This window comes from Microbacterium sp. zg-B96, assembly GCF_030246865.1.
In the GTDB taxonomy this organism is placed as follows: Bacteria; Actinomycetota; Actinomycetes; order Actinomycetales; family Microbacteriaceae; genus Microbacterium.
Window position 1 is genome coordinate 2,280,119 of record NZ_CP126738.1, and the last position, 57,671, is coordinate 2,337,789.

Annotated in this window: 35 protein-coding genes, 1 tRNA gene and 1 pseudogene (1 of these 37 cut by a window edge); 15 read left to right on the forward strand and 22 right to left on the reverse strand. The window is 66.0% G+C overall.

Annotation, left to right across the window (positions count from 1 at the left end; translation table 11 throughout):
• The 3 genes from QNO11_RS10675 to QNO11_RS10685 form a co-directional block, all read right to left on the reverse strand.
• On the reverse strand, positions 1-1,699 hold the 5' portion of the coding sequence (locus QNO11_RS10675) for a helicase (RefSeq protein WP_257508296.1). Its footprint begins 1,532 nt before the window's first position; the window shows 1,699 of its 3,231 coding nt (coding positions 1-1,699); the start codon lies at positions 1,697-1,699; its stop codon lies beyond the left edge, outside the window.
• Positions 1,696-6,357: a DEAD/DEAH box helicase family protein gene (locus QNO11_RS10680; RefSeq protein ID WP_257508295.1), complete on the reverse strand. Its 4,662-nt coding sequence runs from the start codon at positions 6,355-6,357 to the stop codon at positions 1,696-1,698. Before QNO11_RS10680 ends, QNO11_RS10675 begins: the two co-directional genes overlap by 4 nt.
• Before the next feature lie 652 nt (positions 6,358-7,009).
• Positions 7,010-7,534 (reverse strand): very short patch repair endonuclease, encoded by a 525-nt coding sequence (locus tag QNO11_RS10685; protein ID WP_308211127.1) that lies wholly within the window; start codon positions 7,532-7,534, stop codon positions 7,010-7,012.
• 316 nt (positions 7,535-7,850) lie between these two features.
• Here QNO11_RS10685 and QNO11_RS10690 point away from each other — a divergent pair, with 316 nt between their 5' ends.
• Positions 7,851-8,783 (forward strand): NaeI family type II restriction endonuclease, encoded by a 933-nt coding sequence (locus QNO11_RS10690; RefSeq protein ID WP_257508294.1) that lies wholly within the window; start codon positions 7,851-7,853, stop codon positions 8,781-8,783.
• 18 nt (positions 8,784-8,801) lie between these two features.
• Here QNO11_RS10690 and QNO11_RS10695 read toward each other — a convergent pair whose 3' ends face one another.
• Both QNO11_RS10695 and QNO11_RS10700 read right to left on the reverse strand, forming a co-directional pair.
• Positions 8,802-9,980 (reverse strand): DNA cytosine methyltransferase, encoded by a 1,179-nt coding sequence (locus QNO11_RS10695; RefSeq protein ID WP_257508293.1) that lies wholly within the window; start codon positions 9,978-9,980, stop codon positions 8,802-8,804.
• Between the two features lie 21 nt (positions 9,981-10,001).
• Positions 10,002-11,009 carry an NgoMIV family type II restriction endonuclease gene (locus QNO11_RS10700; protein ID WP_257508292.1) on the reverse strand — a complete coding sequence of 336 codons (1,008 nt, stop codon included), beginning with the start codon at positions 11,007-11,009 and terminating at the stop codon, positions 10,002-10,004.
• A gap of 190 nt (positions 11,010-11,199) precedes the next feature.
• Between QNO11_RS10700 and QNO11_RS10705 the strand changes: the two genes are divergently transcribed.
• Positions 11,200-11,472: a leucine zipper domain-containing protein gene (locus tag QNO11_RS10705; protein ID WP_257508291.1), complete on the forward strand. Its 273-nt coding sequence runs from the start codon at positions 11,200-11,202 to the stop codon at positions 11,470-11,472.
• A 291-nt stretch (positions 11,473-11,763) separates the two neighbouring features.
• Here the strand turns inward: QNO11_RS10705 and QNO11_RS10710 are convergent, their stop codons facing one another.
• The gene (locus QNO11_RS10710; RefSeq protein WP_257508290.1) at positions 11,764-15,147 is read right to left on the reverse strand and encodes a DEAD/DEAH box helicase family protein; all 3,384 of its coding nucleotides are present in this window, start codon (positions 15,145-15,147) and stop codon (positions 11,764-11,766) included.
• A gap of 190 nt (positions 15,148-15,337) precedes the next feature.
• Between QNO11_RS10710 and QNO11_RS10715 the strand changes: the two genes are divergently transcribed.
• Positions 15,338-16,243 carry an Ltp family lipoprotein gene (locus tag QNO11_RS10715; protein ID WP_257508289.1) on the forward strand — a complete coding sequence of 302 codons (906 nt, stop codon included), beginning with the start codon at positions 15,338-15,340 and terminating at the stop codon, positions 16,241-16,243.
• A gap of 255 nt (positions 16,244-16,498) precedes the next feature.
• Here the strand turns inward: QNO11_RS10715 and QNO11_RS10720 are convergent, their stop codons facing one another.
• The 3 genes from QNO11_RS10720 to QNO11_RS10730 all read right to left on the reverse strand — a co-directional run bounded on the left by QNO11_RS10720 (position 16,499) and on the right by QNO11_RS10730 (position 17,849).
• Positions 16,499-16,621: a hypothetical protein gene (locus QNO11_RS10720; protein WP_257508288.1), complete on the reverse strand. Its 123-nt coding sequence runs from the start codon at positions 16,619-16,621 to the stop codon at positions 16,499-16,501.
• Positions 16,622-16,754: 133 nt separating this feature from the next.
• Positions 16,755-17,252, reverse strand: coding sequence for a hypothetical protein (locus QNO11_RS10725; protein WP_257508287.1), 498 nt, complete (start codon positions 17,250-17,252; stop codon positions 16,755-16,757).
• A gap of 111 nt (positions 17,253-17,363) precedes the next feature.
• Positions 17,364-17,849 carry an AAA family ATPase gene (locus QNO11_RS10730; RefSeq protein WP_257508286.1) on the reverse strand — a complete coding sequence of 162 codons (486 nt, stop codon included), beginning with the start codon at positions 17,847-17,849 and terminating at the stop codon, positions 17,364-17,366.
• A gap of 593 nt (positions 17,850-18,442) precedes the next feature.
• On the opposite strand from QNO11_RS10730, the gene QNO11_RS10735 reads away from it, so the two are divergent.
• Both QNO11_RS10735 and QNO11_RS10740 read left to right on the forward strand, forming a co-directional pair.
• Positions 18,443-18,679, forward strand: coding sequence for a hypothetical protein (locus tag QNO11_RS10735; RefSeq protein ID WP_257508285.1), 237 nt, complete (start codon positions 18,443-18,445; stop codon positions 18,677-18,679).
• A 362-nt stretch (positions 18,680-19,041) separates the two neighbouring features.
• A complete protein-coding gene (locus tag QNO11_RS10740) occupies positions 19,042-22,539 on the forward strand; it encodes a TM0106 family RecB-like putative nuclease (RefSeq protein ID WP_257508284.1) in 3,498 nt (1,165 codons plus the stop codon).
• Positions 22,540-22,590: 51 nt separating this feature from the next.
• Here QNO11_RS10740 and QNO11_RS10745 read toward each other — a convergent pair whose 3' ends face one another.
• Complete coding sequence (locus QNO11_RS10745) at positions 22,591-24,075, reverse strand: pentapeptide repeat-containing protein (protein WP_257508283.1); 1,485 nt, start codon at positions 24,073-24,075, stop codon at positions 22,591-22,593.
• Positions 24,076-24,279: 204 nt separating this feature from the next.
• Here QNO11_RS10745 and QNO11_RS10750 point away from each other — a divergent pair, with 204 nt between their 5' ends.
• Positions 24,280-24,582, forward strand: coding sequence for a hypothetical protein (locus QNO11_RS10750; RefSeq protein ID WP_257508282.1), 303 nt, complete (start codon positions 24,280-24,282; stop codon positions 24,580-24,582).
• Between the two features lie 452 nt (positions 24,583-25,034).
• Here QNO11_RS10750 and QNO11_RS10755 read toward each other — a convergent pair whose 3' ends face one another.
• The 7 genes from QNO11_RS10755 to QNO11_RS10785 form a co-directional block, all read right to left on the reverse strand.
• Positions 25,035-26,117 carry a protein kinase domain-containing protein gene (locus tag QNO11_RS10755; protein ID WP_257508281.1) on the reverse strand — a complete coding sequence of 361 codons (1,083 nt, stop codon included), beginning with the start codon at positions 26,115-26,117 and terminating at the stop codon, positions 25,035-25,037.
• Between the two features lie 188 nt (positions 26,118-26,305).
• Positions 26,306-28,504, reverse strand: a complete 2,199-nt coding sequence (gene brxL / locus QNO11_RS10760) for a BREX system Lon protease-like protein BrxL (protein WP_257508280.1) — start codon at positions 28,502-28,504, stop codon at positions 26,306-26,308.
• A gap of 13 nt (positions 28,505-28,517) precedes the next feature.
• The gene (gene pglZ, locus QNO11_RS10765; RefSeq protein WP_257508279.1) at positions 28,518-31,028 is read right to left on the reverse strand and encodes a BREX-1 system phosphatase PglZ type A; all 2,511 of its coding nucleotides are present in this window, start codon (positions 31,026-31,028) and stop codon (positions 28,518-28,520) included.
• Complete coding sequence (gene pglX / locus QNO11_RS10770) at positions 31,021-34,506, reverse strand: BREX-1 system adenine-specific DNA-methyltransferase PglX (RefSeq protein ID WP_257508278.1); 3,486 nt, start codon at positions 34,504-34,506, stop codon at positions 31,021-31,023. The genes pglZ and pglX overlap by 8 nt, the downstream gene beginning before the upstream one ends.
• The gene (gene brxC / locus QNO11_RS10775; protein ID WP_257508277.1) at positions 34,506-38,066 is read right to left on the reverse strand and encodes a BREX system P-loop protein BrxC; all 3,561 of its coding nucleotides are present in this window, start codon (positions 38,064-38,066) and stop codon (positions 34,506-34,508) included. Before brxC ends, pglX begins: the two co-directional genes overlap by 1 nt.
• A 2-nt stretch (positions 38,067-38,068) precedes the next feature.
• Positions 38,069-38,671 carry a DUF1788 domain-containing protein gene (locus QNO11_RS10780; protein ID WP_257508276.1) on the reverse strand — a complete coding sequence of 201 codons (603 nt, stop codon included), beginning with the start codon at positions 38,669-38,671 and terminating at the stop codon, positions 38,069-38,071.
• Entirely contained in the window at positions 38,668-39,279 is a 612-nt protein-coding gene (locus QNO11_RS10785; protein WP_257508275.1) for a DUF1819 family protein, read from the reverse strand. The genes QNO11_RS10780 and QNO11_RS10785 overlap by 4 nt, the downstream gene beginning before the upstream one ends.
• A gap of 730 nt (positions 39,280-40,009) precedes the next feature.
• Here QNO11_RS10785 and QNO11_RS10790 point away from each other — a divergent pair.
• A pseudogene (locus tag QNO11_RS10790) lies at positions 40,010-41,136 on the forward strand (tyrosine-type recombinase/integrase).
• A 209-nt stretch (positions 41,137-41,345) separates the two neighbouring features.
• On the opposite strand, the gene QNO11_RS10795 reads toward QNO11_RS10790, so the two are convergent.
• Positions 41,346-41,417: transfer RNA gene (locus tag QNO11_RS10795), tRNA-Arg, on the reverse strand.
• A 167-nt stretch (positions 41,418-41,584) separates the two neighbouring features.
• Between QNO11_RS10795 and QNO11_RS10800 the strand changes: the two genes are divergently transcribed.
• The gene (locus QNO11_RS10800; protein ID WP_257508274.1) at positions 41,585-41,866 is read left to right on the forward strand and encodes a Fe-S cluster assembly protein HesB; all 282 of its coding nucleotides are present in this window, start codon (positions 41,585-41,587) and stop codon (positions 41,864-41,866) included.
• Between the two features lie 54 nt (positions 41,867-41,920).
• Here QNO11_RS10800 and QNO11_RS10805 read toward each other — a convergent pair whose 3' ends face one another.
• The 4 genes from QNO11_RS10805 to QNO11_RS10820 form a co-directional block, all read right to left on the reverse strand.
• Positions 41,921-45,406 (reverse strand): error-prone DNA polymerase, encoded by a 3,486-nt coding sequence (locus tag QNO11_RS10805; protein ID WP_257508273.1) that lies wholly within the window; start codon positions 45,404-45,406, stop codon positions 41,921-41,923.
• A 33-nt stretch (positions 45,407-45,439) separates the two neighbouring features.
• Positions 45,440-46,963, reverse strand: a complete 1,524-nt coding sequence (locus QNO11_RS10810) for a DNA polymerase Y family protein (protein ID WP_257508272.1) — start codon at positions 46,961-46,963, stop codon at positions 45,440-45,442.
• Positions 46,960-47,649 (reverse strand): DnaE2-dependent mutagenesis accessory factor ImuA', encoded by a 690-nt coding sequence (gene imuA', locus QNO11_RS10815; RefSeq protein WP_257508744.1) that lies wholly within the window; start codon positions 47,647-47,649, stop codon positions 46,960-46,962. The genes QNO11_RS10810 and imuA' overlap by 4 nt, the downstream gene beginning before the upstream one ends.
• A 326-nt stretch (positions 47,650-47,975) precedes the next feature.
• Entirely contained in the window at positions 47,976-48,941 is a 966-nt protein-coding gene (locus tag QNO11_RS10820) for a LacI family DNA-binding transcriptional regulator (RefSeq protein ID WP_257508271.1), read from the reverse strand.
• 90 nt (positions 48,942-49,031) lie between these two features.
• On the opposite strand from QNO11_RS10820, the gene QNO11_RS10825 reads away from it, so the two are divergent.
• The 7 genes from QNO11_RS10825 (at position 49,032) to QNO11_RS10855 (ending at position 57,587) form a co-directional block, all read left to right on the forward strand.
• Complete coding sequence (locus tag QNO11_RS10825; protein ID WP_257508270.1) at positions 49,032-50,567, forward strand: mannitol dehydrogenase family protein; 1,536 nt, start codon at positions 49,032-49,034, stop codon at positions 50,565-50,567.
• Entirely contained in the window at positions 50,564-51,568 is a 1,005-nt protein-coding gene (locus tag QNO11_RS10830; RefSeq protein WP_257508269.1) for an L-idonate 5-dehydrogenase, read from the forward strand. Before QNO11_RS10825 ends, QNO11_RS10830 begins: the two co-directional genes overlap by 4 nt.
• A 74-nt stretch (positions 51,569-51,642) precedes the next feature.
• A complete protein-coding gene (locus QNO11_RS10835; RefSeq protein ID WP_257508268.1) occupies positions 51,643-53,034 on the forward strand; it encodes an MFS transporter in 1,392 nt (463 codons plus the stop codon).
• Positions 53,035-53,103: 69 nt separating this feature from the next.
• Positions 53,104-54,330: a D-mannonate dehydratase ManD gene (manD, locus tag QNO11_RS10840; RefSeq protein WP_257508267.1), complete on the forward strand. Its 1,227-nt coding sequence runs from the start codon at positions 53,104-53,106 to the stop codon at positions 54,328-54,330.
• Positions 54,320-54,973, forward strand: coding sequence for a bifunctional 4-hydroxy-2-oxoglutarate aldolase/2-dehydro-3-deoxy-phosphogluconate aldolase (locus QNO11_RS10845; RefSeq protein ID WP_257508266.1), 654 nt, complete (start codon positions 54,320-54,322; stop codon positions 54,971-54,973). The genes manD and QNO11_RS10845 overlap by 11 nt, the downstream gene beginning before the upstream one ends.
• Positions 54,970-55,944 (forward strand): sugar kinase, encoded by a 975-nt coding sequence (locus tag QNO11_RS10850; protein ID WP_257508265.1) that lies wholly within the window; start codon positions 54,970-54,972, stop codon positions 55,942-55,944. Before QNO11_RS10845 ends, QNO11_RS10850 begins: the two co-directional genes overlap by 4 nt.
• A gap of 59 nt (positions 55,945-56,003) precedes the next feature.
• The gene (locus QNO11_RS10855) at positions 56,004-57,587 is read left to right on the forward strand and encodes an MDR family MFS transporter (protein WP_257508264.1); all 1,584 of its coding nucleotides are present in this window, start codon (positions 56,004-56,006) and stop codon (positions 57,585-57,587) included.
• The last annotated feature ends 84 nt before the right edge of the window (positions 57,588-57,671 follow it).

Consider the following 57,671-nt stretch of genomic DNA (forward strand, 5'->3'; position numbering starts at 1 on the left):
GGACCTGAAACGGATTCTCGGGAGTGGCTTGAGCGCGCACCTGCCTCATCTGCTTCGCGGCCGCCTTGTAGGTCCCCGGGGTCGTCGAGTTGCCGAGCCACATGCCGATCGAGAATGCGGGCGCCCCGTCGAGACGTTCGTCGTCATCGCGCAGCAGTTCGAGCGCGCAGATCAGAGTCGCCGCCCGTTGGAACTGCTGGGCGGTCAGCAGCCGCATCGTGTAGCGGGTGAGGACCGCCAGTCCGCCGCCCTTCTGTCCGCCGACGATACGGCGGCGGATCATCTCCACCGCCGCGAGCCCGAGATAGGCCTCCGTCTTGCCTCCGCCGGTCGGGAACCAGATGAGGTCGACGAGCTCGCGGTCCTCGTGGTCTTCGTCCACGGTCGAGGCGAGGGCGCTCAGGATGAAGGCGAGCTGGAAAGGCCTCCACTGCGGTTCATCCGCGCCCTTGTCCGCATCGAGCGCCGCCCCGTAGCGCGTGTCCTTGGCGACCTTCTTCCCCTGCCTCAGCATCTGCCAGCGCATCGCGCGGTTGGCCATGCGGAACGAGGTGAGGACGTCCGGATCGGACGCGAGGAGCGCGACGCCTTCTTCGATACGGGATGCCGCCCGATCCTGCCGGTCGACGATGCGGTCGGCCACGATGCGCGCCTCGCCCACGACGTCTTCGGCGTCCCGGCGCTGACCCTCGATCCACGTCCGATAGTCGGACGCGACAACGCGGAGCGCTTCCGCGTAGTCCGCGGAGCTCAGGCCGTCGTCCGACAACCACCGCATCGAGTACACGTCTCCCGAGCCGACCTTCGCGCGGATCGCCGGCACCTCAACCGAGGGCAGCACGGTCGTCGACACCGAGATCGGAGCCACGGCCGGTGTCCACTCCACCGCGACACCGTGGCCGATCGCATAGGTCGGCTTGTGACGATAGCGGAAGGCCAGTTCGCGATCTTCCTCGTCGGATGTACCGAGCTGAGGGTACGGGGACAGTCCGCCGTCGTCGGTGCACTCCATCGAAACTTGGAACAGACAGAGATCAGGTCGACGCTTGGCCTCGCCCTGGCCGACTTCCTCCGCGTTCGACAGGGACACCGTCGTCAGTCGCTTGCCCTGGTGGATCCGGGACCGCCACGACAGGCGCGCACGCCCGTCGAAGACCATCACGCTTCCGGAGCCCGTCACGGTGACCATCTCGCGGGTCGTCATCTGACGGCGGCGCCAGCGCTCCCGCTTGCCGGCGGCCGCCTGCTCGTCGCCTTCGGATGGTGCCGCATCGACCTTGGTGTAGACGCCCGCGTCCATGTCGACGGCGATGACGTCGCCCGAGTGCACGAACGACACGCCCATGGACTGGGGTGCCCACCCGAAGGCGCCGGTGATGTTGATTCCCGGGTCTTCATCGTCGATGTCACCGGTCGCGGCGTCGAAGTCGTCGGCGACATCGATCTCCGGCGAATCCAGTGGAGTCTCGTCCACGTTCTCCGCCTCGACGTCGTCACTGACGGGAGCGGCCACACCTCGTTCGACGGGATAGAGGGTGCCGACGAGGTACGCGTATACGGGGCTGCGGTCGAGGATCTCCTCATCGCCCCCGAGCGGGCCGAGCCAGCGTCGACGCAACTCCTCCGTCACGGCGTCTCGTCCGGCGCGCGGATCCGTGACCGGGTCGGCAGCGGCTTCGTGGTCGATGATGTCGGTCACTTCTTGCTCCAGAGGTAGTCGAACTCGTTGTAGGCCAGCTCCTTGCCGAACTGCTCAAATGTGTCGGCGACGTTCACGACGAGGCAGCGATCCGTTCCGCCATTGGCCGGACCGCGCAGCCCGCGGCCGACCATCTGCAGGTATCGGTTCGGACTGAAGGTGGGCCGTGCGATGTAGAGCGCCCGTACCTTCGGCGCATCGAAGCCCTGCGTGAGGAGGTCGCAGTTCACCAGCACCTGGGACTCACCCGACTTGAAGCGCTCGATCACGCGCCGGCGCTGGTTTTTGCGTACACCGCCGTCTACAGAGTCCGCCCGCACATTCTGCAGGCGCAGCAGGGCTGCGATGGTGTGGGCGGACGCAACGGATGCCGCGAAGACGAGGACGGGCCAGTCTGGTTCGTCAGTGAGCTGACCGCGGATGTGGTCGACGACTCCCTGTGTACGCCCCATGTCCTGACCGATCAGGGCGAGCATATTCGGCGTGACCTCATTCCACTTTCGGAATTCAGCATCTTGATCGTCGACGGCAATCGAGACGCCGTCAAGGATGTCGTAATCCACTTCAGACAGAACTCCGCGTCCGCGCAGCTCTCCTATCGCGTTATCGGGGTCAAGTGATTCGAGGCGGTTGCTGCCGAATCTCTCCACCAAGCTCTCGGTGAGTTGTTTACTCCGCCCTCGGTAGGGGGTGGCGGTAAGACCGAGGAGCGGACGCTCGGTACGTCTCGCTGTAAGGCCCAACGAACGGAGGATCGCCGTGTAGGTCTTTGTGCCCGCCGTATGGGCCTCGTCGATCACGACGATTCCAGGACCAGTGAGCCAGCCGTACTGCGGCTCGTCAAGTCGGCTCACCAGCGTGTCGTCGATCGCGACCACGACCTGCAGCTCTTCGTTGGACTCATCCAGCTCGTGACCCGACCAGAAACGGCTCACGTCGAGCGGGCGTTCATCGCCCATCCAGCGCCACACCTCCGCGAAAGCGGTGATCGCCTGCTCGCACAACTCCTCATTCTGCGCGATCCACAGCACCGGCGCCTCGATGTCACCGCTCTTGAGGAGGTGAAGCAGGGCTTCGACGGTGACTCGGGTCTTACCCGCACCGGTGGGGAGATAGAGCAGCCCGCGTTTCCTGACGGGATCACTCGTGGTGGCCAGATCGGTGATCTGGGCCGCGAGCGCCTGTTGGAAGTCGTGCAGCTCGTTGAGGAAGACCTGTCCCTGCACCTGGGTCACAGAGGCTCGCCGCGCTTCACGGCTGCCGGCGTAGGAGGTGTCGAACCCCAGACGCTTGACGGCGCTCTGCGCACTCGGCGAGCCGTCCCACTGCTTGGGAACAGGAATCCCCGCGCGAGCCAGATCGTCACGGATCGCGCGAACCGCGTCTTGCCCTTGAACCTGCAGGAACAGTTCCGCCGTCTCGCGATCACCCAGCTCGCCGGTGCGCGACTCGACCGCCGGCAGGAGGCCCTTCGGGAGTCGCTGCCGGAGGGTGTCTGCCCCGACGAGGATCAGCAGTCTCTCCTCGTTCGTCCGGGCGAGCTGAGCCTTCTGGATCAGTCCGCTGCGACGCATCCGCTCATCGTCCTCGATCACGCCCCGCACGTCGTCCGCGGAGAGCCCGAGGTCGAGCGCGGCAGAGAGCTGCTCGAGCACTCCTTGATCATCCATCGAGGCGTCGACGATCACTACGCCGTCCTGCTTGGCAGCCATGAGACGGCGCTTGGTCACGCCGTGGATGCTTTGCAGAACCCGGGCGATCGACTCCGCGCGCGCGAGCTTCTGCTTGGCGAGTCGGGTGACGACTCGGGCTTGGAGACTCGGGTAAAGGTCGAGAACAGGAGTGGTATCGCTCATGCCGCTGACCTCCAGCGACTGCTGAAGCGCTTCGCCGGGCGTCAAGAGGCTCCATCGGTTCACGAGCGCACCGTGTTCGCCGTGCGTGGGGATGTGCGCAACCCCGGCTTCGTCGAGCGCCGCGACGTCCGAGCCCTTGTCGGTGACCGCGACCTCGTTGGCCGGCGCGAGTATCACCGTCCCACGGAGTACCGCAGGAATCATGCCGGGCGCAGAGAGCGAATCACGGGCAGCGCAGACCCGCAGCAGTTCCACGAATGCGTCCGGGCCGGTGGATGCGATCTGGTATCCCTCCTTGCCCAGGAAGTCGCGGAGGAGGGAGTCCGGGACGGAGCTCACCTCGGCGGCGAGACCGGTGACCGCACTCAGCTCAGCGTCCGCGGCGACGGGGAGGTAAGCACCGAACTGCATGAGACGCGACGACACAGCGGATGTGAGCTCACACGGGCCGAGCGTGGTGGCGATCTTCCCGAAACCCCGAACCGCCCACCACTCGAAGGACGAGGCGGGGATCTCCGCGGTCTTGCCTCGCCCGAGAGGGACCTTGAGGATGACATCGCGGCTCGGCATCGCCCGGAGCACCGCTCGGGTCCAGAAGACGTTCTCGGCGTCCGTCAGCTTTTCCTGGAGGATGGCGAGCGGGCCGACTCCGTCCGTGTCGGGCACGACGACGCGAACCGCTTCGTAACCTTCGCGGGCCAAGTAGGCGCGCGCCATCGACTCGATCGCGGCGACATACTGCGACCTGAGCGCCTCGCGGTGGAGCGGATACCCTCGCTTCGGCGCGTCGACTGCGCCCGCTTCGCGGACGAGCGTCATGTTCGGCACCTGCTCCGTGTCGACATGCCGATCGAGGATCTCCGTCGCGAAGGTGGGGTCTGCCAGCACCTCGCAGGCGGGGCGCCACGTCCCCGCCTTCGTCGGCAGAAGCACGTCCACGCCCCTGCCGCGGATGCCGCGGATCACCGTGGCCGCGACATGCGGACTCGCGGCGCCGATGACGGTCCAGAACCGTCGCCACTCCTGCGTGGACCATCGATCGCGTGCGCCGTGTCCGAGAGCCGACGCTGTCTCATCGGCGGAAACCACCCGGAAGCCCAGCGCCCGCAAGTGATCCGAAACGTCACCGAACGCCGCCGATTGCGGGTCGACGAGCTTGACGCCCGCCGGTACGACGGCTCCGTCGAGGGGCAACAGCACCGACGCACTCGCGCCGGCACGAGCCCAGCCGCCATCCTCGAGCGGGACGATCTGCGCCGAACCCACCGCTTCCTTCATCTCCGAAGAGACGGGCGCGAGCGACGCGGCGATGAAAAGCGCCGCTTCGACGTCGGCCATCTCACCACGGCGCGCGAGCTCTTCGAGCCACGACGCGACCGATGCTTCCCGCGACGAGCGCTGCTCATCGGATCCGCCGAGCAGCGTGCGCAGTCGAAGCCGTCGCGTCGGCGTCGTGAAGCATTGCCAGTGGGGCATCGTCGACCGCGGGGCGCGTTCCTGCCAGGCACGCGCCGCACTGGGCGGGATCGGCGTCTTCTGAAGATCGGGGACGCGGACGAAGTAGCCGGGCACCTTCAACTCACCCGTGACGTCCGGGATCATCGGCCTGACGATCGCCCTGCGGGGGATCTCGTCCGACAGGAACGTGTCGGCGTTGCTACGCGCTTCACGTCCGCGCGCAGGGAACAGATCGAGGTGGGCACCGGTATCCGCCGGGGTCGAGGCGCGGGTCGCCACGTCGAGGAAGAGGTCCGCGGCGACCCCGAGCATCGCGCGGTTGAGAAGTGAGCCCGGTACAAGAGACGTGCGGTCGTCGTTGATCTGCCAAGGGGCGTTGAACACGCCGCTGGCCGTGGTCTCGTCGTTCAGCGGGAACCAGGCCCAGAGGCGCCCCACTCCCGCGCGCACCTCCGGCCGCACGGCGTAGGACACCTTCATCGCCTCACGCTGCGCGGTCGGCGGCAGGGTCGACGCCACGTCGATGGTCGGTCGGTACTCCCGCTCCGCATACAGCCACCGCTCCCTCTCACCACCGGGAGCGATGAGGTGGACCTCACCGTCATCGGGGTGACCCACGCGGACATAATCCCGGGCATCGGGCGCCGCTCCGGGAGACGCCTGGACGCTGATGCGCAGACGCTCGAGCGGCTTGAAGAAGAGGAGTGACTCGACGCTGAAGTCCAAGAGTTCTTTGCGCAGCCGGTCGCCCTCGCGGATGAGTGGCAGCTTCACGATCGTGGTCGCCCACCCTCTCATCTCAGCGATATTCGGGTCGTCCGCGGCGGCGCGTGACGGTTCGGCCAGCGTCGGGATGCGCAGCAGCGGCAGCCGCCCGCCCTCCATGGGGAGTCCGGAAAACAGCTCCGCAGTGTCGGGCGCGTTGAATTCGAAGCTGACGCTGCGGCTGTAGATCTGGGGATGATCCGTGATCCCCAGGATGCTCTTGAAACCCAGCCCGAAGCGGCCGATCTCCTCGCCGCGCTTGGTGCTGAGGAAGGCGTACGTCACCGCACGCAGACCATCCCGGGTGAATCCCTGTCCCTCGTTCGCGCAATACAACGCGCCGTCGGCAAGGCGGAGTTCGACCATCCCCGTCCCACCCGACGCCCCCACGGCGTCGACCGCGTTCTGCAGCAACTCGCTGATCTGGCGTGTGCCGTAGCCGCCGGTGCGGAAGCTGTCTTCCTGGCGGACATGCTCGATGAGCAGGTCCGGATCGTTCTCATACGTCCGCAGTGCGGTCGCCTGTCGCGCTTCGATGTACGCCTGCAGTTCAGGCTCCATAAGCTCCGGCCAGCTCATCTCTGATTCCCCTCCCAGCGAGTGGACCCCCATGGTCCACACCAGGCTTCCGCCCAGCCGAGCGACGCTACGCACAACCTCCGACATCAGAGGAAACGCTCACATCACTCGCGAGCATACGAGAGAATGAGAAAGCTCTTATACCCGAGATCGGCGGACCCGTGCCTGCATCGCATCTACGTGCCCGACGGTGCTCAAGCACAACGGACCCAGATTCAAGGGCGGTCACGCCGTCTCGCTATGAGCGCGTCGGACATCCCGCGCTGGATCGACGAAGACGGTGTCCGTCCCGAGACGATTACGGTACTGGGTCCGTCGAACATGGGTGCCAAGGGGGCGCAGCAATAGCTCGCTGAACGCGACTTCCCCGACGCCCTCGTCAACGCGCCACGGGTGGCCGCGGGCAGCCGGTCACCTGAAGAGGCACACCCCCGAGGGCCTGGATTTCTCCCGTCGTCGTCCTCTTCGATGTGTCGGACGGCGCCTTTCGCCCCGGCCCCGGGCGCACAGAGGCTAGTCGGAGGCAGACAAGCCGACAAGGAAACCAGTTCCGCTCGATCCTCCATGTCGCCGCGAGCCGCGCGCGACCAGCTGGTCATCACGCGGAAGAGCGCGCCCGGCGGGTTCCTGCTCGATTGACCGTCAGCGTGCGCTATCTAGCACGCACCTCGTGAGCGATCTTCAGGGCGACCGCTGCCGCGTCCTTCCGGACCTCGTGTTCCCAGATCCGCAAGACATGCCAGCCGTTACCGCGCAGCACCTGATTCGTCTCGTCGTCCCGCTCGCGATTGCGCAGCCGCTTCGTGAGCCAAAACTCGCCGTTTCGAGCGGGAGCCTGATAGTGCTCGGGGCATCCGTGCCAAAAGCAGCCGTCGATGAAAACTGCGACGCGCGCCCGGGTGAAGACGATGTCGGCGGTGCGTCGTAGATTCGCAACAGGACGGACTGACACGCGGTAGCGGAGCCCGAGCGCATGCAGATGCCGCCGAACCAGGATCTCTGGCGACGTGTCGCGGCCGCGGTTCGACTGCATCGAAGCGCGACTACTGGGCGTGCTCGCCCATGACACGCCGCTCGACGCTTGGGCGTTCGACCCGCTGTCCCACATCCGAGGTGCCTCCTTCTCCCACAGTAGATTTGATTCGACGAATATGCAGGCGATGGTGAGCGTCGACACGTCGACGAGAGCCTCGAGCGGGCGTCGACCGCGCCAACGGGCTGATCTCCGCCGCTGCGTCGGTCGTGATGCCCGGCGTCGCCCCTTCGTCGTCCTCGTAGCAGCGCCACAGCATGCAATGTCTTGGGGCCGTTCCGCGGATCCCGGCGACGTGACGGACCGCTATCGCCGTCGAATGCTCGCGCTTGGCTTCCGCGGGCATCCTCACGCGTCTCCGTCGAGTACTCACTATTTAATTGGGTGGGAATCGAATCATCTTCGGGGCGTACTTGTTGCTCGCCGTCTCCACCGCAACCGATGCGATAGCGTCTCGAGAGTGAGGAAAACTGCGGTGCTGGCGGGCGGAATCTGCGCGCCAGACGAGCGACCCGGTCACGCCGCCAGGGCTCATGTGACCGAGGACGCGTGTGACGACCTCGAACTGCAGAAAGTAAGCGCATGGCTTATGTCACGCCCGCTATCAATGCACTTCACCCGCGCCGTTGATGACGCTGTCCGGTATGTTCTCGACGGTGCTAGAACCGGACGGTTCGACCTGCTTAGCCCTGAAGTCGACTCGGATGAACGCGCATCCGTGGGAACGAAGCTCCAGTACCGGGTACTCAACGAACTTGGTCTATACAAGGAGCCCCCGCTGGACACGCGGATACTCCATGTCCCGGTGGAACTCAAAGCGACGATTCGATCAAATTGGATGATCCCTACCGAAGGGCAGTGCCAAATCAGCATCCTCATCCAGGTCGACACAGCGATGCGACGCCACCGCGCCTTCCTAATGCGTACCCATCGAGCTTGGCTGAACGAAGGGGCGAACAAGGACGGAAAACGCGGCATCGCTGCTGAGGCGCTTAGACGTTTCTCAATCCCGCTGGTTGCTTGGACTCCACTGCCCGCCGAGCCGTTAGCCCGGCTTACGCCAGAGCAGCTTGCTGTCGTCTTCGCGCCGAGGGTTGGGCAGACTGCACGGCTCACCGCGTTGTTCGGTTTCCTCCCCGACACGGTGATCCCGAGATCCTCGATCGAGACGGTTTGCTTCGGGAATAAGGACCCGTTGCGTCGAGCAAGACAGGCAAAAGATGCGGTCCGCTCGACCTCGGGCCTGGAGGTTCTGGTCGGGACGTGGGTGCAAGACCAGATACGAGCAGAGAAGCTCGGCTTCGACCTCAAGGACGGGGCGTGGATGGCGACGAGCGCGACTGGAATCGTCGCATCGATCGGATCGACGCCTCTTCATCCCGGCATCTGGTGATGCTGCGCGCGTGAGACGCTAGGCGAAAGCCAGCTCCCTCTCAGCCCTCTCGACCGTCTGAGGTGCAAGGCGCGGCTTGATTTGCCTCGCGATGGCGCGCGCAAGGCCTGAAGGAACAGCATTCCCGATCTGGCGGGCAATCTGTATCTTCGTGCCGACCCATCGATAGTCGGCGGGAAAGTCCTGGATGAGCGACGCCTCGTAGTGGCTGATCACGCGATCAACCGACCGCACCGGGTCGCTGCGGTGCTTCCCATACGCCTCCACCCACTCACCGGCCTCCCATTGCGGGTGCAGGTACTGCCCCTTCTCAGGTTTGAAGAACTCCGTCCGGATCGTGACGGACGGCATATCCCATCGAAGGCGCCCCATCACGTCCGTCGTTCCGGTCGGCTTCCTCGCCCAGCAGTTCGGCAGCAGCTCATCGGGCAAATCGAAACGACCTCCGCCGGGCGGGACAAAGCTATAACGATCCAGGCTCTTGCTCGTCGGTGTTCGGCGGATGTGCAAATCGAGTCCGCGGAATACGCCGGGCATCTCCTCCCCGAAGAAGGCAGATCGGCTGTTCGGGAGATCCGTGCTCTCCGGGTGCGGAGGGAGGGTGCCGATCACGTCCTTCACCGTTCTCCATGGAAGAAGGTCCGAGTTTTCGCCAGCATCCTTCGCGTGCGTAGGTGCAGGCAAGTCGATTCGTCCGATCCGTGAACCTATGACGATCGTCCTCTTGCGGCGCTGTGCGACTCCGTAGTCGGCGGCGTTCAGCACGGCGTGTTGGAGCTCATACTCGGCCAGAGCTCCGTGGTCCGCTTCCGCAAGGAGCATGGCAAACTCCGGCGATTTAGCGAACCGGTCGACGTTTTCAATGACGAAGACCTTCGGGCGAGAGTGCTCGACGAAGCGCATGAACTCGCGCCACAGCTGGTTGCGCGGATCCTTGATGTCCTTCAGCCCGAGGTTAGAGAACCCTTGGCAGGGCGGCCCTCCGATGATGATGTCTGTCTCCGGGATCGCTTCGTCCGGAACGCTTGCGATGTCCCCCGCGATTACATGCTTCTCGCCGAAGTTTGCCGCATACGTCGCTGCGGCCGCCTTGTCCCACTCCACAGCCAGCACGGAGCGGAACCCCTCGCTCGCGAAGCCGACCGTCATGCCCCCGCAGCCAGCGAACAGGTCAATCATGCGGAGGTTCTTCGTCATACCTAGATCGTATGCGCGCCCTCAGACATCGGGGTCCGCCCCCGCCGGACTGGGGGCAGAATCGGACTCGGCCAGCAGTTCAGTCTTCGGAACGCGCTGAACCGTCCTGACGAGCTCGTCGTAGTCACGAATCCGGCCCTGCTGAATGAGCCGGTCGAACGTGCGTTTCGGAGACCACCTGCTGGGCTTCGTCGAGGCAACCTCCTCGATGGCGCGGGTCAACGCTGGAAGATCAAGGTGGTAGACACAGTCGATCGCTCCCGACCCATCCGCCAAGATCCGCAGCATGGCGGGCCGGGGCTCCATCGTCAGAACCGCGAAGTGGGGCATAGCGCCACGCCGTTGAGTTGCCAACCTAGATCCTTGCGAGATGCAATCCTGCGCACGATCGGTTCGCAGGGACCATTTTGCGGACACCCCCGCGTACATGTGAATGTCGTCGTTCGCCCCGGCTCCACCGACTGTGAGGTCGACCTTGAGGATTGCTTCCTCAGGCATCTCCAAGAGCATCTGCCGCGTAAGCACATCCTGCTTCGCATATTGCGCGACCTTGCGCCGAAGCGCGGACTTAAGCTTCGTGGCCTCCGCCGACTTGGGCAGGCGATTAGCGAGTTCCTGAAGCTCATCCATCGCTCTCGAGACCGGCTTGTACGTCTTGCTGAAGCTGGGAAGCACGGCGAGGTGACGGTATTGCGAGAATTCGGCGACTGACCGGGATCGTCGAATAGATAAGTCGGGCCGTCGTGTCGCGAGGTCGAGCCGCGTAGCTTCCTCCAGCGCGGTGCCTGGGTCGGTGGGACCAACCTGGCCGGCGATCACACCCAGCTGCTCGAAAAGCGCGTGACCAAGCTCCTTGGACTGCGAATCGTTGTTATCCGATGTATTCGGCGTCCCGTGCCTTCGGTAACCACACAGTTGGGCTGCGAAGCGGGCTGGCACAGTGACCCACTGTGCCAGATGGACGGAGGCGACGCAAAGAATCAGAAAGTTCGCGTGGCTAAAGTTTGTTCGAACGCGCAGCGCGAGCATCGAACGACGATAACGAACGCGACTGCACAGCGACTCTCAATGGGCGGCCACCGCGAATAGGACTTCAGAAATCCTTATCCAAAAGATGGCGCCCCGGAGGCGTCTGGTTCATGACATATGAGACAGGTGATCGCGACACGTCAGTCAGGTCATAGGCGACACTCGTGCGTGTTGGTCGAAGCATCGGGTGGTGTTGAAGATCAGGGTGAGACAGCTCACTGTCACCGCGTCGGCGACCGAGTCCGGGGTGAGCAGGCACTACCTGCACGAGCTCCTCGCCCGCTACCGGGTGGAAGGTATCACCGGGCTCGAGCCTCGGTCCCGCGCCCCGGCAAATTCACCGCAACAGGTCTCCGAACGGGTACGGCAACGCATCGTCACGCTGTGGGCCGCGTTGCTGGCCGAAGGACTGGATGCGGGACCGGTAACGATCCCCTGGCACCTGCTTGGCGAGGGCGTGTAACCCCCGTCGACATCCCCGACCGGATCCTGCAGACGGCCGGTCGGCTCGTCCCGGAACCCCGCAAGCACCCCGCTCCTCCCTACGTCCGGTTCCAAGCTGTGCAGCCGAACGAGACCTGCTTTTCAGCTTCGCGAACTTGCGCGAGACGTCCCCTTCAGGGCGGTCGCTGAAGTCTTGTGGTTACTCAAGTCTCTCCCATCCGTCATGCCTCAATCCTCCCCGTTGTCACAAACGCAAGCCAGATATGCGGTACGCGCCATAAAAGGGCCCTGTCTGGTTCAGGCCGCCCCGTCACGCACGCGCCGACTCCCGCGGCTGCGCCGACTCGTCGCTGCGCCGTAACCGCTGAATCAGATCGGTGATCTGCGCGTCGCTGAAGATCTCGTCGGGTCCTTCCGGTGCGACGCCGTCGAACGGGTCGTCGTAGAGCCGGCGAGGGTCGAGCTGGCCCGCGATCGTGAGCTGCTGCACCACGAGATCGACGAAGGCGTGCTGGCGGTGGGTGAATCCGGGGGTTGAGACGAAGTCGGCGAGCGCTTCTTCGATGGCGGACCGGTCCATGCCGACGATCGAGCGGATGAGACGTCCGAGTCCCCCCGCGCCGGCGGCTTCGTCGTCGAGCTGGCCGGCATCCATGCCGGCCGCAGAGGTGAGAACGTCTTCGAGTTGCTCGAGGTCTACCTCGGTGAGGGCCCGCCCGGTGCGCAGCTTGTGCAGCGCGACGTCGGAGCGGTTCGCGAGGAATCCGTACAGCTTCTCGCGGAAAGCCCGCCGGTTCAGACCCGGCACCACCCGGCTGAGCGCGACCTCGCGCGAGGGGTCGAGCGTGTCCTTGAAATTGGTATAGACGATAGCCTGCGACTCGCGCCCGATGAGCCGCGCGAGAGTGCGTAGGTTCACGCGAACCCGCTCGAGCATCACGACGTCGACCCGCTCCCACCAGGCGGGATCGACGATAGCGTCCAGCAGCGCCGACTGTGCGGAGATTGCCGGGATGCTGCGCTGATCGCCCAGCGCCTGCGCGATTGCGATGATGCGGGTGGCCGGCGCGGAGGGGACCGGTTCGCCCGCAGCAACGGCGACCTGAGCGTCGAGTACGAGCGCGTCGAATCGCTTGGCTGCCTCATCGGGGTCCTGCTCGTTCGCCGCCGGCAGCCCGGCAAGCTCCGCCGCGGCGTCGAGGTCATCGGAGGAGGAGTCCCACGCGTCGGCGCTGCCGAACCGCTCCACGGCGCGAAGATGCTTGCGCACGAGGAAGTTGTCGCGGTTCATTCCGGCCACAGCCGCTTGCAGCCGTCCGGCGATCCCTGCGCGCAGCGACGCGGATTCCGGTGACGCGGCCCCGTGCAGTGCGGCGAGCGGGCGCGCACGCAGCAGGAACGTGCGTTCCGAGAGCGACACGGAGCGCGAAGAGGATGCCGGCGGTAGCTCCTCGTTGAAGAAGTCGATGTTGCCGCACACGTCGAAGATGACGAATTCGCGCTTGTCGTCGCCGGGCCCGTACAGATCGCGGCGCAGGCGCGTGCCGCGTCCGACCATCTGCCAGAACTTCGTGTGCGAGTGCACCGGCTTGAAGAAGACGAGATTGACGACGTCAGGGACGTCGATGCGCGTGTCGAGCATGTCGACCGAAATCGCGACGTGCGGGCTCTTCCCGGGCGTGGAGAAATCGTCGATGAGCGTCTGCGCGTACGGCCCCGCCACGTACGTGATCACCCGCGCGAGCTTCCCGCGCTGCTCGGGGAAGTTCGCGTCGAACCGTTCCTCGATGAACTCTGCGTGCCGCTGATTCTTGGCGAAGACGACCGTCTTGCCGAGCACGTCGCCGCCCGCAACCCGGCGACCCTCCGAGACGAGCACCTCAAGCACCTTGTCGACGGTGTCTTCGTTGAACAGCCATCGGTTCATCGCGGCCGCATCGATGGCGTCGGGGATCTCGCCGTCCTGCCACTCCAGCTCGTCCCAACGCTCGCGTTCCGCGTCGGACAGATCGGCGTAGCGGATGCCGCGTGTCATGAACCCGAGATCGACCGGGCGTGCCACGGGCGGCACGAGGTAGCCGCCGGCGATCGCGTCGTCGAGCTCGAAGGCGTCCGTCGGGACACCGTCATCGAGTTCGAAGAGCCGGTAGGTGTTGTGGTCGACGTCGGCGCGGGGCGTCGCGGTGAGGCCGACGACCAGTGCGTCGAAGTAGTCGAAGATCTCGCCGTAGCGGTTGTAGATCGACCGGTGCGCTTCGTCGACGACGATCATGTCGAAGTAGCCCGGGCCGAAGCGGCGCAGCGCGTCTTGGCCGGCGTCGATGAGTCCCATCACCGTCTGGTAGGTGGAGACGAAGACGCGGCCCTCGCTGTCGCGATCGGTGACGAGGTTGACCGGGGCGCTGTCGGGAAGGTGGGACTTGAACGCACGCACGGCCTGATTGACCAGGGCTGTTCGGTCGGCGAGGAACAGCACCCGCTTCACCCAGTTGGCCTTCTGGAGCACGTCGATGAGCGCAATCACCGTGCGCGTCTTCCCAGTTCCCGTCGCCATGACGAGCAGCGCACGCCGACGCTCCTTCTCGAAGGCTTCGGTGACGGCGCGGATGGCCCGCAGTTGGTACGGGCGCTCCACGATCGTGCGGTCGATTGTCGCCGTGGCGAGCGGCTTGAGGGACTGCCGCCGCTGGATCGCGAGTGCGAGCTGATCCTTGGTCATGTACCCGGCAACCCGGCGCGGCGGGTAACGGCGATCGTCCCAGAGCCAGGTCTCGTAGCCATTCGTGAAGTAGATCAGCGGGCGCTGACCGAAGTCTCGCTCCAGCGCGTCAGCGTAAATTTCGGCCTGCAACCGGCCTTCCTTCGCGCTCTTCGTCGTGCGTTTGGCCTCGACGACCGCGAGCGGCTTGCCGTTGTCGCCCCACAGCACATAGTCGACCTTGCCGCCGCCGGAAGGGCTGGGGATGCCCTGCACCGGCCATTCGCGCGCTCTCGGGTCGGTGAGCGCCCAGCCCGCCTCGTTGGGGTGAAGATCGATGAGATCGCGGCGCGTCTCGGCCTCGGTCGCCAGCGTCGGATCCGGAATGCCGAGCTCGGCGTTCGCTCGGGCGTTCTCGGCCTTCGCCGCCTCGGCGGCCTCGCGCAGCTCCTGGAGCTCATGCTTCAGCGCCCCGTTGCGCTCCCTCTCTTCGGCGAGGGCGCGGCGTGCGTCCTCGAACTCGACCTGGGCCCGCTCGAGGTCGGCGCGAGTCTGCCGGATCACGGTGGCGGGCGCAGGCGGCACCAGCGCGAAATCGAAAGGAGCGGGGGTGCCCGCGCCCGCGTCGCCGTAGCAGTGGTCGAGCCAGCGGCAGATCGGGTGCAGCTGCTCGAGGGAGCCGCGCGCGCGTCCGAGCGGCATCTCCTGCTCCTTGTGCACCGCATCGTTGCCGATCTGTCGTACGAGCCGCAGGCTGCCGTCGACATTCGCGCCGACCGCATCGCGGAAAGGCTGCTGCGCCGTCAGGTTCGCGAAAGAGCCGTCGTACGGCCGCGGGAGAGCTTTTGCGGCGTAGATCCACTCGGTGAACATCTCGCCGGCACGTCGCGCATAGGTCGCCGACGCGCGGGGGTCGCTGCGCAGGTACGACTCAGCGCGGGATGCGGCGTCCCAGACTTTCGGCCAGCGATCCCGGACGAAGTCGAAGTTCCCCACGAACTGCTCCCGGCGGCAGGTTCGGCCCTGCCTGCCGCCATGTTAGCGAAGTGCCTCGGCTTCATCGCATTCCATACTCACGCACCGTGGATGCGCCAATGTCGGAGGTCTGGTGTGTCCTGTTCTATTGGCCATCGGCCGGTGGCGCACCCCTGGGGATATGCGCCTCGCACGACCAGAGAGTCCTGTCATGTCCGAGAACAGCAACAACACCGAGACGCACGTCGAGACCCCGAACGGGCAGCCGCCGGCGGGCTGGTACCCCGATCCGCAGAATCCTGAGAGCGGCAAGCGCTACTGGGACGGAGCAGCGTGGACCGAGCACGCGTCGGTGCGCGACGCTTCCGGCGCGCTCGTGCATCCGCCGGTTCCGCCTGCGGCCGAAGCCTCCGAGGCCGGCGCAGTGGCCGTCTCCACGAAGCGGGGGCTGTCGAGCCTCAGATGGTGGCAGTGGGGCCTCATCGCGCTGGGCGCGCTCGTGCTGAGCAGCATCATCTCCACCGCTATCAGCGGCAGCGGTTCCGCCGACGATGCGTCTGCCGAAAGGCCGGTGGCCGTCGCAGAGGAGGACGAGGCAGAGGAGCTCGTCGATGAAGAGCCGGAGGACACCACCGTCGTCGTGCCTGATGTCGTCGGGACGCCGGTGGCCGAGGCGCGGGTCGCCGTCGAGGCCGCCGGGTTCGTCTTCGTAGTGGATGCCGGTGTGGGCGAGGACTGGGTGATCCTCTCCCAGGGTCCTATCGGTTCCCTCGGGGCGGAGCCGGGCACCGAGGTAACGGTGGCCGCCGGGGCGCCGAAGCCGGTCTACACGCTGGCGCAGCAGAACGCGATCCGGAAGGCGCAGTCGTACCTGGAACTCACCGGGTTCTCGCGCGCCGGACTCATCGGCCAGCTGGAGTACGAGGGTTTCTCGACGGAGGAAGCCACCTTCGGCGCCGACAACGCCGGCGCCGACTGGAACGCCGAGGCGGCTGAGAAGGCTGCGAGCTACCTCGAACTCTCGTCCTTCTCGCGGCAGTCGCTCTACGACCAGCTCGCGTACGAGGAGTTCACCGACGCGGAGATCCAATTCGCCCTCGCGGCGGTGGGCTACTGACAGTGGTCATGGGAGGCCGCCGCTTCGGGGGCGGCCTCCCTTCGCGTTCCGATGCGCGGCGAAGGACTCACTCGTCGGCAAAGAAGTCCTCGTCGACCTTCAAGAGCTCGATCGTGCGAGCCACCTGCACCCCGACCTTGTGGCGCAGCATGCGTCGGCCAGTTCGGTGCGCGCCCAGTCCCCGGTCTCGGCAGCGTACGACCCTGCATCGGGGCTGCTCCACGCGTCGATCGCGGACTTCGGCAGGTTGAGACTTCATCGTGCGTTCTCGGCATCTGCGAAATGCGCGAGGTGGGCACCGAGTGTGAGCCCGCAACGTGCGGCTTGCTCCTTGAGCCGGTCACGGAGCTGCTCGCTGACCTTGATGGTCGCAGTCATCCCCGGACTATACCGGCGAGCGCGCAAGCCCGAGTGGGTGACTAGAGCGAGAGTCCGCCGCGCGAAGGCAACGAGCTCGGTGTGGCCCAAGCGGCGGAAGTCTGGAACTGCTCTCGCGCCGCCCGCCGCGGCTCTACGTCCGCCGCCCGCATCGCGTCCTGGATCGACCTGCGCAATTGCCGCCACATCGGTCCGAGCGATAGTCACGGCCACCTTCTGGTGCCGCCCGCGCGTCAGGGCCGACGTAGAGTCCGGCCGCGTCTACACCCGGCCCCACCACCGCGGCATCCGTCGTCTCTCCTTGAATGCCGTGCACCGCCGACGCGTACGCAGGTTGCAGGTGGTCGAGCGCGTAGTCGCGGCTCACGCGACGAATCTCACCACCGTCGCTGACCGAGGTGAGGTCGATGCTCTCGTCCCGGATGTCACGCACCACGCACAGCGCACGGTTCTCGACCCCGGTGCGCGGATCGTTGCGGTGGGTCTGCACCGTGCCGCCGACCAGAATGCGCTGCTCCCCCATCCCCAGCGCGAGCGTCCTGGGGTCCAGCTCGCCGTCCTCGACCCGTCGTTGCTGGGTGGCGCCGTTGATCGCGCCGGCCTCGTCGTTGGTACCGGAAACCAACGCCACTCGCTTTCCCGGGGTGCCAATCGAATTAGGCCGCAACCATCGCGTCGCGCGCTTCGTCCGTGCTGGCCACCCGCTGCACGTGCCCGCGTTCGAGCATCTCCCCCGCGACGCTCAGAGCATCGTCGCGGTCGCGGGGGTTGCGCAGGCGCAGCGTGAGCGCGGAGTATTCGGGAGCGCTGAACCGTGCACGGTGTCGAGTTCGACGGATGCTGTCGCGTATCGGACTGCGGTTGCCATCGCTCCTGCGTGCACCACCGGGAGGGCCTGATACGGATCTCCTACCATCGCCACACCGAAACTGCGCTCGAGGGCGAAATCGACGAGGACGGCCGCGGTCCGGAGGTCGACCATGCCGGCCTCGTCTACGACGATCCGATCGCCGTTGTAGAGGACGAGCTTGGTCGGCGCGTCGTAGATCATCCCCGTCGTCTGGTCGGCGTCGCCACGAGACAGACGCGTCCGCACCTCCGCTCCAGCTGAGTCAGCGCCCCAGCGGTACCCGTGGTCGAAGAGCAACGCGTGCAGGCTCGAGGCCGCGGCGCCAACTTCACGCGAGGCGACCGATGCTGCATTCAGGCTCGCCGCGACCACCAGCATCCGTCGCCGCTGTTGTGCCAATCCGGCGTCACTCCTCGACTGCAAGTGAGGAGGTGCCATTGGTCGCCGTGATTCGCAGTCACCAACCCGCAGATCAAGCTGCAGTGAACGACCCGCTTGTCGGACGACCCATCGCTGAAAGATCAGCGCCGCTGAACTCAGACGCGACCGTCCGCGCCGTCCGCGCGTCCGCTACGGTCGGGTTTGCCAACCCATACCGGTTGGGCAGTCCCAGCGGGCGATGACGTCACCGAGGAGTCTCGTGGATCGGAAAGTACACGGCGATACCCTGCAAGACGCGTGCAGAGCTTGGCCGGGCGGACGCGACGGCGGGTCCTCACCGATACGTGCGGCGGCGCGGGTAGTACTTCGAGGCTGATTTCGTCACGCGGCATGAACGTGAGGCGGAGGCCAACGAGGTCACTATGACGCGTGCGCGCACTCTTCTGGATGCGCTCGCCTCTGCACCCCACAGGGATGCCGCCGGCTGGGGAGGAGTCGACCGGTTTCCATTCCGCCTGGGTGGGGCGGGGAATCGCAAGCGGGCCACAGGATGCCGAGATCGCGGGCGCTCTCGGTCTGGAGTCATCGTCATGCCACTGTGGGGATTGAGTCTTGACCGCGAAGTGGCCAAGTCATTCGGCAACGCATTCCTTTTCGAGGTAGTAGGCCCGTTCCCGGCAATACCCGCCTGGGCAGAATCTGGCATCAAGGGCGATGAACGCGAGTTGATCGCGGGTGGTCGCTACTCGATAGCGAGGATCGAAGAGGCTAACGGTGGCGCACCCGTCGAGCTTTATTTCGTTGAGGTTGTCCCACTCGCAATGTGAGGTTCGAGGGTAAACGTCCCCGACTAAGCGGAGTCAGGCTGTTTATTTCGAGACTGGATCGGCAACCGGATTGTTTGCACTTATACCCGTGTCGCTTCGTGACTGACCTTGAGCGTCTGATGGCAGGAGTGGAGCGGGAGGTGAGTTCGGTGATTTCTTGGCCGGAGTGCGCCGGGGAGTTGTCCGGCGCTAGTACGCACCTGAATCGGCCCAGGGTTGAGCCTTCATGTCAAGCGAACGGACGTGCTCGACGTCGGGTTCCAACTGCAGAGCCCCACCTGTCTCGGTTGATTCCGATATGGTCCGAGTGCAGGCTGACTCCCGCCCAAACGGAATCGATACGCCCGTCGCAAAGGAGCAATATGTTCACTCTCTCCGACGGCACTCTCGTCACCTCTGCCAGCGACCTCACGACGGCATCGAAGTGCGAGTTCGCGTTCCTCCGCAAGCTCGATCAGCTACGCGGTCGCATCGACAAGCTCATCGCCAAGGAAGACAAGCTGCTAAGCCGCACGGCCGCTCTGGGCGACGAGCACGAACTGCGCGTCCTGCAGGCGTACCGCGACGAGTTCGGACTCGGCGTACGCGAGTTCGCGCGACCGGACCCGCTCACCCGCGAATCGATGAGCGAGGCGGCAGCGCTCAGCGCTCAAGCCTTTAGAGACGGCGCCGACGTTGTGTTCCAGGCGACGATGTTCGAAGAAGACGCGACTACGGGCACAGCATTCGTCGGGTTCGCCGACTTCATCACTCGCCAGCCAGACGGTCGCTACCGGGTGGAGGACACGAAGCTCGCACGTTCTGAGAAGGTCACGGCGGTCCTCCAGCTCGCCGCCTACGCTGACGTCCTCGAGCGCAACGACATCCTGGTCGACGACACCGTGACGCTGCTGTTGGGTGATGGCAGACCATCAAACCACCTCATCGAGGAGCTCCTGCCCGTATACCGAGTGCGACGTCGACGCCTGCTCGAGCTCCTGCGCATCCGCGACACCGAAGGCGCCGACGGCGTCCCCGCGGGGTGGGGTGACGAGCGCTTCTCGATCTGCGGGGCATGCGACCACTGCGAGGCAGAGATCGAGACGCGGCGCGATGTGCTGTTGGTCGCGAACCTTCGCCGTTCGCAGCGTGAGCGACTTGCGAGGGCCGACATCCGCACGATCGATCAGCTTGCCGAGAGCACCGGAACCGTCGAAGGCATCGGCGCACGAACACTCGAGAACCTTCGCGCGCAGGCGGGACTGCAGCTGAAGGCAGTGAAAGGCGAGACACCGCCCTACGAGGTGATCTCGGCCCTACCGGTCCTCGCGCTGCCGGCACCTGACCCCGGAGACATATTCTTCGACTTCGAAGGCGACCCGCTCTACACCGACGACTTGGGGCACGTGTGGGGCCTTGACTACCTGTTCGGGCTCATCGAGGTCGACGGCACGTTCCGGGCGTTCTGGGCGCACGACTTCGCCGAAGAGGGTCGCGCGCTCCACGACTTCCTCAACTACGTGACGGCGCGGCGCGCGCGGCATCCGAACATGCACATCTACCACTACGCGTCGTACGAGCGCACGCATCTTGCGCAACTCGCGATCCGGCACGGGTACGGCGAAGATATCGTCGACAATCTCTTTCGACGGCACGTGCTCGTCGACTTGTACGCCACCGTGCGAGGCGCTCTTCGAGTGGGGTCTCCCTCCTACTCGATCAAGAAGCTCGAGCCGCTGTACATGGGAGCCGACCTGCGTAACGACGAAGGGGTGACGAACGCAGGCGACTCGATCGTCGAGTATGCCGAGGCGGTCGCGCTGAGACGCCTCCAAGACTTTGAGGGATACGAGCAGAAGCTCGACAAGATCGCCGAATACAACGAATACGACTGCCGCTCGACCCTCGCGCTGCGTGACTGGCTGCGTTCACTCGCTCCGGATGCCGCGACGAGCGGGAATATCGATGAAGCCGTCGAGCGCGCTGAGCCGACGCTGAGCGCCGTGGCAGCCGAGGAGGCCGCGCTCTCCGAGGCGCTCCTGCAACTGGCCGGTGACCCTCTGACAGTCCAAGACGATCCGTCGCGCTTCGCGGCGGCGCTCGCCGCGGCCGCCGTCCGCTACTACAGCCGGGAAGACAAGAAGGGCTGGTGGGAGCACTTCGCCCGCCTGCTCGAGCCCATCGACGAATGGGCCGACGACCGCGACGTGCTCGCAATCCAAGACGTCGAGGTGGTTGAGGACTGGCACCGGGAGACCTCGCGGCAGAACCTCCGGCGCATCCTGCGCCTCACTGGCACTGCGGGACCGGGGTCAAAGTTCAAGGCATCCGATCGACCCAACCTCGTGTACAACAGCGACAGCAATGCCCCGCGCACCGAGCGCGACGACCCCCGCGCCCGCCCGGCACACGAAGCGACCATCACGGAGGTCGAGGATGACGCCGCAGACGACGTGGTGATCGTGCGCGAGGTGCTCCGCCGCGGCGAAGAGCCATACTCGGCGTTGCCAATCGCGCTCGTTCCGGCCGGGCCGATCGCCGTCATCGCCCAACGGAACGCGATCCTCGAGTGGGCGAGGAGTCTACTCGCCGCTTACCCCGACGTGCCGCAGGATGCCGCAGGCGACATCCTGCTCCGCCGACCGCCGCAAACTCAATCGGGTCACCTCGCTCCCGTCGACGCGCTCGAGTCTCCAGGCCTCGCCGGCGCCATCCGCGATATCGACCGGTCGTACCTCGCGGTGCAGGGTCCTCCCGGAACCGGAAAGACCCATACCGGCGCCCACGCGATCGCCGACCTAGTTCGCGATGGATGGAAGATCGGTGTCACGGCGCAGTCTCACGCCGTCATCGACAACTTCCTCAGCGGCATCGTCAGAGCGGGCGTCAACCCGGTCCAGCTCGCGCACGTGTCAGGAGATCGAACAACGCCATATGAATCCGTGGAGTCAGGGAAAATCTCGGCCTGGGCAGATGACCAGCCCGGCGGCTACGTCATCGGCGCGACGGCCTGGGCATTCTCGAACGAGAAGCAGATCGCGCGTCAGCAACTCGACCTCCTCGTCATCGACGAAGCCGGGCAGTTCTCTCTCGCCAACACCATCGCCGTGTCGCTCAGCGCCCGGCGCGTGCTTCTACTCGGCGATCCGCAGCAACTGCCCCAAGTGTCACAGGGCACCCACCCCCAACCCGTCGACGAATCAGCACTCGGCTGGATCGCCGATGGCGCGCGCGTGCTGCCCGGCGAATTCGGATACTTCCTTGCTCTCACGCGACGGATGGATGCCGCACTCACCCGTCACGTGTCGCAGCTGTCGTATGCCAACGCGCTGCATGCGCACGAGTGCACCCGAGATCGTCACCTGGACGGCTGGGCCTCAGGGCTGCACCCTGTGTCGGTCGGGCACACCGGAAACTCGGTCGCATCCATGGAAGAGGCATCCGTCGTCGTAGACCTCGTGCGCCGGCTTGTCGGCGCACGCTGGACCGATCCATCAAGCGGGCGCACCAATGATCCCCTCCGCCCCGACGACATCATCATCGTCACGCCCTACAACGCGCAACGCCAACTCGTGCTCGATGCTCTCGCGGCGGCAGGGTTCACCGACATGCAGGTCGGCACCGTCGACAAGTTCCAGGGCCGCGAGGCCGTGGTCTCGATCGTGTCGCTGGCGGCATCGGATGCCTCGGAGGTGCCACGCGGCATGGACTTTCTCATCAACCGCAACCGCCTAAACGTGGCCATCTCGCGCGCACAGTGGGCCAGCTGGCTGGTTCACTCGCCCAGCCTTACCGCGCACCTGCCGACGACGGTGGCGGCGGTGAAGGAACTCAGCGCATTCGTCAGGCTTATCGAGGCGGCCGACGACACCTCGCCCTGAAAGCGTCACGAGTAGATGCGCTCACAACAAGCGAGGCGGTGAATCGGAGCGTCAGAGCTTCTGCGCTTCGACGGTGGCTGCGCGGAAGAAACCAGCGAGGTCGCTCGGGTCGCCGTTCCAGACCGCGATCCGCTCGTCCCCCTCCCGATTCCAGCGCCAGCGCGCAACCCCGTGCGGCTCGCTGTACTCGATGAGAAGTCGCGACTCATCGGCCGCCGCTTGTCGAAGCTCGAACAGTCGCGTCATCGCTCGCATCGTCGCATCCCACCGCAGGGTCAGGTTCTCTGCAGCCTCTTCGCTGCTTCCACGGCGCAGCTGCGCGACGACGGAGAGTCCGAGCTCCCTGCAGGCATACGTCCAGGTCTCGGAGTCCGGCTCTCGGGCATCGACACCGAGGACGAATCCGTCATAGAGCGACCCCCCGCCCAGCCGCTCAGCTATGGGGGCGAAGGCGTCGAGCGTCGCGGCCTCGACGCCTTGCCATGAAGGACTTCGGAAGTGACACGCGTCGGCCCGGACCAGGTCGAACGATTCGTCGAGAGGAAGGAAGGGAAGTGCCATGTTCGCAGACAGGAAGAGATTGATCATTTCCCGGCGAGTGGCATTATCCGTCGTCATCCAGCCGGGTGCGCAGTCCGACCAATTCACGCCCTCCACGAGGCATCGATCGAAGCGGGCGCCCATGAACTCCGCGGCTTCCGCGATCGCGTCCTGAAAGTCGCACTCGCTCAATACGACTCCGTTGAATCGTGCGTTGGTCAGTTGAGCGCCGCGAAACCCGATGTGGCGCAGTCGAAGAGCGGGCAGGGGCTCGGGAACGAAGACCAGCGCGGGTTCGCGCGGCGCGGGTTTCGGCTCACTGCCGCCGAACTCGGCATTCGACAGCGCGGCGCCATCCAATATGACCGATTCGAGGTCAGCGTCGGTGAAGTCCGTATGGTCGAGTTCCGCTCCTGCAAGAACAACGCGATTCAATTTGGCGCCCACAAACTTCGTCCACGGCAGTCGAGCACCCTGCCACGTCACGTCCCGAAGGACGGCACGCGCGAAGTTCGCGGCGGGCAGCGCGATCTCGACCGTTCCCTGCCCTGCATCGTTGGGCGAGGTGATCTCGCATCCGGTAAAATTCGCAGCCTCACCACGAACGAAGTTGAAACCGCAAGTGCGGAGGATCGCGTTGCTGAAGTCCGCGCGCGTCAGCCACCCACCGAGAATGATCGCTCCGGACATCCATGCGCCGGTGAGCTTTGCGTCTGTCAGGTCGACGTCAGTGAGTTGTGTGCCAGTGAAAACTGCGTCCACGAAGGAGGCGCCGCGTGCATTGGTCTCACGGAATCTCGTGCGGGTGAGGTCGGTCGCTTCGAGGCAGGCACCTGCGATGCTGCCGCCCTCGAATCGTGCGTCTGCGAAGACGGCATCCGTGAGGTCGCGACCGCTCCATTCGATATCGATGAACGTGCAGCCGCTGAAGTCGACCCCGCGCAGGTCGTCGCCAGCAAGGGCGCTCCCACGGAAGCTCTGATCTCTGTAGTTCACGGGTCCCCAGGGAGAGTGTGGCGGATGGCGCGCAATTGGGCACGTTCTGAATCACTCTGCCGGATGCAGGCGGCACGCGCCACGTTTGCCGCGAGTGTCGAGTCAGTGTCGGTGGCCAGTTGTAGTCTGATCGACTTTCCCAAACTGGGGACGTGGGGTGGGCAGGGACCCGCCCGCGCGGTTGATGAACTGTGAGGAAGAACCATGGCCAGGAAGAGCTACCACGAGAGTGAACTCGAGCACGTGCCCGCCGTGATGCTCGGTGGGCCGATCGACGGGAAGCGGTACCGCATGCCCGTCATCCCCGGTGGGGGCGTTCCGACAGCCTTCAGCACGCCGTTGCAGCAACCGCACGAGCCGAGCCCGCGCGCGGTGTACCTTCGCGAAGGCGATGCGCCCGTTGGCGGCTACTACGTGTACTTCTTCGATCGGATTACCGACCCGAGTGGCGCGCCCGCCCTCCACGCGACGCCGGATCGACACCGGGAGTGGACCAATCAGGGATAGGCAATCCGCCCTCGACATCGACACGGAGGATTGTGCGCTTTGGCGACGCACCTCGTCAGACGTACTCACCATCGTTGGCGCCGCTCTCCTTCGATCTCCGCGACTGATCACCTGATACTGCGGCGAGGGCTCGACGGACCCGGTTAGCGCGGGCGACTAACCATGCGTCGGCTTCCGTCTCGTCAGCGCCCAGCCGACCTATGGTGAGAACGGCCGATGGTGAAACCCGATCCCGCTCAGCAGGAGATCGCCAAAACGCCAGGACTCAAAAGGGGCGTGGTGTGCGCGATCGTGACTGCGTCAATCCGCATGGCCTCAGGCAGGGCCGCATTTGCATCGCGGCGAGACGCGCCTCAGCAATCCAGCACCAATCGATTACTTCAGCGGCGGGAGGTCTTCAGTGGTCATGGTCTTGGTCTATCCAAGCGACAAAGGGTTGGCGTGCGTTCCGACTACTTCAGCGGTGTACCGCGGACTACCTGGTTCAGCGGGTAGGACCGGACATTTTCGGCGCCACGAGTCGATTCGTGCTTGATGAGGATGTTGCCAGGGCGCTTCGTGTCTACACCGACGACGACGCCGGTCCAGTCGAGGCCGAGCCGGTCGACAACGACCACCCTTGCGCCGACATTCGCGTTCCCGACGTTTGCTGCTGATACCATCCGGGCGGGCCTCTGCCCGCCGGCTGCGGCGCGGGCCGATCGCTCAGCCGGCTGCGGCGGCTTCGGCTGCGCAAGGCGATCCGCCACCCCAACAGTCTGCTCTTTGCCGGAACCCTTCGAGCTTCCGGCAGGAAGCAGATCGCGAACCTGCTCCAGCGAGGCCGCGGCAGTTGGTCGCTGGCGCGGGTCGAAGGCTAGCATCGGCGCGATCACATCGCGCGACACAGCGCCTAGCGAGGTCAGTCGCGGCCCATCCGCCATCGCGCGGCGCACGGTCGCGTCATCGCCGAACGGATCCGTGTTCCAGATGTCTGGCAGACGGACGCCGGCAGCGATCGCGAGCGTAACGCCGAGCTTGAAGACATCGGCTGCGGGCGCGAAATCCCGTTCTTCAATCACTTCATCAAGCTGCTCCGGGGTGAAGAAGCCGGGCGTTCCGCCAAGGCGCCCCTTCTGATTCGCCTTCGTGACGAGACCGAAGTCGATGAGGCGTGCTCTGCCTGGCTCGAGCATGACGTTGTCGGGTTTGAGATCGAGGTGTACGAGGCCGACATGATGGATGGCGGTGAGCGCCGAGAGGATGTCGTGCGCGAGGTCGAGGAGTTGATTCTGATCCATCGGCCCGACGCTGCCGACCTGCTCGGCAAGGCTCCGCCCGCTGATGAGTTCTGTCGCGAACCACGGCACGTCCCAGCCGGCCCGGGTGTGCTGCGTCGCGGCCTCGAAGACGCCAGGGATGTATGGGCTGTCGATCTTGCTGAGGACCATCGCTTCGAACAGAAAGGCCTTCGCTTCGCTCGCGAGCCACGCGTCGAACCGGGCCGGCGGGATCGGCACTTCATCGGGGGCGGGCGGCAGCATCAGCTTGATCACGCCACGATTGAGCCGTCCGCCAGCCACGCCAACCCGGGTAAGGGAATGATCTTCCCTCTTCCAGATGGCTCGCCACGTCGTACCCTGGCCCCCGCGTCCGAGCGGCTCCGTGAGCTCCCAATTCCCGACCAGCCGCCCTCGAATGACTTCCTCGAGTGCGGCCTGCGCCGGATGCAGACCCGCCATCGTCAGGCGCCTTCGATGGGGGTGCGGGCGTAGGTGAAGGTCGTGTCGGACTTGATGCGCCGGAACTCCTGCCGAGCCTCCGCGATCGCATTCGTCGGGGGCTCCCAGATGTCGAGACCCTTTCCCAGCAGAATGCGCCAGCCATGGTTCGTGAGGATGGATCGATCGTGAATGGTGTCATCAAGACGGATGTCGAGCGTGATACCAAAGGTCTGAGCTGCCTCACGCAACGCGACCAGACGCTCAAGCTGGTCCTTCTTGAGATGGTCCTGGTCGATCTGCCCGGTGATGAGCTCGATCGCGATCTCGTCAGCCGGTGCCTTCGCAAGTGCGATCAGGCCGAGCAGGTCGCCGATATTGCGCACCTGGTGCGGCCTGCGGATATAGGGGTCCACAATGGTGATCTTCCCTGCACCAACGAGGTACGGCAGGAGCACATTCTCGTACGAGACGCCCGTCTGTCCAGCTTTGAAATCTCGGATGCCTTCAAAGAGCGGCATTGTGGCATCCGGCACTACGGGCGCGCTGCTACCTTCGGGCACGATCGGCAGCGGCGGGGCGACAGATCTGGCGGCATATGGCTGATGTGTAGGAGCTGGCGGGGTGTAGGTCGGCAGATCACTGCTCGAGCGCGCGCCTTCCGCGCTCCAATCGCGGCGGTAAAGCTGCGGATATTGGTTCTCCTCGACCGTGACGACGTCGTGCCAGTCGCCGAGCGAGTCTTCGTAACCGAAGTGCGGAGGGTTATCCCGCATGGTGGCGTCGATCCGGAGGATCTGATCCTTGACGCGCTTGCGACCCTCGATGGCGTAGACGAGCAGCTCCTCTATCTCGTCGGGGGTGGCGGTTCCCGTCGGGTGGATGAGCTTCATGAGACCGGAGAAGGTCTTCTGTATGCCGTCGCGGTCGCGGGTGGAGATGTCAGAGCCGAGGCTGAAGTGTGCCTGGTACTTATCGGAGAAATCCTCCGAGCGCTTGGAGTGGAGTATCTCGGCGAGGTAGTCGACGACGAAGCCGTAGCCGTCGGAAAACATCTCTGACCGGATCGGCGACACTTCCCAACCGGGGATGTAGTGGTGGATGCGGTCGAGCCACGCGGCGTCGCGGTACGAATCGGGGAGCTCATCAAAGAGATCGGAATGCTGGAGCATGTACGGCACGGTGTGCGACGTGTTGCCGATGAAGACCATGGATGCTTCAGCTCCGAGTGGCTGATTGCCGCGATTGAACTGCTTGTTCGCCATGTAGTTCTTCATGATGTTGACCAGGTTCTGGTCGGTACGGCGGTTCGACGCGAACTCGTCAAAGGCGACCACGTCCCAATACCCGACGAGGCCGAGTTTACCGTTCGCGTTGTTGACGAAGAGCTTGGCGACCGTGACTTCGCCACCGGAGATGAGCGCACCGTTCGGCGAAAGCTCACTGAACGTGTGCGACTTTCCCGTGCCCTTCGGACCGAGTTCGACCAGGTTGTAGTTGCGCTCGACGAACGGGATGAGCCGGGTGAGCGCGATGAGCTTGTCCCGGAGGCTGAACTGCTCCGGGTTGAGCCCGATGGACTGCATCAAAACGTCGATCCACTCGTCGGTCGTGAACGATGCTCGTGCCGTGTTGTACCGATCGAAGTCGACGCCAGCGATCTGGATCGGCTTGAGGCTCGCGAGCACCCACGGCTCGGTCGGGCCATCGCTCGGCTGGTACTCGATGTCGCAGATGCACCAGACGCCACCCACAAGCAGTTTCTGGTTATTCGTGACGGTGTTGACGTCGATCGGCACACCCTTGATGTCGAGGTTCTCGAAGGACGCCTCGTAGAAGTCCTGCTTCGTATTGAGGTCGACGGTGACACGATCGATGATCCTGTGCTTGCCCTTTTCACGGATCGTCGACTGGATCAATACCTTCTCGTTCCGGTTGACGTAGTGCTCGGCGAGGATGCTGCGCACCATGTCGATACCGTCCTGGATGGTGTCCTCGTCGTCTGAGGCGGCGTACTGCCCGAGGAGATACTCGAGCACGTATCCGGGCACGACCGCGTTGCCGCGCACCGCCTTGACGAGGTCCTTGCGGACCACGGAGCCAGCGAAGAGGTCATTCACCTTCCGATCGAGGTCCGACTCCTCCTCAGTGAAGGCAGGCACGTAGACCTCTTCATCCTCTGCCACGCCGAGATCACTGAGTGCGTCGTCGAGGTTCGTCATGGATTCTCTCCCCCTAGAAGTCTGGCGTAGCCGTGATCCGGTTCGTGAACATATGCCTATACGGCACCTGCCACGAATTGCTGTTCGCGCTCGGCTGTTCGAGTCGGAGCTCGACTTGCGCCCCGAGCGGTACTCCAGCGTCGGGGCGGATCTGAAGCTTGATCTCCTGCAGACGATCCCGCTCGTCGCCGGTCGCGGCGAAGACGACGACCACCTGGTCTGAGATCAGCGCGTCAGTGTAGTAGAAGGCGGCGCGGAGCTCACGTGCGTGGGTGCGCTCGCTGATGGGTTCAGCCTGCAGCAGGCTGATCCGCACGATCGCGTTTGTCAGCACGTCGCTCTTGGGCTTGATCTGCACGTCGACGAGCTTCACCTCGCTCTTGCCCTTGCGGGTGACGGTGACGACAGGCACGACGACCTCCTGCAGCGTCGCGCCCCCGTGGACGAAACGATCTGCGGCACCCTGAAGCTTCTGCGTGAGTCGGTAGATCGACTTCGGGATGTGCACCTGCCAGTCACCGGTGAGGCCGAGCTGTGACGACGCGTACGTGTTGAAAGAGGCTGTCTGTTTGAAGTCCTCGCCGAGCAGGAAGCGTCGGTCTCGGTACTTGATGTCACCGTGAGGTTCTTCATCTAGTTTGCTGCTGTCGCCGATCTTTGATTCCTGGAAGAGAAACCCGTGGTCGCTGGTGACGAGCACATTCGCGTCGGCGGAGGTGAGGTTGCCGATCAGCTTTGTCAGTTCTGCGATGGCGTCCCTCGCCGCCTCGGGAGTGCCAGACTCGGCGCCGAGCTTGTGGCTGCGCTTGTCGATGGTGTCGTGGTAGACGTACACAATCTTGTGTTGCTGCAAATAGGGCCGCAGCTCGTCCTTGATCTTCTTCGCGAGCACGTCCTCGGCGCTGATGGCGGTGCCGCCAATCGGGTCGAGGATCTTGGTTCGGTTGACGAGGCCGCCGGCCGGCTTCCCGTCGACGACGACGTCGCTTCCCTTGCCCGCAAACCCGATGGTCGTGTGCGGAAGCAGGGACGCCATGCCCAGCTGCGTATAGCTCGGTAAGGCCCCGAGGATGACGTCGAGCTTCGCTTCGTAGGCGATCCTCGTATCGCTCCGCAGGGCGGAGGCGAGCTCGTCGGCGACCTCATAGCGGAGCGCATCGGAGATGACGACGACGACGCGGCGCCCTTGCGAGACGATCGGGTCGACGAACGATTGGTAGAACGACCCCTGCGACCGGTAGGCGACTGACTTCCACGACTGAACTGCATCGATCTGCTTCTGCCACTCGGTCGCGAGCGGGAAGACGAATTTGTTTGTGTAGAAGAGCTCGACCTGCTCGACGAGTGAGGCGAGCTGATCGGCATGATCGGTGGCGTGAGTGGCGAGGAGGAACTGTCGGTAACGCTGGTCGATGCGGTACCAGCGGTCCTTATACTTCGAGAGCCCGTCGTCGAAGTCAGCAATAGCAACGCTCAGTGTGCTGATGTCATGCAGCAGTTCGGCGGCGGAACGGATCGCCGTGTACAGGGCGCGGATTGACGGGTCGAGCGTGTACCAAAAAGTGGTCTGGCGGGCCTTCTCCGCTTCCTGCAGGTCGCGGACGGTGAGGCTCTGGTTGCTGACTCCTAGGGAGAGGTCGCCGATGATCTTCCAGTCGATCGCCTCGAAGACATCGGAGCTGAGCAGCTCGTTGTAGTCGCGATCGGCGATCTGGAGTTCGACGCCGAGGTCGCGCTCGACGCGGCGGGCGAGCGTTGCCATTGCCTCACGGCTTCGCACATCGTTCCGCCACGCGCTGTAGTCGTGCCGAAGCCCGACTCGAGCGGAACCGAAGTCGGTGTTCGCGTGTGTGAAGACCCACTCGACGAAGTCGCCGATCTTCGGATTCGCCGACTCGTATCCGTAGATTCCTTTGGCGCCCCCCCAGTAGAAATCAGTCAGCCCATAGGAGGTGAGCGCGTCGTAGCCGTTCGACGAGCCAGCGGCATTCTCGATGAGAAGACCACGGGTGAGCTCACCGAAGCTGTGCGTCTTGAGACCTAGCGCGACTGCACTCATCTTTGCGCGGAGCATCGTGCGGTCATCATCGGCGCTGAGTAGAGCCTTGACCTTTGCCTTGCGATCGGCGCTGTTGAAGAACTTCGGATGCTGAGCGACGACGGGCTGAAGCGACAGGGGGAGGCCGAGATCCTGCGCGTCCATCGAGGCACGATCCGCAGTAAAGACGCCGTAAGCGAGTTCGAGGTCCCAAAGCCAGTTGCCGGTGCCGTCGGGAACTCCCCCCTTCCGGTAGACGATGAAGGTTTGGTTCGGCTGCTGCTTGAGCAACCGAAACTTGACCGCATACTCGTCACGGTCGACCCGAATAACCTCGACTCCGTCCAGCTCCGCCTCGAGCTGCGCAAGGTCGGCCTCATACTCGCCCTCCGGGTCGTGCCAGAAGGCGATGTGACGGTCACCGGCCTTTCTTCCGCTCGCGAAGCGCTCGGTCAGTCCCTTCTTAAGAACACTGAGGTCACCCACTGCCGCTGCCTCTCTTCAAACCGATGTCCTTGAGTGCAGCGCCGAGCTTCTGATAATTCACGAGTACGCCGTCGTCAAGGTCGAGGGCGATCTGCTGGCCCGCGAGTGGGAAGAGCACGTCGTGCTCGTAATCGCGAAGCTCGACGAGAAGTTTGCGGATCCGGTCAGCTTCCTTCAGCGCGGCCGCAACCTCACGGGGCGACGCGCCACCCATGCCGGCAGCGACGCGACCCTGGTGCTCCAAGTTGGCCTCCAGCTTGCCGATGAACTCCCGCAGGTATCCAGTGAGCACCGTCGAAGCGGTCGAAGGGTTGTAGCGGTGCAGGTAGATCAGAGCGCTGAACGAGCCCTTCGGGCTCCGGAAGAGCCAGTAGATCGGTCGCTTCTTGTACCTCTTCACGTGGTCTTCGTAGAACGACTTCACGAAGTAGTCACGGATGTCCTTCACACCGAGCGACTCGGTGACAAATCGCAGGTTCTCCTCGAAGTGCTCTTCACCGAAGGCCACGCGAAGGAACTTGCGGAAACGGGCGACGATGTCGTCCTCGAACCAATCACCATCGACGATCGGGATCACATTGTCCTGATCCGGCATGAACGCCGGTGACGGGACCCTCGCCAGGTAAGTCTGCAGCGTGCTCCCCTGGTCCGCGAGGATCAGCCCCGGTTCATCGAGGCTGTACCGCCCGAACATGCACCCGACAGCGTAGGACGTCAGATCGCGTACCGCATCACGGAGTGCCAATCGCTCGCGATCGGCATGTGCCGCCAACGGAAACCGGAAGGCGGGGTCAGCGAACAAGGAGGTAGACGCACGGGTTGCCGTCGCCGAGTGTGAGAGCCCGTATGCGTCGGCGATAACATCGTCGTTACGCCCCTCAAGCTCGGCAACAATTTCAGTACGTCTGGTCGATTCCGCCCAAAGACTGCCCCAACCCTCCTCCACAGAGGCGTCCGTCCGCAGTGGCGACGAAGCGAATCCCCAGGAAAGTTCCTGTTCGTTCCAGTCTTCTCTTGAGAGTTCGATCAACTGATCAACGTGTGACAGATCGATCGTCTCATAGCCGTGTGCCACTGGAAGGTTGCTTAGGTTGCCCAGGCGAAAGTCGAGCGTCGGGCTGAGGGCGCCGAGGAACGGCAGCGCAACGCGACTATTCAAGAAGGCGAGGGCGAACTGAAGCACCTCGGGAGAACCGAACCCCGAAGGTCCGGTCGAGTCGAAACCTAGGCCCGGCCCGTAGTAGCGCAGGGAGAAGTTGCTGCCCGCGATCCGAGTCCAAGACACAGACTCTCGGAAGAAGTACTGGGTATTTTGTGGTCTGGCCCTCGGAGACGACTTTATCTCCGCCCCGTCATTCGACCAGTCGACGACATACTCCTCGTTACCTGCCCACCGCCGAAACGGCCCACCCTTCTTGTACGGCAGCCAGGTTCGCGCGCCGCTCGGTCGGGAGAGGGCGATGGACGTGCGGTCTTGAGACACCTCCCACCAGCGACGAAGGAACCGCTCATTTTCGCCGGTGTTGATCCCCTCGCGTAGCTCGATCACTTCTCCGAGCCGGTGCCCTTGGGCGAACGCATCTACCTGCTTCTCGTCGAGTCTGTAGGCCAGCACCCCCCCGGGAACCGCGGAAAAGTCACGAAGCGAATGGAGGTGAACCTGCGGGGCACGCTCAGCTCGCAGGATCTGCCGTACCGCGTCAGCCATCGCAGCCTCACCGTAGACGTCGGTCAGGTCGATGAATGGGGCCAGCGCGTCCGGTGATCCAGCGCGGTTCCACACCCATGCGACCGTGGAGACGACCTCGCCACCGATGGTGTCAAACGCCCCGGCGCCGAGATGGATCAGTGAACTCATCCGGCTACTTGCCACGTATCGCTCGCGCAACGCGCGGAAGCTGGGCAGGAACATCCACGACTGCATCGAGATCATGCCGATGGCGCCGAGCGGTGCCACAAGGTGCCAGCACCGCTCAATGAACATCGCGAACAAGTCCGACTTTGAGTCCCGATACTCCGAGGCCGAAAGCGCAGCTAGGTGTGCTCCCATCGTTCCCGCCCCCATATATGGGGGGTTCGCTACCGCGATCGAATAGGACTGTGACAGATACCGGGCCTGCTCCAGTATCGCGCGAGCCTTTCCGAGGATCTCTCCGTGGATAAGGTCCCCGTCGGCCTCGGCACTCTCGATCGCCGCGTTGAGCGGTTCAAGGAGCTGCTCTTTCGGTTGGATTAGCGAGCCGAAGGTGTCAGCGTGCATGAAGGCATTCCAGAATTCGTCTGCCTCGCCGCGGGCAAAGCTGCTTTCATTGGTGAGCGACCACAGGTAGTCCACTTCGTCGGGGTCGAAGTGGACGTTCTCGAGGACGCAAACGTTCGGCTGCACCGGGTTCTTGAGGAAGAGCTTCCGCTTGGCGGCCGCCTTCATTGTGAGCGCGAATGCAGCGAGGGCGCCGGCGCGAGGGTCGATCTCAGTGCCGAAGAGATTGTGCTGCAGGATCAAGCTCGGGATCTCCGCCGGGTCGTAGCCCTTCTCCATATAGATGGCATAGAGCAGGTCGAAGGCGTAAGTGAGCATGTGCCCCGAACCGACGGCCGGGTCGATGATCTTCAGCTCCTCCGGCTTCGCGATCTTGAGGAAGTCCGTTTCCTCGTCGACGGGCGTGATGTAGTAGTCCATCTGCTCGGCCAGCCGTGAGGTTGGGTTGTTCAGAAGCCAGAGTCGTCCGAGCGAGTTTTCGACGAGGTATCGCACGATCCAGTGCGGGGTGAAGAGTTGGGTAGCGGCGGGGATTTCGGCGGCGCCGGCCTTCTTGTTCTTCTTGAACCCGTCGAACACCTCCGCTTTCCGCTCCGAGATGTAGAACTGGTAAAGCCATCCGATCACCTCGACGTCTCGGCATACATCCTCGCTGAGGGTCTTCACCGCACGGTCGCGGACCGAATCAACGGCAAGCAGCGCCGCCGGAATGAGCAGCTCCGTGTAATCGCCCTCGCGCTCGAACATGAACGGCATCGCTTTGTGCCAGGAACGGCAGTACGCCTCGAGGAGCATGCCGTAGGCCTCCCCGTCCGGGTCTTGGCTCGGGCGGGTTCGGTTGAAGAGCGCAGTGATCGTCCGCTGGGTCTTCTCCGGGACGACTGAGCTGTCAAAGGAGCCTGCCTTCGCCTCGGCAAGCACCTCTGGTTGACCAGTCGTGCGGCCCGCTTCGGGCGAGACAATGGCGGATGGGGTGTAACCGTTGGCATCCATGAAGCGCAGCGCGATGATCCGGTTGAACCAGGTGTACGCCACCCGGTCGACCACCTGGTCGCGACCATCCCTGGTAATCGCCGCCTCCAAATTGCGAACCGCCGCATGCGACTCGACGCGGGCGAGCGAGTTCTCCGCGAGGACGACAGTGACCCGCGCGCCCACCTCCTTGATCAGATCGGTGCGCGCCCTCGTGGCGAAGGACTTCAGCGGTGCAGTCTCCATCAGCGCGTGATCCGCTTCCCCTCGGCGATAGTGGACTGGAGCGCAGCGCGGAACGCTTCGACGTACTCATCGACATCGGCGGCGGTCGTGAGTACGAACTTCCCGCCCACAACCTCGACCTGCGAGATGGGCACGGTGGGTTTCGGCTGGGGCGCAATGGGAGGCTTCGGCGAGACCGGCCCCTCCCCTTCGTTCGCGAAGCCCGACTGCCCTCCGCCGCCGGGACCGGTCACCGGGCGCGCGGCGGCGAGGTCGGCGACGAGGGATGGGAACGTCGACGTCGCGAAGCTGGTGGCGGCGAGCTTGATCTTCGAGATGCTGGTCTCTTCCCACACCTGCTGGATCGCGCGGTCGACACGATCGAGCGCCCGGCCCTGCGCGGCTTCGTTCGCCTCGTTGTACTCGACTGTGCGCTGGAGCTGGATGCGGCGTTGCTCGATCGAATCAGCCGCCTTCCCCTGCTCGTCTTTGGCAAGTTCACCGACCTGCTGCCGCAGCGTGTCAGCCTCGTTCTGAAGATCCACGATCCGGTTGCCCCGGAACACAGCGAGATCGTCCAGCAGCACCTGCACCGGCTCGGCCGCCCCGTTGGGGAGATAGCCCAGGTTGTCGCCCGCATCTCGGAGGAACTTCCGGACTCCGTCGTAGATCGCCTTTCGATCGTCCTTCAGGAAAGCGCGGATCGGGTCGAGGACGGTCTCCTTCGCCTCTAGCAGTTCGTCGGCCTGTGCGAACTCAGTCAGGTACCACTCATCGGTCTTTCCAACGACGCTTGCCAGCAGGGTGATCGAGGGGTCGAGTTGCGCGATGAAGGGGTAGTCGTAGGCGGCGCGCGCCTCCCTGAGCCTGGCCAGCTGGTCCTTCAGCTTGTCGGCGCCGGCGTGCGCCACCTCCAGCGGGTCCTTCGGCGTGACCCCCTCGTCGAAGAAGTCGGTGACAAACTTGCGGAAGGCGGTGACCTTCTTCTCATCGTAGCTTTTCTGTACGCCGATCTTGAGGTGGACGAGCTGCTGGGTGTTCTTGAGCAGCGGCGGCACCTCGGTGCGCTTGAGCACGTTCCCGTTTTGCTCGATCGTGATGCGTGAGCCGCCGAAGAGGTAGGCGATCACGACCACGGACGAGGTTTGGTCCCAGCCGTAGGGCTTCCCAGTGAACTGATCGACGATCGTCTTGGCCGTGACCTGCTGGCCTATGTTGGCTCGCTGCTGGACACCGACCGAGTAGACCTCGCTCGCGGCATCCGTCAGCGCAGTGTCGACTGTGACGAGACCGTCGGCGGGCGCCTGAACGAACTTCTGGATGTCGGACTCGATGTAGACCTTGCCGCCCAGGAGCGACAGCTGCGGATAGGCCTTTGTCACCAGCACGCTTAGGCCGTCGAAGACGCGAGAGTCGGCGACCTCGCTGCTCGACTCCACGTCAACCGTGTAGACGATGAGAGATGCCTTGCCGATAGCGCGGCGCAGACGCTCCAGCAGCTCCTTCTTCCGCTCCAGGTTCTGCTGCGCCTTCGCACCGAGGAGGCGCTGCTGCACCGCCGTGAGCGACCCATTTTGCTTCTGCTTGACATACTTCTCGGTCTTTAGCAGGAGCCGCAGATCACCGAAGAGTCCCGCGTCCGCGTCGAGGACCACCCGCACCTCGTCGAGCCCTGTGCTGTGCGCGCGGATCGTCTGCAGAACGTGGGGGTAGCCAGGTGTGAAGAAGTGGACGGTCAGCGCGTGCTGAGGGCCATAGCTGACGTCGTCGATCCGGTAACCGAAGCTGTAGTCGAGGTAATCACCCTTGCCGGTCTTGTACCGGAACTTCGGGGTCTTGAGCACGTCTTGCGAGAGCATTTCGAAGAGCCGCTTGCCGACCTCGGAATTGTCCAGATCGACGATCTTGATCTCGTTCTCGATCTCCTGCTCTTCGTTGGTCAGGTACTCGTAGGTGTCGCCGTTGCGCTGCACATAGGTCTGCGTCTCCAGCAGCGCGAGCGCCTCCTCGACGTTCTTCGAGAGCTCCTGGAGATTCCGGCCGAACCGGTCATATACAAGTACCGTCAGGTTCCGCGCGGTCGCACGGAAACCATCAACGTACTTGACCAGGAACAGGGCCTTGAGCAAGCGGACAGCCAGCCTCGTGATATCGGAATCTTGATCCGGGAGATTCTTCTCGGCCACGTCAATCGACCGCTTCGTCGCTGCCTGGACGGTGTCGCGGATGCCGGCGAAGAGGTTGTCGAACGCCGCGATCTGGCCGACCTCAGTGCCGTCCAGCTCCTTCGCGACCTGTTGCACGACGCCGAGCATCGATCGTTCACCAACCGAGGCGTGCCGGCCGGTGAAGGCGTTGTGCTCCGATAGGCCGACCAGGGCGGCGCTGAAGAGTGGGAACTGGTAGTTCACGAAGGGATATGTCGAAACGAAGCGCGCCTCGTCCGGGTAGTTGGGATACGTGCGTCCACCGACGAAGTCGAAGAGAGTCTTGAAGTTGCCGGACTCCTTGGCGTAGATCGCTTTCAGGTCGGCCACGCCGGCCGCGTTCTTCGCCAGGAGGCGCTTGCGGATGACCTCCTCGACATCCGAGCTGGAGAGACTAACGCGCGTCTTGAACCGGGCCTGGATCTTCGAGAAGTCGTATGCCTGCTGTGCCGACTGATCGCCGACGATCCGATCGAGCGCCTCCTGGCTGGTCACGAAGACCCAGGCGCGACCCTTCGCCTTCGTGTTCAGGGTCTCGGCGACGGATTGAAGCTGCAGCTTCATCTTTCCGTCTTCGCCGATGAACTGGCCGACCTCGTCGACGAAGAAGTTGAGTCGTGTTCCGGCCGCCTGCTCGTCGAGCCAGCCGACGACCTCCTTCGCGAACTCGTCGATGTCGACGCGGTACGAGTCGCGGTACTTCTCGAGTATGTTCTCGGGGGCGCCTGACGCCGCCCCTGCGATCTCCGCGTAAGCTGCGGCGACGTTCGGCTCCTCTAGCACGTCGAGCTCGCGGCCCTCAGTCCACGGGATTCCGGCGATCCGCTGATAGGTCTCGATGAACCGGGCGAGGAGCCGGCGGGAGTCGAGATCCCGCTCGAAACGGGCGACGTGCGGCTGCATGCCGTAGTAGCCGCGGCTGTTGTTGAAGACCTTGATGAAGACCTTCAGAATCGCGTCAGACTTGTCGCCTCCTTGCGCGTCGGCCACTTGGTCGATGTTGAAGAGAAGGCTGCGGGCGGGGATGCCTTCTGACTTCTTTAGCGAGGCCTTCAGGAAGTTGTCGGTGGTCTTCGTCTGGAAACTCTCGGCGACCAGTGCGCGCGGGAAGTCCTGACCGTCCACGTCTCCGAGCAGGTGAGCAAGCATCTTGAGCAGGTGTGACTTGCCCGAGCCGAAGAAGCCAGAGATCCAGACACCATTCGCGTTCGTGTAGTTCGTGTATTCCTCAAGGAGATTCGACAGCGCCGTCTCCGCCTCCTTGGTAAGGACGTATTCCTCGACTTCCGTACCGAGGTGGGTTGTATCGTCGGCCTTGATCACGCCGTCGATCGGACGAGTGATGTCCTTCTCGAAGATGTCATGGAGCTTCACCGTCAGGCCTCCCGATCCCGGATGTCGAACGCCCGGTAGTAGTTGTCGTCTTTGAGTCGACCGAAGAGCACGAGCGATGAGCCGGATGTTCCCGATTGCTTGTAATCACCGGGAAAAAACATGAGCATCGGCTTGCTCGTCGCGACGGTCTGCAGGTTGTTCAGAACACTGTGCGAGCGGATGTAAGGGAATACCTCGCCGATGCCTGTGAGGAAGAGGATGTCGTAGGTGGCTGTGTCGAGTCGCGCTTTGATCGCCGGGATCAGCTTCGAACCAGGATCCAGCATGTTCTGCAGTGGCTTGAGGAGGGCATCCTTCCCCTGCTCGACTTCGAGCTTCAGGAGCCGGTCCCAGACGCCGCGTGCTTGGAGCATTTCGACCGTGAGGTCGTAGAGATTGATCTCCAGGACAGTGACGCCGTGGTCGTTCTTCAACTTGTTCTTGAGACGCTTCTTCGCTGCCGCTACGGCCAGCGAGTCTTCGGGGTCGTATGGGTAGATGAAGAACGGCACTTCGTTGCCGAGTCCCTCCATCTCCAGGAATCGCCGAGTACCGAGCACGGAGAGGAGGTGCTGCTCCTGATCCAGGACCTGCTCGGTCGTCATGCGGCCTCCCTTGTCGGGAAGAACCGGACGTCATTCGGTGTCCGCTTCGCAAGCTCATCGTGGACGCGCGTCGATAGGACGGTGGGGACGATCCTGAAGTCGTTATCGGTGAGACCCGCGTCGCGCATCAACAGGAAGACCGTGGAGCGCAGCTTCTGCAGTGTCTTCGGCGTAACCTCGCTGAGTTCTTCGTGCCAGAGTGCTTTTCCACGAATGAATGAGTCGAAGTGCTCGGGCAGCACATCAGCAGCCAGTTGGAGGAAACGCTCTCGAAGCACCTCCTCTGCGAACTCGCCGATGAGTGAGTATCGGCGGCAGGTAGCAACCCACATGAGGTGTGCGCGCTCCTCTCCTGTAACGACCGCGAGCAAGGCGATCTCCGAGTCGGTGAGTTCTTGAAGCCTCTGAATCAGCTCCCCGCCCATACGAGTTGCGCTGCGGGCTGCGCGGCTCTGGAGCAGGTTGTCGGAGTTGATGGCCTCGCGCACCTCTCGCCAGTCATGAAGTCGACCGTAGATTTCAGCGGCGAGAGAAGCATTCTGCAGGAACAGGCGGCCGGTCGTGAACGACAACTTGTATCGCTGGGAATGATCTCGCGTCGCACTCATGGCCACCTCCTTATGGAATTGAGAGTTCATCAGTTTCCGGGTGACCAACGACATTGTTTATCTCCCAACAGCGTCGGCTGCATGCCGGCTCCCATCCCCTACGCCGATCGTAGCGGGCGCTTCGGTGGGTTCGACAAGTAATTCGACACTGGAAGAGCTTGTGGGTGCGCGTGGTCATGGGAGGCGCCACCACGCCGAGGTGATAGTGGATCGCATGGTCGGCGTGGACTCGCCGCTTCTTCGGGCGCGCCTGATTGACGTCGAGAAAGATCACATGCCAGTCGAGCGCCATGACTCTATTGGTTCTGTCCGACCTCCCAAGTCGAACGGTGCGGTGTGACCGTTGGCGAGCTAGAGCGCTCAGATGCACGCGACTTCGCAGTCGGATAGCAAAGAAGCTCACATCGCGGTCTTCGCGCCGTCCTTCAATCGCCTTCGCTCCGACAATCAGCCATCCGAGCGCTCGGTCCCTACGCAGTGCGCGTTCGCGAACGGCTGCTAAGCGGAGCGCGCCAGCGCGGAGTCTGCAAATAGTGAGCGGGTGAGAACGGAGTCGCGCCCGAGCGCTACGCTCTCGGAGTCGGAGCGAGGCGCCCATCATTTCCCAACGTCAGTTGACGACGTTTTCGATCATCTATTCAAATCCGCCATCCGCGGCATTGACGGCATTCGACGAGTGTCCGACACTAGGCCGATACTGACCCTCGAGCCGGTATGAGCGGAGGTCGAGATGGGCAGCATCACCCCGTACGAAACGGTGAAGGGCCGCCGCTACCGGTGTGCGTTATCGCAAGCCGGATCGCACCGAAGCGGAGAAGCGTGGCTTCACGACGATGCGCGAAGCTCTACCTCTCCATGGTCACGGTGTCGAAGTCGAAGGGTGAGTACATCGACCCGTCGTTGTCACGGGTTCCCGTCCGGATGTTCGCGGACAGCTGGTTGCGATCCAAGCAGCCGCCGATGTCGAAGCCCTCGTACTACATGACGCTCGAGCGGGCGTGGAAGAACCACGTTGCCCCAATCTGGGCCGACAGGGAGATCTCCTCGATCCGGCGCTCCGAAGTCCAAGACTGGGTGTCCGACCTCGCGTCCCAGAAATCGCGTACCGTCGTCCTTCGCTCACTGGGGATCCTCGCTGGCATCCTCGACGTCGCGATCGACGATCGGCGCCTCGCGAGTAATCCCGCCCGCCATGTGCGCAGCCTTCCTCGTCACGGGGCGGGCAAACGCCGCGTGTACCTTTCGCATGACCAGGTGGCGACGCTGGCGGCGTGCTCGGCGTATCCGACACTCGTGCTGACGCTGGCCTACACCGGCCTGCGGTGGGGCGAGGCGACAGGGCTGCGCGTGCGCAGCGTGAACCGGCTGCGTCGACGCTTCGTCATCGAGGAGAACGCGGTGATGATCGCCTACGAGATCCACGTCGGCACGCCCAAAACACACGAGAAGCGCTCGGTCCCCTACCCCGAGCGCCTCGCTCCGATGATCGAGCAGGCGTGCGCCGGCAAGGGGCCGGAAGGGCTGCTGTTCGGCGACGGGGTCAGCCACATGCGTAATTCGGGAAGCAAGGGCTGGTTCGCGAACGCGGTCCGGCGTGCGCAGGCGTTCGATCCGTCGATCCCGCGACTCACTCCCCACGACCTCCGTCACACCGCCGCATCGCTCGCAATCAGCTCCGGCGCCAACGTGAAGGCCGTGCAGCGGATGCTCGGTCACGCGTCGGCGGCGATGACGCTGGACACCTACGCCGACCTCTTCGACGACGATCTGGATGCCGTCGCGACGCGACTGAACGACCAGATGCCGTTGGTGGCACTCCCGTCGGGTCCGCAGACCCGCTACGCCCGACCCCGGTGACCGCAGAGAGCAGATTGCTCAGTTTTTCGGCGAGGCACACAACACCCCAAATGCCCCATTTTGGCGCTCTCAGGCGTCGCGCGCAGGCCGTTATTGACGGTCGTTTTCGGCCGTCCGAATTTTCAGAATGCGGGCAAAAAGCGGGCAAAAACGCCTTTTGTGCGGTCTGACCACGGAAGAAATTCCTGGTCAGAGGCGAAAAAAGACGGTGCCCCTGGAGGGACTCGAACCCCCAACCGTTTGCTTAGGACGCAACTGCTCTTCCATTGAGCTACAGAGGCTGGCTGGTCGATTCTACCGGCCGGGTCGCGGCCGACCGGCCCAACCTCCGTATCCGGTGGGAGTCCGGCCGGACGCGGCGTCTCGGGTTGCATCCGCTGCCGGTTCTCGGAATCGTGGCCGGTTCGCAAGCCAACCGGTTCGCAGCCATCCACGGAAGGAGAGCATCATGCTCACACTCACCGAGAACGCCGCCAGCGCAGTCAAGACCCTCACGTCGCAGATCCCGACCGAGGACGGCGGACTCCGCATCCGTGAAGCCGATCAGGCCGAAGCAGGCTTCGAGCTGGCACTGGCCCCCTCGCCCGAGCCCGATGACGCGGTCATCGAGACCGGCGGCGCACGGGTGTTCGTCGAACAGGCCGCCACCGTTCCGCTTGACGACCGCGTGCTCGACGCGCAGGTCGGCGAGGACGGATCGCTGAGCTTCGCGCTCGGCGTGCGCGCCTGACGCGTCCCACGAGACGAAGGCCCCGGGTTCCGACCTGGGGCCTTCGTCGTGCCCTCAGCGGAAATCACGCGAGCGGTGCTGCACCCCCACCCGCAGATCCTCGAAGGCATCCGCCACCAGGTTCGTCACCCCCTCCGGCGAGCGCTCCAGCAGCCCGCGGGCGATGAGGGCGGGCGAATCGCGCAGGATGCGGCGATACCTGTTCCACACCCCCACCGAGCAGACCACGTTGACCAGGCCGTGCTCGTCCTCGAGGTTGAGGAACGTGACCCCGGATGCCGTCGCCGGCCGCTGCCGGTGAGTGACGAGCCCGGCGACCTCCACCCGGCGGCCGATCTCGTGGCTGCGCATCTCGCTCGAGGTGATGACCCCCCGCGCATCGAGCTGGGACCGGTAGTGCGTGAGCGGATGGTCATCGGTGGAGATGCCGGTGGCCCACAGGTCTGAGGCCAGTACCTCGTAGCTGGTGGGATCGGCGAACAGCGGCGGCTGCACCGACACCAGCGTGCCGGGGAGGAACTCGGCCCGGTCCTGCGCGGCGGATCCGGCCAGCCAGATCGCCTCGCGGCGGCTGAGCCCGAAGCAGCCGAACACCCCGGCGGTGGCGAGCGCCTCCAGCTGGGCGGTGGTGGCATCCGTCCGCCGCACCAGGTCGCGCAGGTTGCGGTACTCCCCCGCCGCCTCCCGCTCGGCGACGATGCGCGTCGCCATCGCCTGCCCGATGCCTTTGACCGCAGCGAGTCCCAGCCGCACCGTGAACCCGCCGTCGCGGCGATGCGCGGCGGACTCATCCGGCGCGTTGATGTCGAACGGCGGCACCGGGGGCTGCTTGCGATGGGTGCAGGTGTCACGGCCGGTTGGCGCACTCCCGGAGACAGGCGGACTACTGAAGACAGGACGTTTCCGCTCAGAAACGTCCTGTTCCGGTGATTCCTCCTGTGCCGGTGACGACCCCACCGGCTCCAGCACGGCCTCAACCCCCGACAGGTGGAGGTCGGGGCGCAGCACCTCCACGCCGTGGCGGCGGGCATCGGCGGTGAGGGTCGCCGGCGAGTAGAAGCCCATCGGCTGCGCGCGCAGCAGCCCGGCGAGGAACGCGCCCGGGTAGTGCAGCTTGAGCCACGAGCTGGCATACACCAGCAGCGCGAACGACAGTGAGTGGCTTTCGGCGAACCCGAAGTTCGCGAACGCCTGGATCTTGGCGTAGATGTCGTCGGCCAGCTCCCCGGTGATGCCGTTCTCGGCCATGCCGGAGAAGAGCTTCTCGCGGAGCGAATCGATCCGCTCGATGCCGCGCTTGGAGCCCATCGCGCGGCGCAGCACATCGGCATCCGCCCCGCTCAGCCCGCCGACGGCCATGCCCATCTGCATGAGCTGCTCCTGGAACACCGGAATGCCCAGCGTCCGCTCCAGCACCGGCTTGAGCTTGGGGTGCGCGTACGTCACCTTCTCCTGCCCGAGCTTTCTCCGCACATACGGGTGCACCGCCCCGCCCTGGATGGGCCCGGGCCGGATCAGCGCGATCTCGATCACCAGGTCGTAGAACCGCCGCGGCTGCAGGCGGGGCAGCAGCCCCATCTGCGCACGCGATTCCACCTGGAACACCCCGATCGAATCGGCCCGGCACAGCATGTCGTAGACGGCCTGCTCCTCCTTGGGCAGGGTCGACAGCTCCCACCGCTCCCCCGTGGCATCCGCGATGAGGTCGAAGCAGTACTGCAGTGCGGCGAGCATGCCGAGCCCCAGCAGATCGAACTTCACCAGCCCCATCCAGGCCGCATCGTCCTTGTCCCACTGGATGACGGTGCGGTTCTCCATGCGCGCATGCTCGATCGGCACCACTTCGCCGACGGGCCGGTCGGTCAGCACCATGCCCCCGGAATGGATGCCGAGATGGCGCGGGGCCTTCAACAGCTCGGTCGCATACGCCAGCACCTTGTCGGGGATGTCGTGCGTCTCGGCTTTGGCATCCGTGTCGGGCAGCGGACCCCAGTGCTCCACCTGCTTCGACCAGGCATCCTGCTGCCCCGGCGAATGCCCGAGCGCCTTCGCCATATCGCGCACGGCGTTCTTGGGGCGGTACTGGATAACGTTGGCCACCTGCGCCGCCCGCTCGCGCCCATAGGTCGCGTAGACCCACTGGATGATCTCCTCGCGCCGGTCGCTGTCGAAGTCGACGTCGATGTCGGGCTCCTCATCGCGCAGCGCCGAGAGGAACCGCTCGAACGGCAGGTCGTACACGATGGAATCCACCGCGGTGATGTCCAGCAGATAGCAGACCGCACTGTTGGCGGCAGACCCCCGCCCCTGGCACAGGATGCCGCGGCGTCGCGCCTCCTGCACGATGCCGTAGACGATGAGGAAGTACCCGGGGAAGTCCTTCTGCTCGATGACCCCCAGTTCCTTCTCGATGCGCGCCCGGTCGTCGTCGGTCACGTCGGGGTACTTGCGGGGCACCGCCTCCCAGACGAGCTGCCGCAGCCACGTCATGGTGGTGTGCCCCTCGGGGACGGGGAGCTTCGGCAGCGCGGGCTTGGCGCGCCGCAGCGGAAAGGCCAGCTCGTCGGCGAGGGTCACGGTGCGCGCGACGGCGCCCGGATAGCGGGCGAACCGGCGGGCCATCTCGTGCCCCGACCGCAGGTGCGCGCCGGCGCTGGCTGGGAGCCAGCCGTCGAGTTCGTCCAGGCCCCGGTTGGCGCGGACGGCGGCGATCGCGGCGGCCAGGTCGGCCCGCTCGGGAGCTGCGTAGTGCACGTTGTTGCTGGCGAGCACCGGCAGCCCCCGGTCGGCGGCGAGGGAGGCCAGCATGTCGTTGTCCCGGGAGTCCAGCGGGGCGCCGTGGTCGATCAGTTCGACGTTGACGGCGTCGGGGCCGAACAGGTCCACGAGCAGGTCGAGTTCGCGGGCGGCGCCGGCGGGCCCGTCTTCGGCGAGCGCGGCGCGGACGGCGCCCTTGCGGCATCCGGTCAGCACCGCCCAGTGTCCGTCGGCGCGTTCGGCGAGGTCGTGCAGGTCGTAGACGGGGCGGCCCTTCTGTCCACCGGCCAGCTGCGCGTGGGTGATGGCTGCGGCCAGACGGTGGTAGCCCTCCTCACCGCGGGCGAGCACGAGCAGGTGGTGACCCGGCGGGTCGGCGTCGTTGGCCTTCGGGGAGCTGCGGGGGCGTTCGGGCAGCTCGAGTGACAGCTCGGCGCCGAACACCGTCTTGACGCTGCGGGCCTCGGCGGCCTCGGCGAACCGCACGATGCCGTAGAAGCCGTCGTGGTCGGTGACGGCCAGGGCGTGCAGGCCGAGCCGTTCGGCCTCTTCGACGAGTTCCTCCGGGGAGGAGGCGCCGTCGAGGAACGAGAAGGAACTGTGCGCGTGCAGTTCGGCGTACGGGACGACGTCGGCGGGCCGGGCGATGGGCGGCGGCGTGTAGGCGCCGCGCTTGCGCGACCAGGCGGGGCTGTCGCCGCCGTTCGCGCCGGGCGGGCGGCGGTTGCCGCTGAGGAGCCGTTCCATCTCGGACCACGGCACGGAGGGGTTGTTGAAGCCCATCAGCGGGGGTCCTTCGCTGGGTTGGATCGGGGATCAGTCATAGCGGCCCTCGGCTGACCAGTCGCCGGCCTCGCACACCAGCAGCCACGCCGCCTGGTCGGCATCCACCACCTGAAACCGGTGCGCCCGCCGGGCGCGCACGGCGTCCCAGCCGCGCTCCCGCACCGGCCACGGCCCCGCCCACGCCTGGATGCGCCGGCGCCTGCCGCTTTCGTACAGCACGGCGGGCGGGGCGGTCAGCTCATCGCGGTCGGCGACGGCCACGGCATCCCCGTCGGCATCCACCACTTCCACCGGACGCGGCGGATCGAACACCGTCGACGGCAGCGGATCGGGCAGGCTCCCCGGCCACGGCCGGTCGGCGGGCCGGGGCAGCACCGGGCGATCGCCCCACGGCACCAGCACCTGCCGCTCGGCCAGCCACCGGCCGCCGCCGACCACCGGGGTCACCACGCCGCGATGCCCGAGCATCGCCTGCACCCGAGACAGCGCATGGTGCACCCGCTCGTCGGGACCGCCGCCGAACAGGGACCGCACATGGTGGGAGGCGGCATCCACCGTCTCGGGCGAGATGCGCACCCGGGTGACGGCGCTGCGCAGCCCCGCCTCCCCCAGCTGCCAGCGCACCCGGTCCACCACCTCGCCGGCGGTGAACGCCCCGGGGTGCAGCCACACCCGCTCGCTGTTCTCGCCGCGGTCGCCGGTGATCTGCACGCGCAGCTCGGTGCAGACCAGGCTGTGCTCACCGAGCCCCGCGATGAACTCCTCGGCGGCGACGCGCATCGCGAACGCCACCTGGTCGGCGATCTCCAGCGGCGGCTCGAACGCCACCTCGCGCTCCAGTTCGGGCGGCGGGGTGCGCGGCTGCACGGGCCGCGAGTCGCTCCCGGAGGCGAAGGAGTGCAGGCGGATGCCGCGTTCGCCGAGGCGCTCCCCCACGCGTTCGGCGGGCATGGCGGCGAACTGGCCGAGGGTGTGCACGCCCAGCCGCGCCAGCAGGTCGACGACGTCGGCTTCGTCCAGCGCAGTCACCGGCAGCGGCGCGAGGAAGGCGCCCGACTCCCCCGCCGGGACGATCCGCACCGGGGCGTCGGGGTGCGTGATGCGCGCGGCCTGCTCCGCCGTGAACGCTCCGTCTGCAACGGCGATGCGCGCGTCGGTGTCGCCCAGCGCATCGCGCAGCACGTGGGCGGTGCGCTCCTCGCCGCCGTAGTACCGCGCCGGCCCCTGGGCGCGCAGGGCGCACAGCCCCGCCCGGATCAGCTGCACACCGGGCGCGAGCTCTTCGATGCTCGCCACGAGCGGGGCGAACACCCGCTGATCCCGCGTCGGGTCGGCGTCGACGATCGTCAGCTGCGGGCAGCGGGCCTGCGCGTCGCGGCGCCGCTGCCCGCGGCGCACCCCTTCGGCGCGGGCGGCGGCGGAGCAGGCGACCACCGCTCCCTTGTCGAGCACGGCGACGGGGGCTGCGGCATCCACCCCCTGCTCCCGCGCGAGGGCGACCACGGGCCAATCCGGCAGCCACAGCACGAGGGTGCGCTGCGGTGCGGTGTTCATCCCGCCACCCGCCAGGGCAGTGGCATGGGCGCCGAGGCGCTGGACGGTGCGGACGAGGCGACCTGTCCGGATGCCGCCGGCAACTGCACCCGCGCGCGACGGGGCACCGGGGTGCGGCGGCTGGAGACGGTGACGGTCAGCTCCCGCGCGGCGAGGTAGCCGTGGCCGTCGCCGACGCCGGACCACTCCGGGTCGCTCACGTCGATCATGGCCTCGGTCTGCGGCCACGTGCCCTGCACCAGCAGCACAGCGCCGCGCTCGCGCAGGCGGGCGGCCAGCCGCGAGACGTCGCCGTCGCTGACCCGCGACGGCGGACGCACGGCCACGACGGGCAGCACCTCGGCGATCGTCGCCGTCACCGCCAGCCAGCGACTGCCGGGGTCGGGGATCAGCACGAGCCGGGACAGGTCCACCCCGACCCGGCCGGCGGCCTCGGCGCCGAACTCCGGCATCCCCACCACTCCGCACCAGGAGCCGGCCTGCGACGGCGGCGCCATGAGGGCGGACAGCAGCGTGAGTGAGGGACCCAGCGAGTAGGACGACCCGGGGCGCAGGCCGCGCCCGGGCAGGAGCCCTGCGAGGGCGGGATGGGCCGGCAGCACCGGGGCATCCAGGCGCCGCCCCTGCACCCGCTCGAGTTGCGCGCGCAGGCGCTGCACGTCTTCGGCAGCAGCCTGGTTTCGCACGATCGACCTCACCAAGACAGACTAGAACGGATGTTCTAGATGTTCAACGCAGGTCTCGAAGATACGCTCGACCTCCGACATCGGTCGCGGGGCGCCGCCGCGCGGCATCCGCCCGGCTCACTCCGCCCTCCCCGCGCGGCATCCACCTCCCCCTCCCCCGCGAGAAACCACGTTTCGGTTGAGAAACACCGCGATGCGTGGTTTCTCAACCGAGAAGTGGTTTCTCACCCGGAGGGGCGGATGCCGGGGGGCGGATGCCGCGGGGCGGATGCCGCGAGGGGGATGCCGCAAAGCGCGGGAACGGATCGTCGGCGCGGAGGCGTCGGTCAGGTCGAGCGCGGCACCGCGGTCGACGCCCGAACCATCAGCTGCGAGCCGAGCGTCGCGACCTCGCCGATCACGGCGCCCGTAATCGCCTGCAACAGCAGGTCGACGGCGAGGGCGCCGCTGCGCTCGATCGGCATGTGCACCGTGGTGAGCGCCGGGGTGACGGCCCCGGCGAGGTCGATGTCGTCGATGCCCACGAGGCTGATGTCGTCGGGGCAGGTGAGGCCCAGTTCCAGCATCCCCGCCTCCAGCCCGAGGGCGACGAGGTCGTTGTAGGCGACGACGGCCGTGGCCCCGCTCGCTGCCGCGAGCGCGGCGGCGACCCGCCCGCCGTGAATCGATGCGGCGTGGTGGCTGAGTCGGGTGAGGCGGATGCCGTGGCGCTCGCACGCCGCGCCGATGGTGTCGAAGCGGCGGGCATCGGCCCACGACCCCCGTGGGCCGGAGGCGTAGGCGATGTGCTGGTGCCCGAGGGCAACGAGGTGCTCGATGGCCTGACTGGGACCGTGCACCGCGTCCATGAGCACGCACGGGACGCCGTCGATCTGACGGTTGATGACCACCGCGGGAGTGGTGCCGATGAGGGCGAGGACCTCGGCGTCGGGCAGGCGGGGCGAGCACAGGAGCATGCCGTCGAACCGGCGGGCCTGTTCGATCTGCTCGCTTTCACGGCGGAGGTCTTCATCGGCGTCGAACAGCACGATGCGGTGGCGTCCGTGCCACGCCTGACCCTGGATGGCCTTGAGGAGCTTCCCGTAGACGGGGTTGGCGACATCGGGCACGATGACGCCGAGCGTGCGGGTGGCGGTGCCCGCCTGCGGGTTGGCGTAGCCGAGGTCGGCCGCAGCCTCCATGACCCTCTCGCGCGTGGTGGGCGCGAGGCGCTCCGGCTCGCCGAACGCCCGCGACGCGGTGGCGATCGACACTCCCGCGCGGCGTGCCACGTCGGTCAATGTCGCTGCCACGTTCACCCTCGCCTTCGCCGCCATCCTAGGACATCGCGCCCCAAATGAAACCGCTTGACAACTTTGTACAACTCATACACACTGTTTTCCATGACGATCGACGCCGATCTGCGGATCCTGAGCCGCACCACCCCTGCGGCCACCGCTCCGCTGGTCACCCCCGCGGGTGCCGGCATCCTCCATCTCGGCCTCGGCAGCTTCCACCGTGCGCACCAGGCGATGTACACCGCCGCGGCGCTGCAGCGGGAAAGCGGAAACTGGGGAATCATCGGCGTCGCCTCTCGCTCCCGCACTGTCGTCGACGCGCTGCACGCGCAGGACTTCCTCTACTCCGTCGCCACCATCTCCCCCGCCGGCACGAGACTCGCGATCCCCGGCGTGCACACCGACGCCTTCGTCGCGGCGGACCAGCCCGAGCGGGTCGTCGCGCACATCGCCGACCCGGCCATCCGCATCGTGACGCTCACGGTCACCGAGAACGGCTACAGCTACTCGCCCTCGACCGAGCATCTCGACCTCGACGACCCGGCCGTCCGCGCGGACCTCGCCGGGGGCGCACCCCGCTCGACGATCGGACAGCTCGCGCGCGGGCTGCAGGCTCGCGCAGCCGGCGGAGGCGAGCCCCTCTCCGTGCTCAGCTGCGACAACCTCGCGGCCAACGGCAAGCACACTGAGAAGCTCGTGCGCGAGTTCCTGCAGGCGCTGCCCGGCGGTGAAGCATCCGATGTCCTCGCCTTCCTCGACCGTGCCGTGACGTTCCCCTCGAGCATGGTCGACCGCATCGTCCCCGCCACGACGTCGCGGCTGCGCAACGAGGTCAGCACGCTTCTCGGCGCCCGCGACGACATTCCCGTGCCGGCCGAGCCGTTCACGATGTGGGCCATCGAGGACCGGTTCGCCGCCGGCCGCCCCGCATGGGAGGCCGGCGGCGCGGTCTTCACCGACGAGGTCGGCCGATACGAGCAGATGAAGGTGCGCCTGCTCAACGGCACGCACTCGCTCATCGCGTACCTCGGCGCGCTCCGCGGCGTCGCGACGATCCCCGAGGCCATCGGCCTGGGCGGGATCGAGGATGCCGCGCGCTGCGTCATGCGCCGCGAGTACGAGCCGTCGGTCGAGGTGCCCACCGGCGTCGACATCCGCGAATACGAGGGTCAGCTCTTCGAGCGCTGGGGAAACAGCGCCCTCGGTCACCGCACCAGCCAGGTCGGCTCCGACGGCTCGGTGAAGCTCCGCCAGCGCATCCCGGAGCCCGCCCTGCAGGCGCTCGGCCGCGCCGAGATGCCGCACCTGATCGCGCTCACCGTCGCCGGCTACCTCTCGTGCCTTGCCCCGCTGGCCGGCTTCGATCCCGGCATCCATGCAGCCGCGATGACCGATCCGGCGCGCGAGCGCCTCGCCGCCTTCTCGGCCACCGTGCGCGATGGCGGAGAACTGGCCCGCCGCGTCATCACCGACCTGCAGCTCTTCGGTACCGCCCTCGCCCACCAGGACGCGTTCATCGCCCGGGTCGGCGAGCTCGTCGACACGATCCGCAGGCGCGGGGTCGATGCCGCCATCACCGACGCGATCTCGGCATCGTCCGCGACGTCGTCCGCAGTCACCACGAAGGAGGGACGACGATGAAGTCGCTCGTCATACACGGCAAGGAAGACATCCGCTGGGAAGACCAGGAGGCTCCCGAGCCCCGCGACGGCGAGGTGCGGCTGCGCGTCGCCTTCGTCGGAATCTGCGGGTCCGACCTGCACTACTACTTCCACGGCGCCAACGGCGAGTACACGATCCGCGAGCCGCTGACCCCCGGCCACGAGCTCTCCGGCGTCGTCGACCTCGACCCGTCCGGGCGCCTCGCGCCCGGCACGCCGGTCACCGTGCACCCCGCCCGCTACGGCGCCTCTGCACCCGGCCTCGAGGACCGCCCGCACCTGCGCCCTGGCGGGGACTACCTCGGCAGCGCCGCGGCGAACCCGCACCGCCAGGGCGGAGCATCCGAATTGCTCATCGTCGAGGACCATATGGTGCGGGTGCTGCCCGACACCCTGCCCCTTGAGCGCGCTGCCCTCGCCGAGCCGCTCGCCGTCGCGTTGCACGCCGTCGGGCTCGCGGGCGACCTCACCGGGCGGCGCGTGCTCGTCATCGGCGCGGGCCCCATCGGTCTGCTCGTCGTCGCGGCTGCCGTGCACGCAGGCGCCGGGGTCGTCGGCGCGAGCGACGTGCGCTCCGAACCACTCGAACGCGCGCAGGCGTTGGGCGCGACCGAGGTCTCCCTCGTCGGGCGCGACACGGTCGAGAACGAGTCGTACGACGTCGTCTTCGAATGCTCCGGCGTGGGCGCCGCACTCACTCAGGCCGTGCGCGCGGCGCGCCGCGCCGGCACGGTCATCCAGGTCGGGATGCTCCCGAACGCAGACGTAGGAGTGAACCTCGCGCCGATGCTGGCGAAAGAGCTCACCATCCGCGGTGCGTTCCGCTTCTCGACGGAGATCGACGACGCGGTGCGGATGCTCGCGGAGTCCGATGCTCTCGACCCCGTCGTGTCGCACGTCCTCCCGGCATCCGATGCCGTCAGCGCGTTCGAGATCGCCCGCGACTCGTCCGCCTCCGCCAAAGTCCTTCTGTCCCTCTAGCGATCACCGCTACCCAGCGGCCCCGCCGCACCCATCACACCCACCACCGTTCCTGGTCCAAAGGAGTACCTCCCATGTCAGAATCACCAACGACGGTCACGGCCGCCGATCCCGCCGCGAAGAGGTCGGTCCGCGACCTCGTTCGCGCCGCCATCTCCGGCTGGCTCGGCACGGCTCTCGAGTTCATGGACTACCAGCTGTACTCGTTGGCCGCCGCGCTCGTCTTCGCCGAGCTCTTCTTCTCCGCCGAGAACCCGGCCGTGGCAGTAGTCGCCGCGATGGCCACCTACGGCGTCGGCTACGTGGCTCGCCCCGTCGGCGCGTTCTTCTTCGCCCGGCTCGGTGACAAGACCGGCCGCGCCAGGGTCCTCTTCTACACGATCCTGCTCATGGGGCTGGCGACCACGCTCATCGGTGTGCTCCCGACCTACTCGCAGGTGGGGATGCTCGCGCCGATCCTCCTTGTGCTGCTGCGGATCGCGCAGGGCTTCGGCGCCGGCGCGGAGATCTCCGGAGCCGGGGTCATGCTTGCCGAGTACGCCCCCGCGAAACGCCGCGGCATCATCGCCTCTCTCGTCGCCCTCGGCACCAACTGCGGCACCCTCCTGGCCTCGGGCATCTGGGCCATCCTGCTGATCGCGTACAGCGAGGAGGAAGTCATCGAATGGGCATGGCGGATCCCCTTCCTCGCCAGCGCGGTCATCATGCTCTTCGCTCTCTGGGTGCGCTTCAACCTCAAGGAGACCCCGGTCTTCGAGGAGCGCGACGACGTCGTCGACGGCAGGGCGCTCTCCAAGGCGGATGCCCTCCAGCTCGCCACCGAGACCGGCGACGTCCGCACGCTGGAGGCGATGCAGCGCAAGCCCATCAAGGCGTTCATCATCGCGCTGATGCTGCGCTTCGGCCAGGCCGGGAACTCCGGCATGATCCAGACGTACCTCATCAGCTACATCACCGTGGTGCTCCTGCTGGACCGCTCGATCGGCGTCAACGCCGTCATCGTCTCGTCGCTCGTCGCCTTCATCACGGTGCCGCTGTCCGGCTGGCTCGGCGACCGCTTCGGTCGCAAGCGCATGTACATCATCTGGGCGATCGTCGCGCTCATCGTCATCGTCCCGACCATGCTCATGATCAGCAGCCAGGACACCACGCAGGTCTTCGTGGGCTACGTCATCCTGCACAACCTGGCGGTGATGAGCTTCGCGTCGCTCGAGAACCTGACCATCCCGGAGATCTTCGGCGCGCGCAACCGCTACACCTACACCGCGATGGCGCGTGAGATCGGCGCCATCGTCGCAACCGGCATCGGGCCCGTCATCGCCGCCGCCTGGGTCTCCGCCGTCACCGGATCGTTCATCCCGATCATCATCATGCTGGTGTTCTTCACGCTGTCCACGCTCATCGCGGCGATCTGGATGCCGGAGGTCGCCGGTCGCGACCTGACGGACCCGCGCGACGCGATCTGACCGACAAGACCATCCCAACCCGGGGTGCGGGCGCCTGAAGCCCGCACCCCGCACCTCCAGGAGAACACCATGGCCATCGAGCTCGTCGATGTCATCATCACCAGCCCCGGACGCAACTTCGTAACGCTCAAGATCACGACCTCGGACGGCTTGGTCGGCTGGGGCGACGCCACCCTCAACGGTCGCGAGCTCGCTGTCGCCTCCTACCTCAAGGACCACGTCGCATCGACGCTCGTCGGCCGCGATGAGGAACGCATCGAAGACACCTGGCAGTACCTCTACCGCGGACCGTACTGGCGTCGCGGCCCGGTGACGATGGCGGCCATCGCCGCCGTTGACATGGCGCTCTGGGACATCAAGGCGAAGCGGGCCGGGATGCCCCTCTACCAGCTGCTCGGCGGCGCCAGTCGCGACGGCATCCGCGTCTACGCCCACGCCTCCGGCACCGACTACGCCGCGCTGAAGAACGCCATCACCGGCTACGAGGAGCTCGGCTTCACGGCCGTGCGCGTGCAGACCGGCGTTCCCGGCCTTGGCCAGATCTACGGTGTCTCGGCCGCAGGCCCCGGCGTGCGCTACGACTACGAGCCCGCCAAGCGCTCCGGCGACCGCCCCGCCGAGGAGCGCTGGGACACCCGCAACTACCTGACGCACATGCCCGGCGTGTTCGCGCAGATCCGCGAGGACTTCGGCAGCGACCTGCGCATCCTCCACGACGGCCACCACCGCATGTCGCCGATCGAGGCCGCCCGGTTCGCGAAGGACATCGAGCCCTACGATCTCTTCTGGCTTGAAGACTGCACCCCCGGCGAGGACCAGACCGCGCTCCGCCTCGTGCGCCAGCACTCGACCACCCCCCTCGCCATCGGCGAGGTGTTCAACTCGGTCTACGACTACCAAACCCTCATCACCGAGCGACTCTTCGACTACGTGCGCTCGGCGGTCACCCACACAGGCGGCATCACCGCCATGAAGAAGCTCCTCGACTTCGCCGCGATCTACGGCATCAAGTCGGGCATCCACGGTCCGACCGATATCTCTCCCGTAGGCATGGCCGCAGCGCTGCACCTCGACCTCGCGATCCACAACTTCGGCATCCAGGAGTACATGCCGCACAACGAGCAGACGCTCGAGGTGTTCCAGACCTCCTTCACGTTCGACCGAGGTTTCCTGCATCCGGGCGATCAGCCGGGCCTGGGCATCGAGCTCGACGAGGATGCCGCAGCCGGCCACGAGTACACGAAGGCGTATCTGCCGGTGAACCGCCTGCTCGACGGGACCGTTCATGACTGGTGAGCTGCGCCGTGTCGCGCTCCCCGCGCGCACGGCCGACTCCCGTCTCATCGTGGTCGCCCGCGCCGAGCGCGCCGAGGACTACGCTCCGGTGCTCGATGTGCTGATCGAGGCCGGCGTCCGCAGTGTCGAGCTCACACTCACCACGCCGGGCACGTTCGATCATCTGCCCGACCTGTTGCGACGGTACGAGGGCGCGGCTGACCTGGGCGTCGGCACCGTCACGAACGGTGACCACCTCGCGCGCGCGGTGGATGCGGGCGCGAGCTATCTCGTCACCCCGATCACCTCGGTCGCTTTGGTCACGCAGGCGACGGCGGCGGGCGTGCCGATCGTGCCGGGCGGGTTCACACCGACCGAGCTGTTCGCGTCGTGGTCGGCCGGCGCATCCGCCGTGAAGATCTTCCCCGCCGGGCAGGTCGGGCCGTCGTACCTGAAGGACCTCCGCGGACCGTTCCCCGACATCGTCGCCGTCCCCTCGGGGGGCGTCGACCTCGCGGGCGCCGAAGCCTGGCTCACCGCCGGTGCCGCCGCGGTGAGCGTGGGCGGGCCGCTGCTCGGTGACGCGTTCCGCGGCGGCGATCTCGGTGCCCTCCGCGACCGCGCCGCGGCCTTCGTCGCCGTGTGCACCGGGAGTGTCACGTGAACGAGACCGCGCTCCGCGCCGCCGGCACTCCCGCCGTCGTCACGTTCGGCGAAACCATGGCGCTCGCACGCACCACCGAGATCGGGTCGCTCAAGCATGCGAGCACACTCGCTCTCGGCATCGGCGGCGCCGAGAGCAACGTCGCCATCGGGCTACGCCGTCTTGGAACGCCCGTCTCCTGGTTGGGCCGAGTCGGTGACGACCCGCTAGGCGAACGGGTGCTGCGCGAGATCCGCGGCGAGGGCGTCACCGTGCACGGCGTCGTCGATGCGGGTGCCCCTACCGGCCTCATGGTCAAGGCACGACCGTCATCCACCTCGTCAGCTGTGCACTACTACCGTGCCGGCTCGGCGGGTTCCCGCCTGGAGCCCGCCGACCTGCCGACGGGATGGGTCGAAAGCGCATCGATCCTGCACCTCACGGGCATCACCCCGTTGCTCTCCCGCTCTGCCCGCGAGGCATCGGTCGCCGCCGTCGATCGCGCCAGGAGCGCCGGCGTCACGGTGAGCTTCGACATCAACTACCGCTCCGCGTTGGCGAGCCGCACCGTTGCCGGGCCGATCCTTCGCGAGATCGCGGAGCGGGCCGACATCGTCTTCGGTGACGCCGCCGAACTCGCCGTCCTCTACCCCGACATCACCCCCGCCGATGCGGCCGCGCGGCTGTTGGAAGCCGGGTGCACCCAGGTCGTGCTCAAACTCGGGCCCGAAGGAGCAGCGACCTCAACACGCTCAGAGCAGGTCGAGGTCCCTGGATTCGCCGTCGACGTCATCGACACCGTCGGAGCCGGGGATGCGTTCGTGGCGGGGTATCTCAGCGCCCAACTCGCGGGGCTCGATCCGAGATCCACGCTGCTGCGAGCGAACGCGTGTGGTGCAATGGCCTGCCAAGTCCCGGGAGATTGGGAAGCGGCGCCCACCTTCCACGACATCGAGCGCTTCCTCGAGGGTGGAGACCCCGTCAGGCGCTGACGTACCGGCCGCGCGTCAAGAGGGTGGCCGGTCGTCCCGGCCGGGCGTACACCGGGGCCATGAGCACACCAGCGAACCCGAACACCGAGCCGGAGGCCGGGCTCTCGCGCCGGCGCGTCTACGTCATCTTCGGCGCGCTGATGGCGGCGATGTTCCTGTCGGCGCTGGATCAATCGATCGTCGGCACGGCCCTGCCCACGATCGTCGGAGACCTCGGTGCCGCCCAGGACGAGGGCTGGATCATCACGGCCTACCTGCTCGCGATCGCCATCGTCATGCCGATCTACGGCAAGGTGGGCGACCTGTTCGGCCGGCGCGTGCCGTTCCTCGTGGCCATCGCCCTGTTCGTCGTCGGCTCCACCGGCTCGGCACTGTCGGGGTCGTTCGTCGAACTCATCACCTGGCGGTCGGTGCAGGGCCTCGGCGCCGGCGGACTGGTGATCCTCTCGCAGGCCATCATCGCCGACATCGTCTCGGCCCGGGATCGCGGCAAGTTCATGGGCCCGATGGGCGCCGTGTTCGGCATCGCCACCGTCGCCGGTCCGTTGCTGGGCGGCTGGTTCACCGAGGGCCCCGGCTGGCGCTGGTGCTTCTGGACCAACGTGCCCATCGGCATCATCGCCCTCGGCATCGCCTGGTTCACCCTCAAGCTGCCCTCGCACCGGCCGTCCCGCCGGTTCGACATCGGCGGCGCCCTGCTGCTGGCGACGGCGACCTCCGGCATCGTGTTCCTCACCAGCTGGACCTCCCTCACCGACTCCTCCGGCTACGACTGGAGCGACCCCGCGCTGCTGTCCCTGGCCGCCGCGACCCTCGCCGCGCTGCTGGCCTTCCTCGTCGTGGAGTCGCGCGTGACCGACCCGATCGTGCCGCTGCGCCTTTTCCGCAGCAGCACGTTCGCGGCATCCGCGGCCATCGCCCTGGTGCTGGGCATGGCGATGTTCGCGGCGCTGTCGTTCCTGCCGACGTTCCTGCAGATGTCCCTCGGCGTCGGCGCCACCGAATCGGGGCTGCTGATGCTGCCGATGACGGGGGGCCTGCTCATCAGCACCATCGGATCGGGACAGATCATCACCCGCACCGGCCGCTACAAGATCTTCCCGATCTTGGGCATGGGCATCGCCACGGCGGCGCTGGCCTGGCTCACCCTCATCACCGCCGACATGTCGATGGTGCTGTTCGGCGCGATGATCTTCACACTGGGCCTCGGCCTCGGCCTCGTGATGCAGACGATCGTCATCGCCGCCCAGAACTCCGTCTCACCCGAGCGGGTGGGCGTTGCGACCTCCACCAACAACTTCCTGCGCGAGATCGGCGCGGCCGTCGGCACGAGCGTCTTCTCCACCGCGTTCACGACCCGACTGTCCACGACCATCGCCGAGGACACCCGACAGCTCCCGGCATCCGAAGTGCCGTCGACGTTCGGCGCCAGCTCCCTCACGCCCGCGAACGTCGCCGACCTCCCGCCCGACCTGCGCGACGCCGTCGTCGACGCCTACGCCCAGGCCCTCGCTCCGTCGTTCTGGTATCTCGTGCCGCTGGGGCTCATCGGGTTCATCGTGGCGTTCTTCATGCGGGAGATCCGGCTGTCCACCCGCGCCGGGATGGTCGCGCGCGAGGAGGATGCCGCCGCGGCGGGCTGACCCGGCCCGCCCTCCCCCGCGAGAAACCACGTTTCGGTTGAGAAACACCGCGATGCGTGGTTTCTCGACCGAGAAGTGGTTTCT

What these genes read in the sequence shown, in the direction of transcription:
- QNO11_RS10680 (WP_257508295.1), bottom strand. Translation starts at nt 6,357, where the DNA reads ATGAGCTGGCCGGAGCTTATGGAGCCTGAACTGCAGGCGTACATCGAA.
- QNO11_RS10695 (WP_257508293.1), bottom strand. Translation starts at nt 9,980, where the DNA reads ATGACGAAGAACCTCCGCATGATTGACCTGTTCGCTGGCTGCGGGGGC.
- QNO11_RS10700 (WP_257508292.1), bottom strand. Translation starts at nt 11,009, where the DNA reads ATGCTCGCGCTGCGCGTTCGAACAAACTTTAGCCACGCGAACTTTCTG.
- QNO11_RS10715 (WP_257508289.1), top strand. Translation starts at nt 15,338, where the DNA reads ATGTCCGAGAACAGCAACAACACCGAGACGCACGTCGAGACCCCGAAC.
- QNO11_RS10720 (WP_257508288.1), bottom strand. Translation starts at nt 16,621, where the DNA reads ATGACTGCGACCATCAAGGTCAGCGAGCAGCTCCGTGACCGGCTCAAG.
- QNO11_RS10730 (WP_257508286.1), bottom strand. Translation starts at nt 17,849, where the DNA reads ATGCTGGTGGTCGCGGCGAGCCTGAATGCAGCATCGGTCGCCTCGCGT.
- QNO11_RS10735 (WP_257508285.1), top strand. Translation starts at nt 18,443, where the DNA reads ATGCCACTGTGGGGATTGAGTCTTGACCGCGAAGTGGCCAAGTCATTC.
- QNO11_RS10740 (WP_257508284.1), top strand. Translation starts at nt 19,042, where the DNA reads ATGTTCACTCTCTCCGACGGCACTCTCGTCACCTCTGCCAGCGACCTC.
- QNO11_RS10750 (WP_257508282.1), top strand. Translation starts at nt 24,280, where the DNA reads ATGGCCAGGAAGAGCTACCACGAGAGTGAACTCGAGCACGTGCCCGCC.
- brxL (WP_257508280.1), bottom strand. Translation starts at nt 28,504, where the DNA reads ATGACGAACCTCGACGACGCACTCAGTGATCTCGGCGTGGCAGAGGAT.
- pglX (WP_257508278.1), bottom strand. Translation starts at nt 34,506, where the DNA reads ATGGAGACTGCACCGCTGAAGTCCTTCGCCACGAGGGCGCGCACCGAT.
- QNO11_RS10780 (WP_257508276.1), bottom strand. Translation starts at nt 38,671, where the DNA reads ATGACGACCGAGCAGGTCCTGGATCAGGAGCAGCACCTCCTCTCCGTG.
- QNO11_RS10785 (WP_257508275.1), bottom strand. Translation starts at nt 39,279, where the DNA reads ATGAGTGCGACGCGAGATCATTCCCAGCGATACAAGTTGTCGTTCACG.
- QNO11_RS10800 (WP_257508274.1), top strand. Translation starts at nt 41,585, where the DNA reads ATGCTCACACTCACCGAGAACGCCGCCAGCGCAGTCAAGACCCTCACG.
- QNO11_RS10805 (WP_257508273.1), bottom strand. Translation starts at nt 45,406, where the DNA reads ATGGGCTTCAACAACCCCTCCGTGCCGTGGTCCGAGATGGAACGGCTC.
- QNO11_RS10810 (WP_257508272.1), bottom strand. Translation starts at nt 46,963, where the DNA reads ATGAACACCGCACCGCAGCGCACCCTCGTGCTGTGGCTGCCGGATTGG.
- QNO11_RS10825 (WP_257508270.1), top strand. Translation starts at nt 49,032, where the DNA reads ATGACGATCGACGCCGATCTGCGGATCCTGAGCCGCACCACCCCTGCG.
- QNO11_RS10830 (WP_257508269.1), top strand. Translation starts at nt 50,564, where the DNA reads ATGAAGTCGCTCGTCATACACGGCAAGGAAGACATCCGCTGGGAAGAC.
- QNO11_RS10835 (WP_257508268.1), top strand. Translation starts at nt 51,643, where the DNA reads ATGTCAGAATCACCAACGACGGTCACGGCCGCCGATCCCGCCGCGAAG.
- manD (WP_257508267.1), top strand. Translation starts at nt 53,104, where the DNA reads ATGGCCATCGAGCTCGTCGATGTCATCATCACCAGCCCCGGACGCAAC.
- QNO11_RS10845 (WP_257508266.1), top strand. Translation starts at nt 54,320, where the DNA reads ATGACTGGTGAGCTGCGCCGTGTCGCGCTCCCCGCGCGCACGGCCGAC.
- QNO11_RS10855 (WP_257508264.1), top strand. Translation starts at nt 56,004, where the DNA reads ATGAGCACACCAGCGAACCCGAACACCGAGCCGGAGGCCGGGCTCTCG.